Genomic DNA, 55,113 nt, shown 5'->3' with positions numbered 1-55,113 from the left:
GCCATCTTCATGCAGCGCACCGCGCCTTCGCCGGATGGAGCAACCATGTCAGCGCCGTCAGACGTTGCACCGTAGCCCACGATCTCAGCGTAGATGTGCGCGCCACGTGCCAGAGCGTGTTCCAGCTCTTCAACCACAACCATACCGCCGCCGCCTGCGATAACAAAACCGTCACGGTGCGCATCATAGGTACGGGATGCTTTAGCCGGGGTTTCATTGTATTTGGTAGACAGGGCACCCATTGCGTCGAATTCACAAGCCATTTCCCAGCCCAGCTCTTCGCCGCCGCCAGCAAATACGATGTCCTGTTTACCCAGTTGGATCTGCTCAACAGCATTACCGATGCAGTGTGCGGACGTCGCACATGCAGAGCTGATGGAGTAGTTCACACCGTGAATTTTGAATGGGGTTGCCAGGCACGCGGAAACCGCAGAACCCATGGCTTTGGTTACCACGTACGGACCTACTGCTTTCAGACCACGCGGGCTACGCATGGCGTCAGCACCGAATACCTGCGCTTTGGATGAACCACCGGAACCGGCAATCAGACCCACGCGCGGGTTATTCTGGTAAACCTCTTCGCTCAGGCCAGAATCTTTGATCGCTTCCTGCATGGAGAGATAAGCATAAATAGAGGCATCGTTCATGAAACGAACCACTTTACGGTCAATCAAACCGGTGGTGTCCAGTTTGACGTTACCCCATACGTGGCTACGCATACCTGAATCTTTAAACTCTTCAGAGAAAGTGATCCCGGAGCGTCCTTCACGCAGAGATGCCAGGACTTCCTGCTGGTTATTACCGATGCTGGAAACAATGCCCAGGCCAGTAATCACTGCACGTTTCATTCAATACCTCTGTAAGTCGCACTATAGTAAGTTTCGAGTCGCACAATAGCGTACACTTGTACGCCGAACAAGTCCGATCAGACATTTTCTGCGGAAATTTGCACCGATGGACTCACATCGTTAAGATCGTGCCACTGCCTGTCAGACGAGTAACTTACGTGAAACAAAACGCTATACAACCCGCCAACCTCGAATTCAACGCTGAGGGTACACCTGTTTCCCGAGATTTTGATGACGTCTATTTTTCTAATGATAACGGACTGGAAGAAACCCGCTATGTTTTCCTCGACGGAAATCAGCTCAGCGCACGCTTTCCCGCCCATCCGCGCAGTCTGTTTGTCGTCGCAGAGAGCGGGTTCGGTACCGGCCTGAATTTTTTGACCCTCTGGCAGGCTTTCGACCAGTTTCACGCTGCCCATCCTGAGGCTACGCTACAAAGATTACATTTCATCAGTTTCGAAAAATTTCCACTCACCGCGCACGACCTGCGCCTGGCGCACCAGCGCTGGCCGGAGCTTGCCCCGTGGGCTGAACAACTTCAGGCGCAGTGGCCGCCCGCCATCGGCGGTTGCCATCGTCTGCTGCTGGACGGTGGACGCGTCACGCTGGACTTATGGCTCGGCGATATCAACGAACTGACCGATAAGCTTGATGATTCGATGAACCAGAAGGTGGACGCGTGGTTCCTTGACGGGTTTGCGCCAGCCAAAAACCCGGAGATGTGGAGTCAGCATCTGTTTAGCGCCATGGCGCGTCTGGCGCGGCCTGGCGCAACGCTCGCGACCTTTACCTCGGCGGGGTTTGTCCGCCGCGGCTTACAGGAAGCAGGCTTTACGATGCGAAAAACCAAAGGGTTTGGCCGCAAGCGCGACATGCTGGTCGGGACGATGGAGCAGACGCTGGCGATCCCCGCCCGGGCGCCCTGGTTTGCACGCCGCGCCAGCGCCTCCCGTGAGGTGGCGATAATCGGCGGAGGGATTGCCAGCGCCCTGCTTTCGCTCGCGCTTTTACACCGCGGCTGGCAGGTGACGCTCTACTGTGCTGACCCGGCTCCGGCAAACGGCGCCTCCGGCAACCGTCAGGGAGCCCTTTATCCGCTTTTAAGCGCGCACGACCCGGCGCTGTTCCAGTTTTTCCCCGCGGCCTTTACCTTTGCTCGTCGCGTATACGACACCCTTCCGGTGGCGTTCGATCATGACTGGTGCGGCGTGACGCAGCTCGGCTGGGATGAAAAGAGCCAGCAAAAAATCGCGCAGATGCTGTCGCTGGGCCTGCCGGAAGAGATTGCCCGCGCGGTAAGTGCGCAAACGGTGACAGACACCACAGGCGTTGAGACGGGCTGTGGCGGTATTCAGTATCCGCTCGGCGGCTGGCTGTGCCCTGCCGAACTGACCACTGCGGCGATTACCCTGGCACAGTCACGCGGGCTGACGGTGCATTATGCTCATAAGGTTGCATCGCTTAGCCGTACAGCCCACTGGACCCTGCGCTTTGCCGATGGCAGAGAGGCCACGCATGCCAGCGTTGTACTGGCAAACGGACATCACATCAGTCAGTTTGTCCAGACAGAGACATTGCCCGTTTATCCGGTTGGCGGCCAGGTGAGCCATATTCCGACCGCGCCTGCACTGAGCCAACTACGCCAGGTGCTGTGCTATGACGGCTACCTGACGCCGCAAAATCCGTCTAACGCTCATCACTGCATTGGTGCCAGTTACCATCGCGGTGAAACAGACACGCATTACCGCGAGGAGGATCAGCAGCAGAACCGCCAGCGCCTGATTGACTGCTTCCCGGACGCGGCGTGGGCGAGAGAGGTTGACGTCAGCGGGGGCGAAGCGCGCTGCGGCGTACGCTGCGCCACCCGCGATCATCTGCCCATGGCGGGAAATGTACCGGACTATGAGGCAACGCTTGAGGCGTATCAGGATCTGGCTGAACACAAGGAGACGGCAGTAGTCTCACCGGTTCATCCGGAGCTGTTTATGCTGGGCGGACTGGGATCGCGCGGGTTATGTTCTGCACCGCTGCTGGCGGAAGCGTTAGCCGCGCAAATGAGCGATGAGCCCATTCCGCTGGACAGCACCACGCTCGCAGGGCTGAATCCGAATCGTTTGTGGGTGCGGAAATTGCTGAAGGGGAAGCAGGTTAAATAGGGTGCCCTCTCCCACCGGGAGAGGGAGGTGAAACGCTTACTTCGCTTTCGCCTGCTGGAACAGGTTGTCCCACATACCCAGCACCAGAGACTGGTCGCGGGGAGAAAGCTCGCCCGCCTGGATGGCTTTTTCCAGGCTGCGGCTCACTTCATCATGAATGGCCTCGGCAGAGTGATCGTCCCCAGCTTCCAGCTCGGCAACGGCCAGCGTCAGGTGACCACGCAGATAACCGCTGGCGAACAGCTCATCATCACTGGCGTGTTCCACCATGTCATCAATTAACGCCAGAATGCGTGATTCAAATTCTGCGATCATCTTCTTTCCTCTGTTAAAGATCTTCCGGCCACGGGAAGCATTCCGCCGTGATCTCCGGCGTATGGTAATAATTCTGTAAAGCCTTGATCAGACGTGCCGGGCGTTCCGGGATGCCTTTCTCAAGATACTCCATCACCTGCGCATGCACGCGGCGCTGGAAGAGAATACGGTCTGGCTCGAAATCCCCTTCGAGATTGTCACAACTGACGTTGAACGGGAAACCCGCCGCCACGCAGAACAGCCACTCCAGCGCCTGCGGTTTGACTTCCACATCTTCAAACTGACCCTGCGTGGCCGCGTCACGTCCGTCCGGACAGTACCAGTAACCAAAGTCCACCAGCTCGCGACGCGCTTTTCCCGCAATGCACCAGTGTGAAATCTCATGCAGGCCACTGGCGTAAAAACCATGCGCAAACACGATGCGGTTATAGGGCACCTCTGCATCAGCAGGAAGATAGATCGGTTCGTCGTCGCCTTTAATCAGACGGGTATTAAAATCATCAGCAAAACAGCCGTCAAAAATCTCAATCAGCTGTTCATAGTTATGCGTACTGTTCATGCGTTCATCCCCAGCCAGGTGAGGATCTCCTGTCCATGGCTGTCATAAAGAAGCTTGGCGCTCATCACCGCCGAGACGATGACGATCATCGGGCGAATCAGCTTCTGTCCTTTGCTTAATACCAGACGCGAGCCCGCGCGCGCGCCTAAAAACTGCCCCGCCATCATCACAAACCCGGTTGCCCAGATAACCTTGCCGCCGATGATAAACAGCAGCAGGCCGCCGACGTTCGAGGTGGCATTCAGCACTTTAGCGTGGGCGGTTGATTTGGCGAGGTTAAATCCGGCCAGCGTGACAAACGCCAGGGCATAGAACGACCCGGCGCCCGGGCCAAAGAAGCCATCGTAAAACCCGACGCAGCCGCCTGCGATAAGCGCGAACGGCAGACCATGCAGCCGACGCTGCCTGTCCTCTTCACCGAGCTTAGGCATCAGCAGAAAGTAGAGTCCAATACAGATGACCAGCACCGGCAGGATCTGACGCAGAATGTCAGACTGTACGTGCTGAACCAACAGCGCACCGGAGGTTGAGCCGATGAAGGTCATCAGAATATTGAGCTTCTGGTCGGCAAGATTAACCACCTTACGGCGAATAAAATAGAGCGACGCGGAAAGGGACCCGCCGCAGGCCTGAAGCTTGTTGGTGGCAAGCGCCTGAGCCGGGCTCATGCCCGCCGCCAGCAGCGCCGGAACGGTAAGCAACCCGCCACCGCCCGCGAGGGCATCGATAAAACCGGCCAGCATTGCCACAAAGAACAGCACCACCAGCAGCAGCGGTGACACCATAAACAGGTCGACGAAATTATCCATTAAAGTACATGCTCATCCAGTAGCGCCTGGCAGGAAGGCGGCAACGGAGGCGGTGTCTTCTTCTCAGGCTTAGAGGTTCCAGGTTTTGCCGGTTCAAACCAGCTTTGCAGTTCCGCACCGCAGCCATCGCCTGGCGGTGGTAGCGGCTGATCTTCACATTCCAGACTGTTTGCCGGGCAGCGCAGACGTACGTGCATATGCGCACGATGCTGGAACCACGGACGCACTTTGCGCAGCCAGTCGCGATCGGTTCCCTCATCCAGGCAGAGCTGCTGCTTGATGGCCGGGTTAACGAAGATCCGCGTGACCTCGTTGTCCTTCGCTGCCAGCTTAATCAGGCTGAAAACATCCGGGGTCCACAGCGACGGCACAACGCTTTTGCCGTCACGCGCCACCAGATCCAGCGCCTGCGGCTTCAGCAGTTGTGCCGAGGTCCAGCGCGTTTTAGGCAACTGCAGGAAAATATCCACATCCAGCCCGGTCTGGTGACTGGCGTGCCCACCGTTGAAACGACCGCCAGCAGGCATACCCATATCGCCAATCAGCATCGTACCCAGCCCCAGGTTATGCACCTGGTTGCCCAGACGCTGGATAAACAGCACCAGATCCGGGTGGCCGAAGTAACGACGCTGGTCGGTACGCATCACCTGATAAGTATCCGACTGCAGAGGAAGTTCCTGCGCACCAACGATACAGCCATTGGAGAACGCACCAATCGACTGCGCGCTTCCCGCCACCGGGTGAGTGATTTTTTGCCATGGCGTGGCGGCCAGACTGGCCCCACTGGCGAGTAGCGCCAGCAGAGCAATTGCGGTTTTTTTCATAGTTACCAGCGTGGAATGGTGGTCGTCACATCCGCATTCTGCGCACGCTGGCGCAGGAAGTGATCCATCAACACGATTGCCAGCATGGCTTCTGCAATCGGCACCGCGCGGATCCCGACACACGGATCGTGACGTCCTTTGGTGATCATCTCAACTTCTTCACCAGAGCGGTTAATCGTGTGGCCCGGCACGGTAATGCTGGACGTTGGCTTCAGCGCGATATTGGCAATAATCTGCTGCCCGCTGCTGATGCCGCCGAGAATGCCACCCGCATGGTTGCTCTGGAAGCCCTCTCTTGTAATTTCGTCACGGTTCTGGCTGCCGCGAAGCTGAACCACGTCAAAACCGTCGCCAATTTCGACGCCCTTCACCGCGTTGATGCTCATCAGCGCGTGGGCAATGTCCGCGTCCAGACGGTCAAATACAGGCTCACCCCAGCCTGGCGGTACGCCGTCAGCCACCACGGTCACTTTTGCACCGATAGAGTCGCCCTCTTTTTTCAGGCCACGCATCAGCTCGTCCAGCGCCTCCAGCTTCTCGACATCAGCACAGAAGAACGGGTTCTGTTCAACCTGCTCCCAGTCTTTAATGGCCAGCGGAATGTCGCCCATCTGGGTCAGGCAACCGCGGATCACGATGCCAAATTTCTGCTGCAGGTATTTCTTGGCAATCGCACCTGCGGCGACGCGCATCGCGGTTTCACGGGCGGAGGAGCGTCCACCGCCGCGATAGTCGCGAAAACCGTACTTTTGTTCGTAGGTGTAGTCAGCGTGGCCCGGACGGAACACATCTTTGATGGCACCGTAGTCCTGAGAACGTTGGTCGGTGTTTTCAATCAGCAGACCAATACTGGTCCCGGTGGTGCGGCCTTCAAAAACGCCTGAGAGAATTTTGACCTGGTCCGGCTCGCGACGCTGCGTGGTGTAGCGAGAGGTGCCCGGACGACGACGGTCAAGGTCGTGCTGTAAATCGGCTTCGGTGAGTTCGATGCCTGGCGGTACGCCGTCAACGATACAGCCCAGTGCCAGCCCGTGCGACTCACCAAAGGTGGTCACGCGGAATATTTGTCCAATACTGTTTCCTGCCATCACGGCTCCGATGTCGTTATTTGTGTGTGAGCGTTGTGAAACGGGCCGAAGCCCGCTGGATTAATCTTTGTAGATGCTGAAATGTTCGCGCGCGTCGAGCAGCTGCGCTTTGGTCAGCATAAAGACGCCGTCACCGCCGTTGTCGAACTCAAGCCAGGTGAACGGCACATCCGGGTACTGCTCTATCAGATGTACCATGCTGTTGCCCACTTCACAAATCAGAACACCGTCGTCGGTCAGATAATCCGGTGCGCAGGCCAGAATGCGGCGGGTCAGCTTCAGGCCGTCAGAACCCGATGCCAGGCCCAATTCTGGCTCGTGACGATATTCGTTCGGCAGATCGGACATATCTTCCGCATCCACGTACGGCGGGTTGGTTACGATCAGATCGTACTGCAGCGTCGGCAGGTCACGGAACAGATCGGAGCGGATAGGCGTAACATGGTGGATCAGCCCGTGTTCTTCGATATTGTGCTCGGTTACAGCCAGTGCGTCGGTGGAGATGTCCACCGCGTCCACTTCCGCTTCCGGGAAGGCATAAGCGCAGGCAATGGCAATGCAGCCGCTGCCGGTACACATATCCAGAATGTGCTGCGGTTGACGGTTAATCAGCCCTTCGAAGTGGTTGTTGATCAGCTCACCAATTGGCGAGCGCGGCACCAGCACGCGTTCATCAACATAGAATTCGTGACCGCAGAACCAGGCTTTGTTGGTCAGATAGGCTACCGGAATACGCTCGTTCACGCGGCGGATCACACGCTCAACGATGCGGTGCTTTTCGCTGGAGGTCAGACGCGCGGTGCGCATGTCTTCCGGAATATCGAGCGGCAGGTAAAGAGAAGGCAGCACCAGTTGAACAGCTTCATCCCACGGGTTATCCGTACCGTGTCCGTACCAGATATTGGCGGCGCTGAAGCGGCTAACCGACCAGCGCAACATGTCCTGTATGGTATGCAGCTCGTTTACTGCTTCATCGACAAAAATTTTATCCACTCTTTCCTCCAGGGCATGCTCGCATAATTTTCGGCGGCTAGTTTGCCATGAAGACGGCGATAAATCAGCAATGACGCGTACCGCTTGAGGTTAAAAAATGCGTTTAGTCGGGTACACTATCGGAAATACGAGATGAGAACGACGAATGAAAAAGAAAACATCGCTCAGCGAGGAGGATCAGGCGCTCTTCCGTCAGCTCATGACCGGGACGCGTCAAATCAAGCAGGATACGATTGTCCACCGGCCGATGCGCAAAAAAGTCAGCGAAGTGCCGGTCAAAAGGCTATTGCAGGAGCAGGCGGATAATAGCCACTATTTTTCCGATGAGTTTCAGCCGCTGCTTAACACGCAGGGTGCGGTCAAGTACGTTCGCGAAGATGTCAGCCACTTTGAGCTGAAAAAATTACGCCGGGGAGATTATTCACCCGAGCTGTTTCTCGATTTGCATGGTTTGACGCAGATGCAGGCGAAACAGGAGCTGGGAGCGTTGATTGCCGCCTGTCGCCGCGAACATGTGTTTTGTGCCTGCGTGATGCACGGCCACGGTAAACATGTTCTTAAGCAACAAACGCCGCTGTGGCTGGCTCAGCATCCACACGTGATGGCGTTTCATCAGGCGCCCAAAGAGTACGGCGGAGATGCCGCCTTGCTGGTGTTGATTGAGGTTGAGGAGTGGCAACCGCCAGAACTGCCCTGAAAACATGGCGGGAGGCATAGTTGCTCCCGCCTTATCGCACGTCACCTCAGATTGCTTTCGCCATCCGGAGATTGCATGGACTCATTTGCCAGTTGAAGACCCCTTTGCCGGTTTCGTCGAGGGTGACGTTGGCAATGGCGGAGGTCGTAAACATCGGTGGCGTCTCGCCCGGGCACAGTTCAGATACCAGATAGCCAACCAGTGGCAGGTGGGAAATGACCAGTGCAGAAGCGACACCTTCATTGCACAGCGCCTGCAGGTAGGCACTGACAAGGCCGACATCACCACACGGCGTGAGTTCAGGGAGAACATCCACGCTGGTCGGCAGGTTCATACACTCCCCTACCACATCCAGCGTCTGTTCAGCACGCAGGAACGGACTCACCAGAACGCGTTCAATGTCCACTTTTTGACCTTTAAGCCAGTTCGCCATCTGACGAGATTCGTCGCAGCCGCAGACGGTTAAAGGACGTACTGAGTCACTGGCGGCATCGAGTGCCGCGTCGCCGTGACGCATGATAAAAACTTGCATATTGCACCGCTTTTGTTAACCAGAATCACCGGCGTTAACTACCCGCGATTGATGCTTGAGGTAGAAAACCCGATGGCCGGGCATTGTGCCTGATCCATTCGGTGAATGAAACGCTGTTTTTTACCTCAATGGCGTAAGTATAGTCAATCTCTGTTTACAAAATCGCCAAATCAGATTCATTCACCGCCGGATTTACCCTTCTTTGACCTCAACTTACGAGGACAGTTTCCCTTGCTGGCCAAAATGTCTGGCCCCGTTCCGCCATCTGCAATAATTCGTCACAGGGTGTAAACCGGGGACCATACTGCGTGGCAAGACGTTGCAGAATCGCAACCACTTCACCCGCTCCGAGGGTGTCCATGTAACGGAACGGGCCGCCAAGGAACGGCGGGAAACCAATACCAAATACGGCGCCAATATCGCCATCGCGTGCGCTTTTAATCACCTGCTCGCCAAAACAGCGTGCGGCTTCATTAAGCATCATCATCACACAGCGTTCAGCACACTGAACGGCAGACAGTTTCGCCTGTCCGGTTGTTGTGATAAGCCCATAGACCGAAGGGTCGACCTGTTTCTTGCTTTTACGCCCTTTTGCACCGTAAAGATAGAAACCGCGTTCATTTTTTCTGCCTTTGCGATCGTCCTTCAAAATTGCAGAAACAATGTTTGCAGGCGGGCTAAAACGCTCGCCATATGCGGCCTCCAGCACAGGTATAATTTTAGTGCCGGTGTCTATTCCTACCTCATCCAAAAGTTGGATTGGGCCAACGGGGAAACCAAACTTGACCAGCGCCTCGTCGACGTGTTCGATCTTCTCCCCTTCCACCAGCAGGCGCATCGCTTCGTTGATATACGGCGCCAGAATTCGGTTGACGTAGAATCCCGCTTTATCCGCCACGACGATCGGGGTTTTGCCCTGCTTTTTCGCCAGTTTCACTACCGTAGAGACAGTCTGCGGGCTGGTTGACGCGTGTGGAATAACTTCAACCAGCGGCATTTTTTCAACCGGACTAAAAAAGTGCAGGCCAATCACCTGCTCAGGACGCGCGGCTTTCGCTGCGATATCACCGATCGGTAATGAAGAGGTGTTCGAGGCGAAAATCGTGTGCGGCGCACAATGTTGCTCAACGTCCGCAACCATCTGCTGCTTAAGCGCCAGGTCTTCAAACACCGCTTCAATGACCAGATCGCGATGGGCAAAACCACGGTAGTCCGTAGTGCCGCTGATCATGGCCACGGTTTTATCCCGCTCGCTTGCCTTGATATGGCGGCGTTTAACCTTCCGATCAAGGTTCTGCCAGCTGTACTGCAGCGCGTGGTTGATCCCTTTCGGGTTGATGTCTTTGATACGTACGGGCAATTTGGCTTTGCTGGCTGTGACAAACGCAATACCACCGCCCATCAGTCCGCCCCCGAGAACGCCAACGGCGTTGAGCGGTGCAGGTTCCGCGTCACTACCCGGATCTTTTTTAACGTCAGTGCTGGCAAAGAAGATGCTGCGCAACGCCTGCGATTGCGGCGTCATCGCCAGTTCACCAAAGGCTTTTGCCTCCGCGGCATAACCGCTGCTGCTGCCCTGCGACAACCCGGTTTCAATCACCTCAAGAATGCGCTTCGCCGCCGGATAGTTGCCTTTGGTCTTTTGTTCGGTTTTCTTGCCCACCATGCTAAACAGCAGCGCCCGCCCCAGCGGCCCGGCCAGGATGCGCTCACGCACCGGCAGAGCACGTCTTGCCTGACGTCCCTTCAGCGCCAGCTCTACGGCGGCTTCCAGCAAAATGGAATGCGGAACGACGTCATCAACCAGCCCCGCTTTCAGCGCCTGACGGGCACGCAGCTGTTTGCCGGTTAAGATCATCTCCAGCGCTGTACTAACGCCAACCAGCCGCGGCAGACGCTGCGTTCCACCGGAGCCGGGAAGCAGCCCTAGCTGTACTTCCGGCAACCCAAGAACGGTTTTCGCGTCGTCAGTACAAATACGGCTGTGACAGGCCAGCGCCAGCTCCAGCCCACCGCCCAGGCATGCACCGTGGATCGCGGCGATCGTCGGGATCGGCAGCGAGTGGATCTCCGCCATCACCTGCTGCCCCTGGCGCGCCAGCTCTTCCGCCTCCTGCGCGCTTTGCGCCCGGGCGATCATGTTGATATCGGCCCCGGCAATAAAGTTGTCTGGCTTTGCCGAGATAAACACCAGGCCGCGAATCGCTTTGTTCTCGCGGATCTGCTTTAACATCTCGCGCACCTGAACGCCAAATTCCGCCTTCAGGGTATTCATCTTTTCGTCGGGGACATCAATGGTAATCACAGCCACGTTATCGAGGCGAACCGTCAGATTAAATGCAGATGCCATTGCCATTATTCAGCCTCCAGAACCATTGCTGCCCCAAGACCGCCCGCCGCGCAGGCGGTGACGAGGCCAAAACCGCCGCCACGGCGACGTAACTCATGTAATGTTTGGGTGATCATCCTTGCGCCCGTTGCCGCAAACGGATGACCGTAGGCGATAGAGCCGCCCAGTACGTTAAATTTGCTTTGATCCACTTCTCCGGTGGCATGGGCGCGGCCAAGCACATCGCGAGCAAAACGTTCGCTGGCCAGTAGCTGGACGTTGGCCAGGGTTTGTGCGGCAAAGGCCTCGTGCATATCAATCAGCGTTAAATCAGCGAGGGTCAACCCTGCGCGATCCAGTGCCAGCGGCGTGGACCAGGCCGGGCCTAACAGCATGTCCTGCCAGACGTCGATCGCCGTGAACGCGTAGCTGCGCAGATAACCGAGCGGGGTAAGGCCAAGCTCTTTGGCTCGCGATTCGGTCATCAGGATCACCGCGGCAGCACCATCCGTCAGCGGAGTACTGTTGGCGGCCGTAACGGTGCCGTGTTTGCGGTCGAATGCCGGACGCAGTCTGGCGTAGTCCGCCAGCGTCGAAGTGCCACGAATGTTGTTATCTTCCACCAGCGGTTCGCGGTAAGGCGGGATATACGCGGTCATCACCTCGTCGTTCAGCTTGCCTTCCGACCAGGCTTTCGCCGCCAACTGATGGGAACGGTGAGCCAGCGCATCCTGCTGCTCCCGGGTAATGCCGTAGGTTTTGGCCATCTGCTCGGCGGTGTCGCCCATGCGCAGGCCGGTGGAGTATTCAGCCACCGCAGGTGGAACAGGCATCAGGTCACGAAGGCGTAAACGCGAGAAGAGCTTGAGTTTTTGCCCGGTGGTGCGCGCTTTATTTGCATCCACCAGAATGCGGGCCAGCTTTTTACTGACCCCTATCGGCAGCACGGAGGATGAGTCTGCCCCGCCGGCGATCCCGGCGCGGATGGTGCCCGCCATCAGGCTTTCGGCCACGTTTGCCACCGCCTGAAAGCTGGTTGCACACGCACGGCTGACGCTGTAAGCATCCGTATGCACGTTCATTCCGGTGCCAAGGACAATTTCTCGTGCAATGTTCGGGGCTTCTGGCATCTGAACAACCTGGCCAAAAACCAGCTGCTCAATGACATCAGGCGGTATTTCGCTGCGAGCCAGCATCTCCCCCACCACCATTTTCCCCAGATCGACGGCCGGTATGCCGTGAAACGCTGTCGCCTGACGCGCAAACGGCGTACGCAATCCACTGACAATGGCAATGCGGTCACCTTGTCGGGTGATAAGCGGTAATGCCTGACTCATAACATTCCCCTGTAAAAATTTTGCAAACATAAAGTGGTCTGACCTGATAAATAGTCTTAACCATTTTTTTACATTCAGCCAATTGGGGAAACGAAAAAATGCGAACTAAAACACAGAGAAGAAAAAAGAAAATGCCCCGAGGTAAAAACAAAACGGTAACCCAGAGGTTACCGTTTTGAGTGTTTGCACCCTCACCCGTAGGAGAGGGCATCTGGCCGCGGAGATTAACGCAGACCGAGTTGGAAAATCAGCGTTTCAGCTTCGCAGGCGAAGACAAAGTCGATATCCAGCTTCACGCCGCCGTCCACTTCCGTGAAGGTGGACTTGATTTCACACGGATCGGATTCTACGTCGCGCGCGCGCTTGCTCAGCGCCGCCAGGGTCTCTTCCGCTTCGGAACGGTTGGTGAACACGCGGCTGTAAGAGGCGGTGCAATCGGAGTTGTCCATGATGGTACCAACATCCATACAGCAGCAAACCGGGGTTTCATCAGCACTGCATTTACTCATATCTCAATTTCCTCTGTATTCGCGCAGGACGCGAGATAAACACGATGCTGATATTTTACGCCCCGATGCAGACGCTCTCCAGCCGTTAATGGCGCAAAACGGGATAAGTGACCAATATCACACTAAAAAATGATCTAAAACAAAATTCGCCCTTTTGGGTGAGTCGTGATGGTCACATTTTTGCCAACCAGATCTCGTTTCAAGAAACATGTTTGAAAATATTAATAAACAAACTTGCAACATTCTAGCTGGTCAGACCTATACTCTGGCCACTGGTCTGATTTGTAAGTCATACCTCAGACCCTACACTTCGCGCTCCTGTTACGGTATGTAACAATTATTGAATAAAAATAACTCAATGAGGTTATGGTCATGAGCCAGAAAACCCTGTTCAACAAGACTGCGCTGGCAGTCGCAGTGGCAATCGTCTCTACGTCCGCCTGGTCAGCGGGCTTCCAGTTAAACGAATTTTCTTCCTCTGGCCTTGGCCGTGCGTATTCCGGGGAAGGTGCAATTGCTGATGATGCAGGAAACGCCAGTCGTAACCCTGCGCTGATCATGATGTTTGATCGCCCAACGTTCTCAGCGGGCGCCATCTTTGTTGATCCGGGTGTGGATATTACGGGCCGTTCCCCGAGCGGAGCCAGCCTGAATTCCGATAACATCGCGCCAACGGCATGGGTGCCAAACCTGCACTTCGTCGCGCCAATCAACGACCAGTTTGGCTGGGGTGCATCCGTAACCTCTAACTATGGTTTAGCGACCGAGTTTAATAACGACTACGCAGCAGGAGCCTATGGCGGTAAAACCGACCTTGAGACTCTGAACCTGAACCTGAGCGGTGCTTACCGTCTGAACAGTAACTGGAGCTTCGGCGTTGGCTTTGATGCCGTTTACGCTAAAGCGAAAATCGAACGTTACGCGGGCGATCTCGGCAAAATCGTTGCGGGCTCCGGCGCACTGCCGCCGCCTCTGGCACAACAGGTTGCAGGGATCCCGGCAGACACCCAGATCGCGTATCTGAAGGGTGACGAGTGGGGCTTTGGCTGGAACGCCGGTATCCTTTATGAACTCGATAAAAACAACCGTTACGGTTTCACCTACCGTTCCGAAGTGAAAATCGACTTTGACGGCGACTACAAGAGCAGCCTGCCTTCTGCTTATAACCAGATCCTCGGCACCTTCGGTCTGCCAATGGGCACCGATGGCCGTACCACTGGCGGTTCTCTGAGTCTGCACTTACCGGAAATGTGGGAATTGTCCGGTTATAACCGCGTGGCACCACAGTGGGCGATTCACTATAGCCTGACCTACACCAGCTGGAGCCAGTTCCAGGAGCTGAAAGCGACCAACAGCAAAGGCGACACGCTGTTCTATAAAGATGAAAGCTTCCGTGATGCCTACCGCATCGCACTGGGTACCACCTACTATATGGATGACAACTGGACGTTCCGTACCGGTATTGCCTTCGATGATAGCCCGGTTCCGGCTGACAAACGTTCTATCTCCATTCCGGATCAGGACCGCTTCTGGCTGAGCGCCGGTGCGACCTACGCATTCAACAAAGATGCCTCTGTCGATGCAGGTGTTTCGTATATGCACGGTCAAAAAGTCAGCTTCAAGGAAGGTCCGTATGAGTTCTCTTCCGAAGGTAAAGCCTGGCTGTATGGCCTGAACTTCAACTACGCGTTCTAATTCGCGCAGGGATCAAAAAAGGTGAGCATCGCTCACCTTTTTTATTTATTCCGAATCGATATCTTTTAATTCGTTCTCGATTGCCTTCGCGTTTGGATTCTCTTCCGGCTTCAGCTTGCCACCATTGGCAATAAAGTCATGATTCTGGAAGTAAGCTTCACGCACCATGATGTATGGATCGGAAGACTGACGCAGCAGACCGTCGGAATCGAGCAGTTGCGCACGTGTTTCAATCCCTTCTACCGTCCATTTACCAATCGACAGCGGCCAGGTCAGCCACGAAAGAACCGGATACAGCGTATCCACCATATCACCGCCATCATCACGCACGGTAAAGCTGCCATAGAACGGCAGATGAACGTACGGGCCGTAACCGACGCCATAATGACCCAGCGTACTCCCGAAGCGGTGCGGCTGTTCACGCTGCAGTTTCGGGTTCGCCATGCCGGCGACATCGATAAAGCCCCCCATCCCCAGCAGGGAGTTCAGGAAGAAGCGAGTAAAGTGCACCATCCCCTGATACGGATCGCCTTGCAGGAAGTAGTTGACCATCACCGCTGGCTCTTCAAGGTTACTGGTGAAATTGCTCAACCCGTTACGCGCAGGCTGGGGAACATAATCACGCCATGCAACCGCCACCGGGCGAACCACATAGGGATCCAGCACGTTATAGTTGAAGCTATACATTGAGCGGTTAAATCCTTCGAGAGGATCGGAGCGTCCCGTTTGCTCCCCGGAGCTGGCGCAGCCCACAAGCATCGTCGCGCCCAGCGCAAGCGCCGACAGCCGAAGTTTCATAAAATTCTCCCTGTTCAGTATGGCTATCGTTGATTGCCATCCGTAACGGAGCATTTGATGCTCCGTCTGTAAACGTGCAAGTGATTGTATCAGCACGTTTACCGATGTCTATGAGCACAATTACGGGCAGTAACCACCGTCACTCTGATCTCAGCATAGCCTGGCTTTTAGAATTCGTTTCGCTGGCAATTTTATAATGGCTTTGAATGAGATGTCTCACCTTTGTTGCCATTACCCTCACTTTAAGAGCATCCCCACGGGCATTTTGTTAAAAGCCGCTACGCTTAAAAGAAAGAACACCCAACTGGAGCGGTTATGAAAGACGTGGGCGAAGAGAAAATTGGCGAGAGCAATGAAGAACTTGAAATTGAGAGCGAGGAAAAAGAGCGCGGTGAAAAGATAGAGATTGATGAAGATCGCCTTCCCTCCCGCGCGATGGCGATCCATGAACATATCCGTCAGGATGGGGAAAAGGAGATGGAGCGCGATGCCATGGCCCTGCAGTGGTCCGCTATCGCGGCCGGCCTCTCAATGGGGGCATCGCTACTTGCGAAGGGCATTTTCCATGTGCAGCTTGAAGGTGTACCCGGTGGCTTTTTGCTGGAGAATCTGGGCTACACCTTCGGCTTTATCATCGTCATTATGGCCCGCCAGCAGCTTTTTACTGAAAACACGGTCACCGCCGTTCTGCCTGTCATGCAAAACCCGACTCTGGGTAACTTTGGCTTACTGATGCGTCTGTGGAGCGTGGTCCTGCTGGGCAACCTCATCGGCACGGGTATCGCCGCCTGGGCGTTTGAATATATGCCGATATTTGATGACCCCACCCGGGATGCGTTTGTGAAAATCGGTATGGATGTGATGAAAAACACGCCCGTGGAGATGTTCTCTAACGCCATTATCTCTGGCTGGATTATCGCGACAATGGTCTGGATGTTCCCTTCCGCAGGCAGCGCCAAAATTGTGGTAATCATATTAATGACGTGGCTGATTGCGCTGGCCGACACCACCCATATCGTGGTAGGTACTGTAGAAATCCTCTATCTGGTGTTTAACGGCACGCTTCACTGGAGCGATTTCTTCTGGCCATTTGCACTACCCACGCTTGCGGGCAACATCTGCGGCGGAACCTTTATTTTTGCGCTGTTGAGTCATGCCCAGATCCGTAACGACATGTCTAATAAGCGTAAAGCCGAGATGAAAGCGCAGGAAAATGATGAAAAGTCGGCAAATAAATCGGCCTGAATGGTGACTCTTTGAGCAGTCGGGCGGCAATGCGCTTAACGCAAAGTGTAAATAACGGTATACTCGTGCCGCCTCGTCCCCTTAGTTAAATGGATATGTAAAATAAAACAGTTATCTTATTGTTTTTATTTGATTTTAAACCAAGAACTCACACCGTAATGTACCCAAATGTGTACACGGAAAATTTAAACTCTTACTTGACGCATGATTACTCCATAGCTTAAATACTGTATATCCAAACAGTAGATAATGGAGCGCATAATGTTTGTTGAACTTGTTTACGATAAGCGAAACGTTGAAGGCCTGGAGGGAGCCAGAGAGATTATCCTGGCCGAGTTGACGAAACGAGTGCACCAGATTTTCCCTGATGCTGAAGTGAAGGTTAAGCCGATGCAGGCGAATGCTTTAAATAGCGATGCCAGCAAAAGCGATCGGGAAAAGCTGAACCGCATGCTGGAGGAAATGTTCGATGATTCTGACATGTGGCTGACCTCTGAATCTCCTATTGTTCGCCAGCATGGGTAATATCATATCGGGCAGCCATTTCAGCAGCTGCCCACTTCTTAAGATAAGTAGTCAGTCAAAATCGCTATCAAGACTAAAAAGTTACAACAGAAGCGACTCTCTCACTCTCATTGGATTCAGGTCCGTAAAAGTGGAGCGCTGAAACAGTTACACCATCATCTGTCCTCTTCGCAAAGAGTAAAGGGCAAATGGGAAGCGAGGACGAGAACTCAGTAAGGGTCTCGTCCTGCAGATCTGAAAAATCGAAAGAATGTACTTTTTCGTCCATTGTAACTGTGAGTACGTCGCCCTGTGCTGAGTAGGTGACTGTGAAATCTGCACGTTGTGGACTAAGCAAAATTTTCATTTGAGTACCCTCAGAACCAGCGGCCAATCGCCGTAATGTAGATAGTATCGGCACCAGCGTAAGTGCCAGAGTTGATAGCGTGAAATGCGAACTGACATGATGCCTGATTTCCGCTGACAAGCTCAATTCTGACATTATGCCCATTGTTGTTTATGTGGCCGGAGCAGTACGCGGGAGCGGCGAAAATGGCAGGGAAAGGTACTGGGTTTTGTGAGGATCGATATCCGCCTAAAGTGCCTGCAGAGGTCAGGTTTTTATTTTCAGCATCTGCAGCCGAAACTACCATTCGGCAAATTTGAGTCCCGTCGGCAAAGCGAACATACTCGCCATTTGAATTAGACCCCTTCTCAATCACGGCTCCGGTAGGCACGCCTCCAGTCTGGGAAACGGTGCCTAAAAGATCGGCTTGGGCTGCACTTCTTAAACCGAGGTTTGTGCGAGCGGCTGCGGCGGTTTTCGCACCAGTGCCACCCTGGCCAACGCTGAGTGCGGTAGTCAGGCCACTTAGGCTGGTTATATCGCTGTTATCCCCTTTCTTCGCCAGTGATTTCTGGCCTGGTACTGTGACGGCCACACCGTTAATCGTGATAGTGACGTCTGTAGTACCGTTCATCACATCAGCGAATCCACTCATGTAACGCTGGTACATAGTGAAGGTTTCAGCGATGTCCTGCGCCAGACCGTCAACGCTCAGGCTGTCGCTCAGAAGAATGGCATATTTGGTTCCCGCAGGGATAGCAGGGTTAGCAGCTGGCGTAACGGTGAGAGAGGTTGCGCCGCCGATAGCGGTAATCTGGAAAACCTGCGCTGGGCTGGTCAGCGCGATGACGGTACAGCCGTTACGAATCAGCGAGCCAGCTGCAGTGAAGTTTGTTCCCGTACCTGTAAGGGTATTTCCGCTGATGGCAATAGTGCCAGTGGTATAAATCATATTATCTCCAGGTAATAAAAAACCCCGCTGGAGCGAGGTTGATTTAATTAGGCAGTGTATTCAGACGTACATATCGGGCAGAACCGGAAGGCTGAGCGACGTCACCGTGTTATTACCGAAAATGGCATATTGCTCGCGCCCAAGATATTTTCCGCCCTGAACTGAAGCGTTGCCGTTCTGTATTTTTATTCCGAACATTCGATATACATACATGCCGTTTACCGTATGCACCATTAGCCCAAACCTACCCAGCGGAACATATCCGTTACCGATGCTCACGGCACTTGTCGAAGGGGTCCAGAGTTGGTTGAGGTATACGAATGGTCGTTTTGTGGTTGAAAAGGTGCAGGCCCCTGCAGCATTAAAAATATTGAGGCCGGTACCCGGCTGCGGCGCTACGCCACTGGCAAAAATAACGATGTCTATCGTGCCGGTTGCGGGAGCATCATCGTTCGTGGACGGAGGGCTGAAGAACCTGACCGTGTTACCGTCGAAGTCAATCGTGTTACCACTGTTACAGCGCCCGAAAACGACGTACTTCGACTTGTCGTATCCTGCTATCGTCGGAACCGCCCATCCTCCGGTCGGAACACTTACGGTCCCCTTCCAGATACACTGCCCTGACTGCGTGGCATTGGTTATCGAGGTGAAGTCAGTACTGTCGCTGATAAGCAGGCCCACCCCGCTTCGCTGACCTGTCGGAAATATCTGCCAGACACTACCGGGAAACGTATAGGTGCTATCTCTTTCACTAATGCCCAGAGCCTGCATTCTCGAATTCTGCGTAACCCTGCCACCAGAGATGGTTATGGAATTCATTTTATGCCACAGCCCCGCATCAACATAGGCAGTCGCATACGGTATAAACAGCACCTGCGCACCTGAAACATAACCAGCGATGTCCACATACTTTGCTTTCTGGTAGCCAGTGTCAAAGCTGCCACCAAAAGACGGGCATCTCAGGCCCGCCGTTATCTCCATACGCTTTCCGCCGTCATTAAGTTCTATCAATAATCCTGTCGGCATCTTATGACCATGTCCCCAGTACGATGCGGCCGCCACCCGGAATATTAATGGTTACGCCATTACCATTAATCACCGTTGTGTTGCCGGAGCCATTGAAAGAAAAATTACCGTTTGTGGCGTAAATCGAGCCACGAACGGTCACGTTGTTAAACACGGCATACCCGGACTTGTTGATATGCCATCCGACATTCCCAGTCCCATCCCAGGTTGATGACTGGATGTAATTACCGATTTTGGTGTTACCGATCGTCCCCTCTCCGATAACAGCATCACGGATTATCAACTGCCCATTTTGCGTGGTGAAGACGATGGTAGGGGTTCCTCCTGCCTGCATCATCACTGCAAAACGATCTGCGAGGAATAATACCTGCGACTGCATGCCAGATGGAGTATTCTCAACACCTATCCCCATACCAGCAGCATACTGTTTCCCGTTCGCATCCACGGCAACCTTGATGCTGTACATCGCCTTCAGGTCGCCGTTGACGTTCGCAATGGCCTGCGCGTTGGTGGTGATCGCTGAAGTGTGCCCGTTGATGGTCGCCGTAATGCCGTTTATCTGCGTGGCCGTGGCCTGCTGATAATTGGAAAACGTCTGGTTCAGGCTGTTGATTGCTGCCTTGTTGCCGTTCACGTCAGCCTGCAAGCTCAGCAGCGAACGTGCTGTTGCCTCCCTGTCGCTTGCCATGACGTTATCAATACGATCGATGCCGGCCATGCTGTCACCGTACTGCGCGCTCAGTCTCACCTGCTGATCAACCTGCGCCAGCGTACTCGTTATTAGCGCGATGGAGTTACTCTGAATGCCGCCGCTGGCCTTATCAGTTTGTGCTCCCAGCTCTTCCAGGCGTGATGCCATTGAGGAATCGAGGTCTGTTACAACCTGGCTAAGGTTGGTGATTGAAGCTGTATTCTGTTCTCCGACTGCAGCAGCCGAATCAGCTTTGTCAGATGCAGCCTGAGTGGCTGCAGTCAACTGGCTTACCGCCGAAGCGCGAGCTTCAGTTTCCGTTGCTAACGCCTGGCGAACTTCAGTAATACCCGCTTCATTCTGTGCAGTTTGTGCCTCAAGACGAGTAACATCCGTGACGCGGGCTTCCGTCTCAGTGGCGATCACCTCCCGGAGCTGTTCGAATGTCGCAGAGTTAGCCCCCTGCTGCGCAGTCTGGCGCACAACAACATCAGCAATAGCCAGGGCATTGCCAATGATTGCTTCTGCTGTCTGCTTATTCGAACCTACTGCTGCAGCCAGACCATCGGCGTTCTCCTTAATCGCATCAGACAGTTCGGCCAGTTTCTCGCTACTTTCTACGGCACTCTCAATCAGATCCTTGAATACTTCAGAATCTTTAATTTCCTCCAGGATCACATCGGTGATGTCGGAAACATCTATGCTGGCCTGCCCGCGCACCCAGTCGGTGTATCCGGACTCGTTGCCGCTACGGTCCACCAGCTGCGCGCGGTACCATAAAATCTGCCCAGCCTTAAGTCCCATCTGCTGATATTTGCGCTGCGGGTAAGGTACATCGGCCAGCAGCATCGCATCGTCTTCCGTCCCGGTCAGGCTGTACTGAATTTCCGTCTTCAGCGTGTCGTCGGTGTTCGCCGGGAATCCCCAGCTCAGCTCGATACCGAAAACCACATTATCAGAAGCGATGAAGCCGACCGGTTTCGGCGGATTGCCCACTTTACCCGTAAGATTTACTTCTGATGATGTCGCCCATACTGATGAAACGTCGCTGGCGTTCACCGCCCTGACACGGACCAGATAGCGACCCGAGTAGATACCCTGAACTTCAAAGCCGAGAGAAGACGTTCGGGGCACACTAATCCAGTTGCCGCTGTCACGCCGCCATTCCGCCTCGTAAGCAACTGCACCCTGAACAGCATCCCAGGCAACGCGCATAGTGGTAATCGCAATGTTCTGGTTAACCGTAGAGTAACTGTCTACGACAATATTTCCTGGGGGAGCCTGAACCCCCGGTGGAATGACACTGACTGGCCGCTCGTCCAGTCTTGCGCCGGTATCAACAGCAGAATAGATATCAGGGTTGTAAGTCGTCCCGGTGACCTCGAAAGTACCGTCGTTGTTGTCCCGCGTTCCCGTAACACGGAAAAGCGCTATAAACAGATCGTCAGAGTCCACACCCCAGTTACATTCAGCCTCCGGCGTTTCGCTGTAGGGTGTGGTGACAGTGACTGTGTTTCCGTTAACGGCCTGGACGGTTCTGGCCTGAGCTGTGCCTGACGGAAGATTCAAAAACAGCCGGTTCCCGGCCTTCACATCAGCGGCGCGATCGAGGGTTATGTTGCGGCCGTTAACCGCACTCACCCTGCCACCGATAGTTCTTCCGGCCAGCTCGTTAGCTGCCACGCCGATCACCTCACCAACGGGGGGAACGTCCATGCCCGTGCTGAAGGTCACTACCTCGCCGATACCGTTAGTGAGCAGCGCCCAGCGCCCCCGCCGGTTTGCCTCTGACTGCCTGGTGCAGCCGATCGCAGTCATTTCGAGCTGACGATAATCGAAGCGCATGGCCAGATCGTTATCGTAAACAGGCTCAGGCGTGTCTTTATAGTGGTTTGCAGGGTCTGACCAGTTCACCAGCGCGGCAGTGTTTCGGGTGGTTTCACTCGGATCCGCAAAGGTAAATTTTCCTTCAACAACGCTGGCGTGGTTATAGATGTGCCACACATCCCGTGGCATATCAGCCAGGACATACATCTTATTGTCGCCCCAGTACGTCATGCCGCGAAATATACCCGCCAGATCACGAAGTACGGTCCAGGCGTCATTACGGTCCTGGATATAAACGTTGCAACGAAAACGAGGCTCCGTACCGCTGCCGCCCTTGCCGTCTGGTACCAGTTGATCGCAATACTGGGCGATGCGATAAAGTTCCCATTTGTCTATCTGAGTCGCATCGATTCTTTGACCAAGCCCGAAACGCTCGTTCAGAATGATGTCGTAATAAATCCAGGCGGGGTTATCCGTCCATGCCCATTTAAACACACCTTCCCATGTACCAGAGTAAGTGCGGGTTTCAGGATCGTAGGTATCAGGTACACGGATGATTCTCCCCTTCGGATTGCACACAACCTGAGGAATACCATTAGGGAACTGCTTTGCGTCAAACTCTACATACAGCAGCGCTGTGTTAACGTAGCGAAGTTTGGCGTCAATAATTTCAGTTACAGCTACAACGCGCATGGTGTCCACGATATTCACGCTCGTGGAATCCGGCGTGATTCTGCGAACCCGTAACTGCCAGCCAGTCGAGGCTTTTGGAAGATTAACGCGGTGACTACGCTCATAAAGCGACGTAGTTTTGTCATCGACAGCACCGTTAACCACCGTTTCATACGGCCCGCCATCGACCGAAAGATCGATAGCATACTCAACGCGGGTGCCGACTTTGTCGCCGTTGTTTTTCTGGAGCAAGAGAGTTGGCCATCCCAGGCGAATTCGCAGCGCAGAGAGCTGCGTGTTGGATACCGCGCGCACGTACGGCACAGCCTGTTTCAGCTCGTATGAAACCTGAATTTCGTTTTCAATGCCGGGGAAGCCCTGAATGTAGTCCTGGTCCTGAGTACCGGAACGGAACTCATATTTCACATTATTGAAGTTATAACTTCCGTCGGAGTTCTGAAGAGGCGTATACGAAGATGAGTCACCAAGAAAAATGTTTTTACCATCAAGTCCGCCTGCGAACTCACCCTCTCCAAGCGCAATCAGCACCTTTGCCCTTGCAATGGACTGAATGCTGTCCGGTGCTTCAACGGGTGTTCGGGTCTGATTGCTGCCACCTTTACCGCGGCCTTTGATGATTGTCGTCGTCATATCGCGTCCATAAAAAAGCCACCGTCAGGTGGCTTGCAGTACGTGGTTTGGTTTATTGCTGATCTTCTGCATAAACCCCGGCGGATATAATGGCGCCGCCAATTTCCCGTTGCCCATAAAGCAGGGGGACGGGATTGCCAGATGCCGTCGTGTTAACGGGACCACCAAACGCATAAGAGGGTTTGTTATCAGGATCCTGACGCATTCGCAGACCAGCAACCTGAGGGGAAAGCATTTGCACTACACCGCCAACAGCCATAGAACCAGCCGCGGCATATAACGCCATTTGTGTACCTGCGGCCCATCCTATTGGGTTCCACCAGGTAAAGGCCGCAATTGCAGCAGCAGTAACAATTTGAAAGAGGCCCGCCCTTTTACTACCGCGTATAACAGGGATAATGCGAAGTTCATCGCCGGGCCCGAGAAGATCAAATTCTTCGTGACCAATATTGCGGCGGTCCCGGAAGATGACAAAATCCAGCCCCTTTGCTCTGGTCTCACGCAGGTAGGCATCAAAGCCGTCAATGGTGTTTGAAAGCGCCCTGAAAACTTCGCTGGCAGAGGTTAGCGCGCGGCGATGCGTCCTGCCAAATCGCTGAGCCATTGAGCCGCTGAGTTTGATAACGGTTTTTCTTTCCATTACATCAAATCCTTATAACGCAGAATTTTGATGGTACGGTCACGATAATAGCCACCGTAGGGAATGCGCTGGCTTAACTGGCCATACATGTGATGCAGTAGCATGTTGCCATCAAGCAAAACCCCGGCATGGTTCGGGACGGTGGACTGAACCTGCATGATAACCATGTCACCTGGCTGAGCGGGGCCGTCGTACTCACGGAAACCGCATTCCTGCCAGTTATCCATATAGAGGTTTTCACCCTGTTCCCACCAGTGGCGATCTACGCTGTAGTTGGGCAGTTCAATGCCGTGCTCGATGCGGAAATAGTCCATGATGAGAGACCAGCAGTCTGCATACCCGAGTACAAACTGGCGCCCTGTGAGGGGACGGTCTCCGCGAGGCATGACGGTGCGAATGTCGCCCTCCGGCCACGATGCAATAATCCAGGGCATTTCCGTGGCATCACACATCAGCATGTCGAGCTCGCTCGGCTGAGTTGTTGCCCCGTCGCCGGGATGGCTGTGGACGATCGCCACCACAGTGCCTTGCTCTTCGGCGGCCGCATAATCCTCAGGATTAAGTTCAAATTGCTCAGTCGGCGACTCAGCATTATTTTTGCAGGGGATGTATTTCTCCACCCGCCCCTTCTGAATAACCACGCCACAGCACTCCTCGGGGAAGGATGCGGCGGCATGCGCCAGAATGGCGCTAACTGTTTTGTCGCGCATGATTATCCTCTCAGAAGTGAAGCCCCGGGGAACCCGCCATAATCCAGCTGCTCATTCTCTCCGAAACGAGGTTTGCAGCCCGTTGACAGCAGTCCGGAGCAAACATCCTGTGAAGGATCGTCCACACGGTTGCCGTCTTTATCGAACCAGCCGTTTTGCCCGGCGTAGGTGCAGCCGTTCCCGGTTTTGTACCAGCCCCGCATGCACCACGTGCACATTGGCTGAATTTGCCGGGTCGGAATAAGTTGCCCGCGCAGATCGGCTGGACTGGAAAGCTCAAACTCTACGGTTTCATCGTCCGATCCTGATTTACGGTCGATGTAATAAACCTGTTTGCGCTCCTCGTTGGGATTCGCAGTCGGGTTCCCGTCAGGAAAATTTCTTGCGTCCAGGTAGTGGGCGAAGGTGTCATGGATGATCACCTTTGCTTTAGCCATCCCCTGAAACCTTCGGCACAGCGCGCCAATCGTACCGCTGATGTTTGCCACGGTGAGAGACGGCCGTGAACTCTGGCCGTCACTGCTTACAGATATGCCGGTCAGTTCATACGGCCACGCGCCATACTCCTGCCCCTGCCACCACACCGACTTCGGCTCAAGTTTTGACTCGTCGCCGCCTGCGGCGATGATTTCCGCCTCGGTATGGGGGATTGTCTCGTTGTGAAAGCGAAGAATACCCGCACCGAACGCTGAGCCGTCCACCTCGATCAGGCGGACGCGCTTACCCGGTTCCAGTTTCTGGACATCAGATGAAATACTCATGGATGGTATGCCTGTATGAATGTGCTGCTGAGGGTGTATTTTTTGTTGCCGTGGGTAGATATCTGGAAGGATTCCGCGCGCCATAAACCTGAAGGCTCAAGCGGCGGCTTCCAGATAAATGACTTCCACCCTGTATGTCTGTTCAGAAAGTTTTTAATGGCCTGAATGTAAGCCTCGTCGCCGGTAAAGCTCACGCTCCACTGAGGTGTTACCGGGTTGATGCCGTCCCCGGCCACCTGTGTATAGCCATCGCCAAACTGCGCCTTTCGGGTACGAAAACTTGTATCAACCTGAGAGGCAACCTTTGGGCACCAGCTGAAGGTTTCGACTGCCATGGTTAAACTCCCTTGATTAATCGCCACAGAGGCGAGCCCGGCATGCTGGCCTGTTCGTTAATGACACCAGTGATGGCATCCTTAAGCTGCCTGCCTGCTGCTCCGGCAGCACCCTGACTGGACGCCTGTGGAGAACCGCCCTGAATATTGATATCGCCGAAGTTAACTGAAGGCACGCCGCCAGAGACCTGCGGCATCCCTACTGCGCGAACAGCAAGATCACCATTAGGTGCCCGCGTAAGCGGCATAATGGCTTCCGGACCAGCCTCGGCAAAAACCCCTGCGCCTTTGGCAAAAGCAAACAGCTGAGGCGTCTGGAAAACGCCATTGCTGTAAGAGCTCAGGGACGGAGAGTCGTAAACATTACCCTTCGCATTAAATGTGAAGTTCGCGCCAGCATTCTGAATAGCGGTACCGCTGCTGGCGGTTGCGGCTGACGAGGCACCAAAACTGAACAGTGATCCAATTGAGCTGACACCATTAGCAACAGCCATGTTCACCAGAACGTTCTGGATAATCTTCAGTACGCTCACGCCCCAGTCCTTCCAGCTGTCAACGTTGCCATTAAGCATGTCGGTGATCGTGGTGACCGCGCCACCCATGGCCTGCTTCATGCCGTCAGCGGCCATGGAAGAATAATCAGTAGCTTCGTCCACCCAGTTCGCATAACCCTCAGACAGTCCCGTCATCCAGTCGTCACGCTGCGCATCAGAAGCTGCGTAATATCCCTCCTGGTCGCGCAGGCGCTCTTCGAGGTAGCGCTTATTAAGTGCCAGCCCCTGCTGATAGAACGTCTCGTCGATTTCACCAGCCTGACGCTGGCGGAGAAGATCGGTATTCTTCTGCTCAAACTCCTTACGCAGATTGAACTGCTCCTGAAGTCTTTCACGGAACCGGGAGCCCTGCCCGTATCCCAGCAGTTGCGCTTCATTGGCTGCGCGGGCGCTGGCGTTACTGTCGGCGAGGTTGGCTTCGTAATTTCGCAGTTGCTCACGCAATTTAACCTGGTCAATCAGCGCAGCATTCTGCAATACCGTCTTTTTCTGGGCTTCTGTCAGAGAAGCAAGCTCCCCCTGGCTGACCTGGTATTTAACCTTCGCCAGTTCAGTATTCTGGCCTTGCAGGGCAATCTGCTCTTTTTGCTGCTTGATAAGGCGCTTATACACATCCTCGGTTTTCTCGCCTTCGGTTTTACCGCCCTTCGCCTTAGGTTTGTTGGCCTCATTATTCCGCCATTCAGCAAGACCGTTATTAATAAACTCCTGACGGCCTGTCTGGAATTGCGGATCACTGGTTAATCCCAGGTCATCGGCTGCATAACTCAGTCGCAGGCGCTCTTTTGCTTCACCCTTCAGGCGTGACAACTCCAGATCCCGGCGGCTCTTTTCGAGGGCATCGGTTTGCTTTTTGTCGAGATCGGCCTGCGGAAGTCTGAGCGGGACGTTAGCCAGCCCCTGACGCGCCATAAGGAGTTGGTTACCCAGTCCGAGTAATCGATTAAGTTCATCGTGCTGCCCATTCATCAACAGAAGTGATTGATAAGCCCGGTTCTGATTCGCTGCCTCCTCCCGAATTAGCGTCACACGCCGATGCTCAAGACCTTCAAGAACCTGTTGGATAGAGGCAGATTTCTCCTGCATCTGGGCAAGCCTTTCCTGCTCAACAGATAACTGTTCAGTGGCTGTAGCCAGTCCACGGGTCACGGTATCCAAAGATGTCAGGTGGTTAATCATGAAACCACCGCTGGTCGTTGGACCGGGATTACTGATCACTGACTGATAACCAGCTATCTGCTCTTTCAGATTTTCTATCTTGCTCTTTTGTTCATCTATCAGCCTGTTCTGCTCATTCAATGCTGCGCGCGTTTTCTCAGCATTGTCTGAAGCTTCAGGTAAAGACATTGCCTTCGACTTTTTACTGACTTCATCAATCGTGGTGGCGTATTCCTGCGCCGAACGCCGAGCCTGCTCCTGATTCTGATACATCGCATACCAGGCTCCTGCTCCCAGCATCACCAGACCCGGCACGCCGCCAATCAGGCCAAGCGCACCACTCATCAGGCGAGTGCCGACAGATGTTACGCTATTGAGATTGCTTTGAGTCGAAACACGATTTGAGATGTTACGGTTTAAAGCAGCCTGAGCGGCAGCCAGACGCCTTTCAGCGACAGCCTGAGCGTCGGCATTTTTAGCTGCTACCAGCCCTGCCTGCGCGCGTTCAAGTGCTGTTGTGGCTCGCACCTTTTCCGTAGCTGTACCACTGGCAAGAGCGGTAGTCAGTCTGGTATGGGCCGCAGTGACTTTTGCTTCAGCCGCCGCGACCTTTTCTTGCTGAGCCGCCTGAACATCTGCACTTCTTGAACTCTGTACTGCTTGCTGAGCCCGATAAACTTCAGCCCTGGAAGCCGCAACAGCAGACTGCGCCGCTTTATCCTGCGCGACTGCAAGGGCAACCTCTGATTTCGCAGCTGAAATTAGCGCACCTGTTGCACTCGTGGCACTGGTTACAACTCCGCTTAGGTAGCGTGCCAGTCCCACGCCAACAAGCGCCCCAGCGACTGTTGTAATTGTTGACATATTGTCAGCAACGTCACTAAGCGCGCCGCTCACTGCTGATGAAGTAAAAGAATCAAGCGTCTGGGCAACATTATCCAATCCGCCAGACAACGCATCAGTAGCACCGGTTGCCTGGTTTACACCGCCCACCCAGGCCATGAATGAGTTAGTTACTTTTTGAAGGGATCCAGAAACCGTTTGTGGCATGCTGGCAAATTCGCCCTGCAATGCTCCTAACTGGCTCATTAAAGCTGGGACAACCTTATCGATCGTAAGCTGTCCCTGGTCAGCCATGCTCTTGAGGTCTTTACGGGCTACACCCATTCCCGCAGCCAGAGCGCGGATTACCCGATCACCGGCTTCGTTAACGGCATTAAATTCTTCACCACGAAGAACGCCTTGTGCGAGCGCCTGGCTGAATTGAGTGATAACAGAACTCGCTTCCTGGGTGTTAGCCCCAGAAAGTTTGAGGCCGGTAGAGACAGCTTCTGTAATTTTCAGAACTTCGTCAGAGCTATAACCGTACTCGCGCATTGAGGCTGCTGCGCGGGAAAAAAGGTTTGCGTTATCTGAAAATGCCGTGCCGGTTCTTTGGCTGATTTCCATTAACTGACGCTGTGAAGCGGCAAAATCATCAGCAGAAGATGATGCCTGTTTAAGGCGAGCGTTTACGGAGTTCCACTCATCAGCAATCTGCACAATTTTACCCGTTGCAAAAGCTGCCGTAGCTGCGGCGGCAGCCCTTCCAGCAGATGCAAATCCGGCAGTCAAATCAGAGAGCGCCCTTTCGCTCTCTCTGGCAGCAGCAGCGGCCTGCCGACCACCATTCTGCATAGTGCGGTAATAATCCTGCCCCATTCGTGAGGCGCGGGAAATTTCCGTCTGGAATGATTGCGAGTTAGCGGAAATTTTAATAATCAATTCACGTAATGTTGCCATCACATTTCTCCAGGCGAAAAAAAACCCGCCGGAGCGGGTCTGTTTTATCTATGTTTTCTTATCTACAAGATAATACCGTTTTCTCATATGAGTCGGATGTCATTGAGGGCACTCTTTCGTAGAGCACGTAACTTGTTTTCCCATTATTTTCTGTTACGTCAAGAACTACGTCATAACCCCCCATTGCCTGAGGGACGAGTATGCTTATGCCATTTTCAAGCGGCAAGGAAGTTACTGGTGTTCCATTTCCAGCCCACTTCCCAGAGACACAAGATGAGAATGAGTTAACGCTCTTATCAGATCCCCCAATGTTTACAGGCTTTGTAGCCCTAACTGAGTCTAAAGATTTACATCCAGTAACGGCGAACATAACTAATAAAATACCAACTACCTTTTTCATTTTCACACCTCCAGAAGTAAGGAGGTTATTAAAATACATAAACGTGAGCAAAGGAAATTCGAAATTCTATTTTTTGACTTTAGCATTTAATTAGTTGCCGCTGCGTTTGATAAAGCAGCCTCAAGCCCTGCAAACGGGTCCTTCGGTTCTGATTGCTCATCGCCACCCCATCGCAGGATCGCATCGTCCAGCGGTACTTTTGCCCCCTGTGAGCCGTAGATGGCAGAGACGAGCTGGGCGGCCTGAATGTCGCCACGGATATCGCCAACCGGACTTTGCCTGTCGTACTCAATCCACATCAGAAGCTCGCTTGCCGTCATATTCTGCCGAAGCTCTGAGAGCGTGCGCCCCATCCGGAGCGCAAGCGACATCAGAAACTTTACGCCGGGGGTTGAGACTTTTCCCGCGCTTCGTCCGCGTTGTTGATCAGGTCAAGCGCCTGTTTGAGCAGGCGTGAATGGACGGGTCCGTAGATTTCACGCACCTGCTCTTCTTCGTCTACGCTGAATACCGGTTGCTTATCGGTGTCACACAGAACGTCAATGAAGAGCACCACGTCAGCGCAAAGATTACGGTGTGCCTTTTCCGATACCGACACATTTTCATCATCAGCACCCGCTTTCACCACTTCCTGCCAGCGCAGCCAGGCTTCACCAGACGGCTCACGCAGAACCACTTTGACGCCTTCCCACTCAGGAACGGCGACCGTCTTATGACGAAAACCCGACATCTTAGCCAGGGCGAGATTTTTAATATTCTTCATGCGACCTCTCAGGAGCCAGACTCGATGTTTTCAGGCTTACCTTTCAGGCGCAGGGAGAACGTTGCCGCCACTACGCCGTTGGTACCGGAAGACCAGGTGTGCTGGCGGATTTCAGCCAGGAACTTAAAGCCCTTGCCGGACGGGAAAATGACCTGGAAAGCGTAGGTCGTATCGTTGTCATACGCATCACGCAAGGCGTCCTGCGCCGGATTCTTGTAGAAGTTTCCGGACAGAGAGATTTCTGACGGAGAAGGCAGGCCGTTGATGTTCTCCTGCTCGGTAGAGCAAAGCGTTGTTACGTCGATATCCTGCTTCTGGCCGCCAGTGAACTGAATTTCTTTGATGGTGCAACTCAGATCGAGGAAGGTTGCGGTATCCATCGTTTCTTTGGTGGCTGGCGCAGAGGAAATAAGGATCTTCGTCAGCTGCGATTTTTCATAAAGTGCAGACATAGCTGTCTCCTGGAAAAAGAAAACCCGCCATCAGGCGGGTTCGTTGGGTGAATTAATTGTCAGGGGGTAACTTTAAAATCCAGGGTGGCACGGTAGAGCCGATAATCTGGCTCGTAACCGGGGATTTTTACCACCTCTGTAGGGTTTAAGGGCTTCAGCGAAGCGAGCGCCAAATCTCTCAGGGTGCGTGATTCAGTGATCGTAGTGGAATACACATCTACCTGAATGGAAACCCTGCTCTCTGCCTGGCCGCACAGCACGTCAGCGGAAACATCATCGACGATGGAAAAAATAATCCAGGGTGGCGAGACAGACGGTTTTCCGTCACTACCTAATGGCGCAACATAGGGGTATACCCGCCCTTCTGCCAGGGAAGAAAGCAAGGCGTAGATATTATCTTCATTCACTTGCTCAATACCTCATCAATAGCCTGATTCATCCTGGCAATGGCGACGCTGGCGGCCTCTTCCTCGCGAGTATCGTAAGCGGGTCGCACAAACGGATGTGCAGGCATGTTCGCGGTGCCCATTTCTACGAATCGCCAGTAAAAGGCGTTTCTCGGGTTATTCGCCTTCATCGTGTTATCGCTGTTGCCGGTGCGCGGGTTAACGCCACGAATATGTACGCCGGAAGTAATTTCGCCACGGCGGCGTGAGCGCTGAGTCAAAACGACCACGTTTTTCTTCAGTTTCCCGGTTCTCTCAGGAGCGCGTGCGATCACTTCTTCCTTAATCACCTCAGCCCCGGCGCGTGTGGCATCACGCAAAACCTTGTTATTTTCAGCGCGGCTAAGTAACTCCAGGTCTTTTGCTATGTCATTCAACCCGGAAAAATCGAGGCTCGTTTCAATCATTTTTCGGCCCCCTGCTTGCAAAGAATTTCGAGCTGAACACCGCGAGAATCTGGAATCGGTGGGCCAATGATATTCAAAATAGCGCCTTTGAACGGTCCGGTTTCAACCCTGAGTCTGGAAGCTGCAGAGATATCGCTACGAAATCGTGTCCATACCCTGATGGTGGCGACTGCGGTTTCAGCACCAGCGGCTACCAGCTCTCGCCCACTGATACCTTTTACTTCTGCCCAGGTTTCTGCGCCGTCGTGCCACGCTTCAACAGGCTGACCTGAAGGATCACGCGATGTTGTGATGTTCTGAATTACCACCCTGTCTCTCAGTCTTCCGGCCTGCATAAAATCCTCCTATACCCCGTAAATTCGGTATGGCTGCAGCAAGGCTTCAACTGCAAGCGGGACCTCAGCAACGGTCTGACCGACGGCCACTGATTCTCTGTTGGCATACCAGTGTCCGATCAGCAGTAACATGGCTGCCTTAACATCATCATTCAGTAGAATCGGGTCCGGGTCGTCTGAATAGCCAGGACTGCTTTCATTCTGATACAGCGTTCGCCTTGTCCATGTCTGGACGTATCGCGCCGCCGCTCCCGTGTATATCTTCAGCAGAGCATCATCGCCGGTAAAATCGGTATCAATGCGGCAGTGCTGTTTCACCACATTTTGATCAAGCATTTGTTTGCCCAGAAAAAAAGCGGCCCGAAGGCCGCAATAGTTATCAGCTACCCGCGCCGGTGCTGAATGAACCGTACACGAACGCCTCAGGGCGTTTCACAGCCAGCGCCAGACGTTCTTCGCAACGGATGGTGATCATGTTTTTCTCGAAGTCGTCGGCGTTCTCCGTGGAGATCACCACGTTCGCATCTTCGCGGTCGAAGATTTGCGCTCCAGCGTTGAATGCACCGGTCAGGAATTTACCCTGGAAGGCTGCCGCTTCCGTTGCAACAACCGGCAGACCCCACAGAGTCGGGCCAGTCAGTGCCGCCGGGTTAGCCAGGATGTAACGGCCCAGGCTGTCTTTTGTCAGCTCGATCCGCGCCCAGTCAATGAAGTGAAGAACATGACCGGATGCCGGGAAGCGCGCCAGCTGCGCCTGCAACATTGCCAGACGCAGATCATCAATCCCGCTCTGTTGTTCGACAGTGAACGCTGGATTAAACGCCGACGCCTGAGGAACGATGCCATGCAGATGAACGCCGGTACCATCACCAAAGAGAATTTCCTGCTCTTCCGCGTACTTCAGCCCGTAGCGCATTTCGGCATCAACGGTGGACTGCAGCTGTGCGAAGTCATCCAGGATCTGCTTTGAAGCTTTGAACAGGTGGGCGATGGTGCTGACGCCAGTGATTTTTGGCGTGAACTCAATTTCGCTGTATGGTTTCTGCGTATTTTCAGGAACCACTTTCGCGTTGTTGGTGAAGCCCGTCTGCTGCACCCAGAAAATAGCCGGGGAAGAAGTGCGACCAGGCGCAATCAGATCGCGGATAAACAGACGCTGCTTCGGTGCCGTATCAATACCCGGCAGGCGCTGAGGCTCCACAACACCATCAGGAACATCCGCAGAAGTCAAAGCAGCCTTCACAGGGATGCTGATACGTTTGCCACCTTCAACACCGGCAGCAAAGGTTTTCAGCGCCTCAGCAGAGATCACCTGCTGGCCGATTGATTCCACAACATGCTTCGCGTTTGCCAGCGGCATCTGGGCAACATGTTGCTCCAGTTCGCCCATTGCTGCCTTCAGCGTTTTTTCTGCCTCACGCAGGGCGTTGAACTCAGAAGCCATTTTATCGACGGCTGCCTTTGTTTCTTCTGACAGCTTGCCTGACTTCTGCGCCTCCTTCACTGCTTCTTCTGCTTTCGCGTTGAACTTGCCGGTTGCCTCTTCAATGCTGGCCGTGACTTTTTTCAGAATATCGTTTACTTCAGACATAAAGGGTCCTTATTTGACTAACGCCGCCAGGGCGCTTTCAAGTGAATTGATGGTTTCAGGTTTGATGTCTTCGGCAGCGCCCGGCGTACCGTCGTTGGTGGTGACAGCGCCAGGCATGCCACCGGATAAGGCTTTAATGAGTTTTCTGCGCTCAGAGCGCGGGGTGTTGGTCTTGGCAAGCAATGCATCAAGTTTGCGAAGCGCGGCTGCAGGCGATTCGTCGCCGTCGCTGACCGCATCAGCAGAAAGCAGGCTGTCTGCCAGTCCCTTCGCCACAGCATCACTGCCACCGATATAGCTTTCCGCGTCCATCAGCTTCTGCACGGCGGCCATATCAAGGCCAGAGCGCGCCGCGTAGATATCAGCCATAGCGGTATCGAAGGGCTCCAGCGACTGTGCCAGTTCCGCAAAGTCATGGCGATTTCCCATCGCGTATACCCAGCAGTTGTGGATCATCAGGAAGGCACCGCGGCCAATCTGAATATCATCCCCGGCCATCGCAATTATCGAGGCGGCGCTGGCGGCAATGCCCAGCACCTTCACCGTTACACGGCCTTCGTATTCGCGGAGCAGGTTATAAATAGCCAGACCTTCGAACATGTCGCCGCCCGGTGAGTTGATATTCACCGTGACGTCGGCACCGTTCATCGCCCGAAGCGCTCCGGCAATACGTTTAGCTGTTACCCCTTCGCCCCAGTAGTCCTGCCCGATAACATCAAAAACAGAAATGCTGTTATCGTCGGTGGCCGCAGCTTTGATCCCACCGTCCCAGCGATCCAGTGCAGACGGTAAAGTTTCACAGGTGACACGCGCGCAGGGACGACCCGCCGGTGCAGCCGGAAGTTGTTTTTTTGTCATGTGGGTTATGCTCCTAAGCGGCCTGCTTTAGAGGCGATTGCTCATATGGAATGTCGGGGAATACGTGATTGTGAAGCTCCCTGATCGCCAGTGCCTGAACGGCAGGATTACTGTTCTCAAGGTTTTTCAGTTGTGTCAGGTTGAGCTGAACGGTGTAAATGTCGCCCCCTTCAATCGGTGGCATGTTCTCCAGACGGCGAACATCATTTCGGGACATCCAGCCATTCTGAAGCGCGCTGGTATAGTATGCAGCGCGACCGGCACTATCGGCTCGCAGTAGACCTTCAACGGAGAACTCTGCAAACACGTCATCATCGCTGTCGAGTAAGCACCGGCCAATTTCCTGCTCAATATTTACCAGCAGCGGTCGAAGGGTATGCGTCAGGAACTGCAGGTTCATCCCCTCAAGACTGGATGCCCAGCTGCTTTGTTTCGTGGTATGACCGACCATGAAAGGAGGCACGCGAAACCAGCGACAAATTTCCTCAATACTGAAAGAACGGCTTTCCAGCATCTGGGCATCTTCAGGGTTCATGGTGACGCCCTGATACTTTAACCCGCCTTCAAGTACCATAATCTTTCCGGCATTTTTAGAGCCGGTAAATGCAGCCATGTAGCCGCGAAGCCTTTCACGTTGTTCATCACTGAGAGCATTTTCAGCGGAGAGAAAACCTGAACTCTGAAGCCCCTGTTCAAAAATCTTTGCCGCAGATTCTTCAACAGCCATCGCGGCACCGATCACATCCCGGCCCGTTTTCATCGGCATCATGCCGCAAACGCCATCCAGACCGAACCCGCGAATGTGCATGATGTTTTTGACGGGAATGACGCGCTCGTTACCGTTTTCAGTGTATTTGTATTCCAGCGCCCCGGTAGTAAGACGTTTAACCACCATGTTCTGCGGCAGCAAAGGCACCAGCGAAACCAGGCGATTTGCGATGAATTTCTTCTCAATGAAGGCGTTCCCGCGCAGGCAAATACTGGCAACCACCATCAGCATAAAGCGTGATGGAGTCATTTCTGAATTGGGACGGCGACACAGTACAGAATAAGCCGGGTGGTCGGTTGCCGCTTTACGCGAACCGTCAGGCTGTCGAACGTATATTTTCAGCGGAAGGGTTGAAATAGACTCGCTTAACAGCCTTACGCATGCCCATACAGCCGATAGCTGGATGGCTTTATCGGCCGTTACCACCTTTCCGCTGCTGCTGGTACCAAACCATTCCTCCCAGAACGTGCCGGTAGTCAGGCTGATAGGCACACCAAGCCAGTTAAGCAGAGCACTTTTAACCCTGCCTGGCCGTTTGTTTTTTTTCATCAGAAACCTACCATGATGGGATTATTGAAGAATCCGGAGAGATCCTGCTGGTCGTTGCCACCGTTAACCAGAACACGGCTCATTGCTGTGAACAATGCCGCCGGGCCATCAATCTTGGCCTCTGGTGTGGACTTGTTAGGAAAAATGTTCTCGTTCCGGTCAGGTTTGACGGTTACGTTGGACATCATCCAGTTCATCACCGGGTGATCGCTGTGATGAAAGCGTCCACCGTATACCAGTGCTTCGACCTCTTTCATCGCCTCAGAGAAATTGCGAACCGTCTGCGGCACTTCCACCAGCGGCAACCCTTCCTCTGCCAGCGAAAGGCTGAACTGCGTTGCACTCCATGGATCAAAGCCGATTTCTTTCAGGCTCTCACCAGCAACCCACGCCTGCAGCTCTTCCTTAATCTGGGCATGGTCGATTACATCCCCGTCGGTAAGGATTAGTTTGTCCATCTCGGCCCACTTACGATAGAGCTCTGCCATCTGACGTGAACATTTCTCAAGGCGTCCCTCCGGCAGCCAGAATTTAAAATCCGCATGAACGTGGCCATCTGGCGCGCGCCAGACTTTAGCGGCTGCACAGATATCAATTTTGTTTGAAAGGTCAACGCCAACCCAGGAGGGATAGGTTTTAAGTTCGTGCTGCGGGGCGATAAACTCGCATTTTTCCCATTTCATCATGTCCATCCAGGCAGACTCAGCGGTAACCCAGATATTCATGTGTTTGGTGAAAAAGTTAATCCTGGCCGAAACCTGCTCTTTCGCCTTTTTAGCCAGGCGGCGCAGATCATCCCAGCGCTTACAGATACCCAGCCCCGGATTCGCCTTCTGCCAGACTTTTTCATCAAAGGGATCGTCACCTTCATCTAAGGTGTAGATGATGGCAAAAAACGTATCGTCTTTTACCAGCCCACGCAGCACCTTGATGGCGTAATCACGCAATTCGTAGCAGATGCCTTCTTTGTTGAAACCGGCGGTGGTGATACCGAAAAGCAGCGATTGCAGACGCGCGCCGGTTGCCGTTTCCAGAACGTCCCAGACGTCACGGGTTTTGTGAGCATGCAGCTCGTCGACGATAGCGCAGTGGATGTTCAGACCATCGAGGTTGTTCGCATCTGATGATAATGGCTCGAACTTGGAGGCCGTTTGCTCCTGGTAGATAGCGAGCTTGTTGAATTCGAAGATCCGCCCAAGCGTGGCTTTCGCCTTCTTGACCATATTTTTCGCGTCTTCAAAAACAATTCGTGCCTGGTCACGGGTGGTTGCAGCGGAATAAACCTCCGCACCGCCCTCGCCGTCGGCACCAGCCATATAAAGCCCCACGCCGGAGCAAAGAGTTGATTTGGCATTTTTACGGGCCACCTCAACATCTGCTGTACGAAAGCGCCGAACCATTACTGGACGACCGCTACCGTCGTTACGCAGGACGGTTTCTCCCGTTTCTTCGTTAACCAGCGGGATAACGAAACCAAAAATATTAATCAGGATGAAAACGTGCCAGTCCATCAGCTCAATAGGCTGTCCTGCCAGTGCGCCTTTTACGTGAGGTACAAAATTATAGAAATTCAGAATGTGCTGCGCGCGCGGTTCACTGAAGAAAATACCGCGCTCTTCGCCATGTGCCAGATCGTCAAGAAAACGCTGACAGGCAAGGCGCACATACTCACAGGCAATAATTTCCCCCGCCACCACCCTCTCGGCGTAGCGGATGCCTTCTGCAACCTTAGCCATTAATCCCTCGCTTTCATAAACTCGGTCAGCGGATCAACCACATCAGGACCTTTGGCATTCACCTTAGAACGGCTTGCTGGCGTCATGCCAAACTCACCGAGCATGGCGCGCAGACGTTTCCAGGCATCAGCTTTCATGATGGCCGCCGGGTGAGCCTTGATCAGCACATCCCCGCTCTGCGTTTCGGTCCGGTAGGTGTAGCCCTCAACTTCAAGCGTGTCGCAGTGATGCCGGTATTCGGTATAGGCCTCAACCAGCAGCTCAAGGGCTCTGGCATCAAGCTGAGACATCACACCGATAGCATCAAGCTCGTCGGCCATCCGTTTAAACCAGTATTTCCCCTGCTTGTCGAAATGCTTCGGCGTTGGGGGTACCCCTGAAGGGGGTTTTGGTTCGTTCTCATTGATCGGGCGTTTAGATGGGTTACCCCTCACCAAACGTAGATGGGTCGGGGTTTTCGGTGGTCCAGACATAATCGAAAACTCCTATTAATCATCGAATGGGGGACCCCATAAAAAAGTTTTCTAACCTGCGGCGATGTGAAAAGAGGTTAGGCGGCGGTCCTTTAGGCTGATTTCCCTGAGGTTTTTACCCGCCCTCCCCCAGACTGCGCAAATGAGAGCTGATATCATTTAACCGACTCAGGCACGATTTTCGCCAGTTTCCGGCTCGGGGGACCACTGTTACCAATCCGTGGGCTGAACACCTTACTGATGTCCCAGCCCGCCTTCAGTCGATATTCAATCGAGTTTCTCGAAATCCCCAGGTAATCAGCCCATTCGTTAAGGCACATCGTCTTACCATGAGCGGTATATCTGCGATCGGATTTCTCTCGCATTGTCCTTCTCATCTTGTCTACGCCTCGCTTCTGATTGCACACAGGGCAACTTGGCACAAGATTGTCAGGCTCGTTATTGGTCTTACAGTCATCGAGGTGGTCGATGTGAAGGGTGTCCCAGCCAACGGTTTTTGCACACCAGTGACAACGGAACGGTCCAGCCCCATGTTTGTCGTAATAGACTTTCCGGTGCTCGTAAACACGAGGACTCCCACATGCCAAAGGATGATCGGGCGCATACACCAGCAGATATCCGCCAGTGTGCTCCAGCTTGCCATCCTTTCTTGTGCTGAGCTTCTCTGTCGTTCCATGACGCCGGACGCGCATGTAGTGCTTTTCACAGTAGTGGCTGTTACGGGATCGTACCGATAATTCGCATCCATCCACTATGCAGGCAGCATGGGCGTGCGGAAGCCCTGAACCATGTTTCGATTCAGTCATCTTCACCTCGTTACTTAATTTATGTTCAGGCGCTCGCGTGCTGTCTTGGCTTTATGGCAGCCGCGGCAAATTGATTCCAGATTAGAGAGATCGTCAGTACCGCCGTGAGCTTTCGGCTTGATGTGGTCCACCGTCTCAGCGGGTGTATACCTTCCATTTCGCAGGCATTCCTGACAAAGGTGTTTGTCTCTGTCGAGAACGATTGGGCGCAGCCTGTTCCATTTGCTGCCATAACCTCGCTGATGTCTGCTCTGTCCTCGCTGATGCTGCTGCCAGCCTTCGTTAAGGTGCTGGGGACAATAGCCTGAGCGGTCAGTGGTTGTGCCAGGGCAGCCACGCTTGCGGCATGCTCTCGGTATTAACGCAGGCATCAGGCTAACCTCCACGCCCTGCGGCGTTCTGTGCGTGGCGCTGAGTCGGGGTGACGCTCAACCGGTTCACCATCTGCATGGTCCACCAGCGAGTAACACGGATAGATCACTGAGCCACCCCATGCATCACCCACAGCGTAATCGGCGGGCTTGCTGTTATCCCAGCGGGATAGCACGCGCTGCACATGCTCAGGCGGGACGCTGTAGCAAACGCCGTGAATGAGTCTCGACAGCGTGATGTAATCAGCGCGAGTCTTATCAGCCACTATTAGCCGCTCAGCAATCTGCATCTGATACTGCGGCGGTCGGCCGGTACCGAGATAAAAGCTCAGCATGTCGTCAGGAAAACGAGCCAGCCAGTCCTGAGCCTTATAACGAAAACCATCAACGGGTAATGCATCCTCTTCGATGATAATCACTCTGTCTGATTGCTCAGCAGCCCAACGAAGAGCGCGAAGGTGGTTTGAATTTGCACCAGCACTATGCTCATCCATGAAGACAATGTCAGCCTCAAGCTTACTCGCTAACTCTTCAGCCATGGTGCGGCGGGAATGGTGAGCCACGATAGCGATCAACATCTGTCAGCCTCATTGTGTGTGAAGTGCTCAAGTCTGGCAGCAACAGCTGCGTCCCTGGCTTCTTCAAGTGACACGAATGTTTTCCTTAGAACAAACTTGCCATTGAGCTTAACTTGCGCGAGCCAGCGCCTGTTGCCGCGATTCAGATAAGTAACCCCGAGTACTCCGGTTTTACTATTTTTCTTAGCGCCGCCGAGGTTCTGATTGTTCTCGCTTCTGCTGGCCAACCTGAGGTGATTGATATTGCAGCAGAGCCTGTTGCGACAAATATGATCGACATCCATACCATCAGGAACAGGACCGTTCACGGATTCCCAAACAAAGCGATGCACACGTAATGCCTTACCGCCAGTTCGTATGCTGCCGTAACCTGTTTTTAACTTTGCTCCGGTCCATACCTGGCATTCGCCTTCAATCTTTGTCCTGGCCTTAATTGCTTCCTGTGGCGAGCTATAAACTGTGTTCCTCACAACCAACGGATCACCGTATTTCCGCCATCTGAAATAGTGCTTTCCGCACATCCCTCTTTTTTCAGAACTATTATCGCAGTCATTCACGGAACATTTTTTAGTCATGTGCATATCTCGCAACCAATAAAAAAGGCCTCCGAAGCGACCTTGATTTATTTTTCAAACTATTTATGGCGAAACCACGCACACTCTCTACCGACACCATCAGTCTTAAAAACTGTGTGGATGCGCGGGCCGGTGACAATTCGATCGCCAAAAGACTTAGCGACAATGCCAAAAGCGATCATGTCACCCACCGCGGCGCCAGCCTGTTCTTTCTTCCAGAAACGATAACTCTCGATCCGGTAGTAAAGACGGATGATGCCGTGAGCGAACGCCATCACATCAGCGCGGGTACCACCTAGCAGACCAGCGTTTAGCATCACCTCGTTGCGGTGCGCTTCGATGAACTCCTGATAGATACGCTCTGGATGATTCTGCTTTGCCCAGGTGTCGGAGTAGGTCTTCGGTTCAGAACCGACGTAAACATTTCCGGGCTGCATTTCATCCCACGGTGCGCGAAGCATTTCGACATCGGTTCCATCAGTACACCAGACGAACCGGTATTCAGGATGATCTCGCAGGTGCTGCCAGATATGCAGCCAGCGCCGGAAGTAGACATTCATCTTCACGTCAGGGACGCGGTACAGCTCAACGTCTGCCGGTGCCGTATGCAGCTCATCCACCAGCGCAATACGGCTACAATTCCGAAGTGATGAGGCCCATTTAGCCAGCATGTCAGGTGAGGCTGCCATTTTCGTACCGCGCTGAGGGTCAGGCTGGCTGGTCAGTAACGTAGTGATTACCACGTCGCGTTGCCGCCGGTACTCCACATACCCGGTAAAACCGGTATCGCGCCGTTCGTTGTGGATTTTAACGTTACGTTCTACCAGCGCCTGCCGGTCTGGTTTCGGTACCGAACGCTCCACTGCTTCATGCTCATCGAGAGAATGGATCAGTTTTTCTGAACCGACCACATCACCATAAGCCCATGTCGTCAGGCCAGCATTATGAATGCGCAGGGCGAGGTCACTGTGTTCGTACATGCCGCGACCGTAAACCGGATCGAAACCGCCAACCTTCTCGATAGCGCTGCGGTGGTAGTAAAGCATCACGCCGCGCTGCCCGGTGTAGGCAACATGCTTATCATCACGGTACAGTTCCGCCATGTCGTTCAGCTTATTGCGCCCGGCCAGATCCAAAAACTGGTAAGCCAAGTGCGGCTCTGGTGATTCGATGTAAGGGAGGTGCCAATCGTCAGCGATAGGCCAGGCGTCATCATCCCATAAAAACAGATGCTCGCACCCGGCATCCATCAGGGCAGACAGGCTGGCGTTCTTCGAAGCAACAATGCCGAGTGATGTTTCATGTCGATGCAGCTGAACGCCGTCGGGCACTACCGCTGCAGGTTTTGAACCATCATCGACAACCACCACCAGCGCACCGGCGGGAAGATGCTTCATGTGCTGTTCGAGCGCTCGTTTCAGAACTTCAGCGCGCTGGTGTGTCGTTATTGCAATTCCGATCCGTGATGAAACGACGCTGGCGGGAGCGTATGGGACACCATCAATAGTGACCTGCATAAAACCTCCCGTCAGATTCCACGCCGTAAGGAAGTCCAGATCGCACCGCCTGGCTGCATAGCTTGTTGAATAGTTTCGTCCACAACATTTTTGATGGACTGCTGTAAGGCGGTCTCTAACGCGTTTTGGTGATTGGCGGCAACCGCCAACTTTTCAGCCAAAATCTTCACGCGGCTTTTACCATCGTCAACATCGAGTGCCATGCCAGCAACGTGCAGTTTGCCGCCGTGGTTCACGTTCATCTTTACGCTATAGTTGGCAGACACTGCGGCATCACCAATCATCGTATCGGTAATATGCACCTGACAGTGAATCGGCGTTCCGTTTATCAACTTTTCAAATGCTTTGCTGCTGCGAATCTCTTCACAAATTTCATCGAGCGCCTTTTGAGCGCATTCAAGCTCAACCCCGAGCGGGGAGTAGTATTCCTGCTTCACCGTCTCACCAAAGCGCGTATTGACCAGGTGCTTAATAGCAAACTCCTGCCCTTCAGCAGTCAGGAACGTAAAATGATTTACCTTCCCATAGGCTGTTGCTGTGAGTCGGGTTTCAGCCAACCCCAGCTCGCGAAGCTGTGCTGCACCAGATTTAGATGGCAGCTCGCCACTTTGCAGCGCACCACGGAAAAACAGCGCATACAGAACATCAGTCGCCGCACCGGACAACGTAATAATTTTCTGACTCATGATTTATTTCCTTTTAGGCGTGAGCCTGTCGCACGGCAAATCCGCCGAAAGTTAACGGTTTGCCCAGGCTCACAGCTGAAAGACTTTCTTTGATGTGCGCGTGCGATGCGCATAAAAAAGCCCCGCGGATGCGAGGCTGTTATTTGAGGCACTGATCTTTGATGTAGTCCTGAAGATACCCAACCTGCTTCGTCACTGTGACGATTCGCTCTCTGAGGGTGAAATAATCCCGTTCAGCGGAGTCAGTAAGTCGGGGGCTGGTAGCATCGCCCAGGCTGCCGGTGCCGGTCGCTCCGTTGGCGGGACAGTTTGCGTTGAGCTGCAGCCGCTTACGGCCAGCAATGACATCGCTATGCAGACGCTCAATGGTTTCTTTCGCATCAGCCAGTTCTCCGGTGTATTTGGCATCCAGCGCAGCCACATCTCGCTGGCGCACCTTCATGTCATCGATGGTGTCATTAGCCTGACTCAGCTTCTCATTCGCTTTGTCGCGCTGGTTTTTGTAGGTGATAGCGTTGTCGCGATAGTGATTAACAGCCCATACCAATGAGCCCAGCAGCACTATGACCACAATCGGCAGCCACAGCCTCTTGATGACGGCGCCGATCATGATTTTGGCTCTGCTACATAACCACCAGCCTCTTTGAATTTCTTCAGGAGGTTTTCAACCTTGTGCTCATGCTGGCCATAACCTGCGCCGGGCAACGACGCCCAGATGTTGCTGCAGCGGTCAATGGCCTGACGGATATAGCCTTCGTCGATGAGCTGCAGGGCACGGCTCTCTTTAATCTGCTGCAATGCCACCGCATCCTGGCTGGCCGGGGAGAAATCCCTGAGGCCAAGCTGCGACCGATAAGCATCCCAGTAGCGAGAAAGCAGCTGGTAGCGGCCGGCAGCAGTAGATTTCAGCCTGGGGTTAAGGGTGATCAGTTTGCGAGGGTGATCTGCGTAGCTCGTGAAGAGCGAACCGCCCACGATGACATCATAGCCATGGTTCTTAGTTGGCTGACCCGGTTTATCGGTTCCCTCTGACCATGCGAGCATATCCAGGAAGGCTTTTCGCTGTGAATTGAGAGCTTGCATGATTTACTCCGAGATAACGACCTTAGCCAGATTTCCCCGGGCCAGCCATACCGCCATACAGATGACGGAGTTCAGCAGCAGATCGCCGAGGTTAACCTGTACGTAGTGGCCGAGCAGAATGTTGAAGGCGTTGAATCCGGCGGCAAGAATGACCAGGTAGGCCAGCACCGCGACACTCAGGCGATGACGCTTTCCCTCTTTCCGGAAAAACATCAGCCTGACCATGATTAACAGGCAAACTATGGCGTTTGCATCCATCAGAAGAAGCTGCCATGTCATTTATCTTCCTCCCCCAGCCCCGGCATCTTCCCGCTTTTGGATTTGCGGAGAATACGCAGCAGGACTGCCACGGAAATGGAAGCAGTGACAATTGCACCGACAGCTGGCGATACCTCAATGCTGGCCGGTGGCTTCATCAGGCTTAACGGCGTGTTGATGATTCCGGCCATGATTTTCGCCATGGGTACGGAGAAGAACACGCCACTGATAAACGATATCAGCGCAAAGATAGCCTGCTTCCAGAGTTGATGGGGATCTGAGGTCAGAACGTATAGCGCAGTTCCGGCAAGTGATCCGAGCATCACTGCTGGAGTCGCCTCCGGAAACAGCGTGGCAAAGGTTACACCGACTGATGACGATGTAAGACCAACGCCTACGATAGTGAAGGTCTCAGACATATTTATTCCGTGTGTAGTTGGTTCAGGACCTCGGGACGATTTAACAAGTAGGCGTGTCGATGATGGTTCCCGGGCCTGAAAATAAGAAAAGGCTACCCATTGGCAGCCCTTAGAAACAACAAAACCCCGCCGTAGCGAGGTTTTTTATATTTTCTTTCTAACCGTGGACATACAAAGCCCATCGTTAGTGTCAAATTACATCAAAAACGGCAACATTGCAAGCATCGTGACGTTAAATTACGCGATATCCGTCAAATTATCGCTTCTTGTCACTTTTTTCAGTTGGGTATTTGAATAGCTCTCTTCCTGAAAGCAGCGAGAAACAAGCATTTCGTAGAATGGCTTCCAACTGTATCGCCAGGTACGATCAGGTAGGCTTGGCAGTTCAGAGAAGATTCCCCGGTAAGCAACAGATGATTTTGGTCTGCTGTATCCTCGCCCTTCGCAGCGCTTGCATTCCTTATAAACAGGTACGCCCTGCAACTCAGTTGCTTTACGGTCCAGTGTCTTTCCTGTTCCTCCACACTGGCAGCGCTTACTTATTTTCCCGGTGCCGTTGCATTTTGCGCAGAGTGATTGCTCAACGTTCTTCACATCCCGCTTCTTTTCGAAAGATGATGGCGACTGTCCAAGGTCTTTTGCCCACTGTGGAATTCTCATTGTGTAATGGCTTTTGGTGACCGTACCGACTTTTTCAATGAGGCCTTTACCGTGGCATTTAGGGCAATCGGATAAATCAGCAGCTGATGATGCATAGTCGTTATAGGCGAACTTAGCGAGGATAAGCATACAGAGGGGAAATTTCTTTCCGGCGAGACGGCGAACTGCAAAAGGTGCTGATTGTTTGGCATATTCAGCAAGCCAGTTAATCGAGGTTTCTCTGTCCTGCTTGCTTACCCCGGCTTTACCAAGATACATAGCAAGGCCAATTCCCGCATCTGCCTGGGTCATACCCAGCGCAGCCATAACATCAGTAACCGTCAGTTGCTCGCTGGCAGTAGCGCGAACACTATCGGAAATATGCATTCCTTTTGGGGCAAAGAATTTAACAACGTTATCGAGGTCCATGAGCGTCTCCACTTACGCCAGTACGCCAATTGCCAGCGCACGATCTAAAAACCGAAACAACAGCGTTAACTGGTCGCCGTATTTCGCTTCAAATGCCACGGGATCAGCGTGCAACTCGTCGTGATGCGCTCTGCACAGCGGTATCACAAACAGGTCATGCGCTTTGGTACCCATTCCACCCTGCCCGTGGCCAATCAGGTGATGGGGGTCGTCTGCCGGGTTATTGCAGCAACTGCACTGCTGCGACTTCACCCAGCGGGTGTACTTATCGTTCTCCCAGCGGCGGCGCTTTGGCCTCAGCATGAAAGATTCCGGTGATTCAGGATCGACCTTCACCGACACTATCTTCTTAGCTTTCTCCTGGAGGATTTCAGTCGCCGGTAATGACGGAACAATTTCACTTTCCCGCATTACTGATCTGTGAGATTCAGGCTTAATCCTGAGTGCTTTGCTTGCCAGAGACTCAGGGATTAAGTCAGCCAGATCGTTACGTACCATCCACCAGCAGAACTCTGGAAGAGTTAACGTGTGGTCAGCGTTGAAACCTAAATCACTATTAACCCTTTCCAGTATCCATTTTACCAGGTTCTGCATGGCAAGTGCCGCAAGTCTTTCAGTGGTTTGTTCACGTAATTGGTTATCACAGCCCCAGCAAAGACGAATACTGCCGGGTGCATGGCGCAGGATTGTGAAATCTCTGGCGTGCCAGTCGTTATGTGGCCACTGACATTCGTATTTGCGTTCAAGCCAGGAATCAAGTCCACTCAGGCCGCCAGCACGCTGAATAACCCTCTCATTCACGAAAAGCGCCTGCATACTTACATCATCTGTCAGTGGCTGGTGAGCTTCAGGGATAAGCCCTGATGGCAGATGCTTGATGGCTTCAGAGGGTGTTTCAATCACTACCCTGCCGCGACGAAATAGCCACAGCAGTTCATTGCCAGGGCGGAACAGCACCACCCCGGACATTGGAGCTACTTCAGGTGTCAATATGGCTCTCACGCAACATGCCCCTTAGCGATATGTTCAGCCCACAGTCCACCAATCCAGCGCACGCCCTTTGCGGTGAAGCGGGACTGATTGAATGCGTAGTTGGTCTGGTTGGTGGTGCCGGTCTTAACTTCAAAGCGCCCTGCTTCGATGTGTTTGCTCTTCGGAGTAAGAACGCGGTTCAGGCGGTACATGATGCCGTTCTCAATGAGGAACATTGCGAACTCCGGTTCTTTAGCGTTCAGGAGCTTGGCAACCTGACGGAACGTCATTGAGCCAGTGGCTTTGACATAGCGGTCTACAAATTCAGCCTTTGGCGCGGCTATAGCCAATTCTTCACTGAGGCGTTGCTTCTGTTCGGCAAGATCAGCGGCCAGGCGTAGTGCTTCAGGAAGCGTTTGTGGTACCACCATCCCGTCCCCGCTCTCCAGTTCCTGCCACCGGTCAACCAGACGGGCGGTAAACTCCGGGCAGAGCTGAGCAACGATCACATAGCTGTCTCGCTTGTTGACTTCGTAGTAGTGGTACACCTGCTGGTTCTGTGGGTGGGTGTACTGCATTGCAGCATACCCCCCAATCACGCCAGAATTCATGAGGCGCTCGATGGTCACACAGACGTTGCTGTGGCGCGAGTCGACCAGCTTTGCAATCTCACGGCTGGACATCGTTATTTGCTGCCCAATCGCGGCGGCGTGGTGAGTCGGACACATTACGGTGATATTCATCTGATTCACGCTCTTCTCCACTTATCAGGCGGCTGCACCCGCCAGAGGTTCATGTTTCTTGATCGATATCTCTACTCGTCCACCAGGTACTTTCGGGCCCCACTCCACCAGCATTCTCTGCACCTGACTGTCATCCTCCCAGATGCCAGCGTGAGTAAGCGCGTCAAACAGAGCCTTGTTGTAGTTGTCGATATCGCGACGACGTTCGTCTGGTGGGTACAGCATGATTTCGACGGCTGCAGGTGCGGTTGAAGGCTTGGGAAGGAAGCGCAACTGCTCGACGATAGCCACGCAGGCAGCGCTTTGATATGCCCTGCCTTTGGCGCTGATAAGATGACGACCTTTTAACGGCCCCTTATTCGGGGCTCGCCAGTAGGTGTTTACGCTCGGCGGGAACGGGAGCACCAGTTTCATAAAGTCACTCCCTGTTTCTTCAACCATTCAACAGCTTTATCTCTGGCCTGGTCTCCACCGGATAAGAGGTCTTTAATGATAGACACCGGATCTTCATCAGATTCCGTTTTGACGATGGTAATGCCCCTGGCAGCGCCAGGAGCAACGGTGATGTAACCCTTTTTCTGAATAGCCTTCACATGCTCAGCAGCAGCGTTCGGTGATGCACAGCCAATTAACCCGGCCAGTTCCAGCATCGTGGGTGGGAATCCTGTTCTGTCCTTGTATAGCACTATGGCATCCAGCACTTCACTTTGACGCGGCGTTAATTCGATCATGACTCGACTCCATAACGCCCGTTCAGGCGTCCAATTACGCTGTTGAACATCACCAGACTTACGCCCATAGGCTTAACCTTCTCGTGGTACTCCTTCAGGATCGGAGGTACAGCCTCATTCCAGCTTGGCTTAGGCTTTTTCTTCAGGGCTTTCTTAATGGCATCAGAGCATTGACGGGCAACGTCACGAACCGCGTTCTCCTGCTCGGTTGATAGCTTCTTCATGCTGCATGCTCCCGGTTATTTGCCACCGAAACAGCAACGCCGGGAATCAATTCAACCGCAGCTGACTCAGCCTGATTCCCCCAATGGTCCCAGCCTGGCGCACCGCAACGGCTAAACAGTTCGATGCGAGGAACATCACCGTAAAGCTTCTCCAGACGGAAGCGGGCATCAGCTGGTTTCTGGCTGTGTTCACCCAGTGGGCTGTAGATAACCTGCTTTATGCTGGCGCACTGACGTTCCAGTCCATTCCCTCTGGTGGCGATCAACATGTCTTCAGTATTGGCTCGGGTGTAGTTTCCGCCATTCATGCGGGTCTGCTCGTTTAGCAGGTTGAGGAAGTCGTAAAAGTCCTCTACTCCACCGGCCTGAAGCGCTTTGTTGATGTGCTGCTCTGCCAGTTGGTTGAACTTAACCCAGGTGAATCCCTTCATGGTGCGGACCTTAAAGCCCCACGCTTCCGCCAGTTCAATAGCTTCTTTGGTGTGCGTACCGGTGAACCACATAGCCAGAACAGCATCATCGGCAGCCAGGTCCCAAACAGGCAGACGTTTCATGTCGATCAGCTTCATCGTGCCGTAGTGATTGGTGGCAGCACCGTTGCTGACGGTGTTCCCGTATTCCCAGGCTGGGTCTGCGTAAATCAGTGAGTATTTCATCAGATGTTCCTCGCCTGGCCAGCCAGACACCATGCATCAGTTGGCGCTTTAACTTTCGGAGCCATGCTCAGGCAGCGCTGGCGCTCAATGAGTATCTTCATTCGCTGCTCTTCGCTTTTTGAACGGTTGAAGGCATCCATCAGAACTGTGGCTGCACGCTGATACAGCCCCTTTTCAAAAAGGCCTTGAGCCTTTTCCATCATCGCTGTTACTGCCGGGTCAGGTGATTCTTCCTGCTGTGTAGAAACTGGAGTATCTGCACGGTTAATTTTCATTACAGAACGTCCTTCGCTTACATCTCCCCCAGGTGCTTTAGCGAAATACTGGTAACACTTGCCGTTGTGCTGGCGGGTAGCGCGATTCAGTTTTACCAGGTGACATACCCCGCGCTGCACTGCATGAACATCGTACTGAGGCATAGACGCCGCAATTTCTTTGTTCGTTAACCCAGGGTTAGTGGCGATGAAAATCTGAATGTCTTTCAAGAGGCTCATGGCTTAGCTCCTCTGAAACCTGCTGGGATTGCTTTATCTGGCCCGCCGAAGGTAAGGGAGTTTTTCTTACGTGCTGCATCCCAATCTTCGCGTTGTGGTCTGCCCTTCGCATCCCAGCGAGTTGCAATCTGTAGGTAGCCTGGGAAGTTTCCGGGGACAAACAAAGTTTTTGGACGCATGTACTGGTAATCCTTCAGTCCTTTCCAGTGCTCATGCTTGTAATCGACCACCAGCATGAGTTCTTCGGGAGTGAAGCCCTCGCGAAGTCTTGCGCGGATGTTATCCAGCGACGCAGGGCAATTCTGGAAACGAGAACCGCTCACCTGGTTGAGATGTTTCAGTACCAGTCTGGAATTGTCAGTCAGCAAAACTTCAGGATCAGTCTTCTTGCCAGCACTCTCATCGTCGGGTTGCGTGGCAACCTGACAAGAAGGTTTTTTATCTGATGGATCAGTAGTTGATTTTACTGACGGATCCCCACCAGATTCTGACGGGTGAAAACTGCCATTATTACTGTTTTTCGACGCATCAAATTTTGACGGGTCGGATTTTGATGCATCAGGTTTTGACGCGTCAGATTCTGACAGGTGAGAAAAGGCAGAATCACGGAGCTTTTGGACGTTCAGCTGATAAACGTTGGATGCATTACGGTTTCCCTTACGACGCTGCTGGCGAGTCAGCCAACCGTCTTTTTCCAGCTGAGAAATAGCTGTGCGTACCGTGCTCTCACCAGCACCAATCTGGCGCGCGATGGTAGCAATGGAAGGCCAACTAACCCCTTCATCACTGCTGAAGTCTGCCAGACGCGCCATGATGGCAACGCTGGACAGCTTCATGCCTGAAGAAGCGCAAGCGTCCCAAACGTAACCGGTTAATTTAGTGCTCATGGTCGTCCTTTAACTCTGTAAATTTACGCTGGAATTGGTCAAGAGGGCTGAAGCACTCATGCTCGTACCCTTCGCGGAGGTATATAACGCGTCGAGTCTCGGGCTCCCATCTGATGACGCGGACCGGGACGCCGTAGTGGTCTTTGAATCGCCGGTTAACTTCAGCCATTCTTCACGCCCCTTCTCGTTCATCTGAGCAAAAGCCTCTACCATCGCGTTCTCAGGCTGGTAGTTGTTCTTACCAGGCTGGTCGTTTAATCTCTCCACATAGCCGAACGGGGAATCTTTTCCCACCAGCGGAAGGCATCTGAATTGCTTCGCTGGTCTCAATCGGTTTAAACTGTTCATGCGTTAGTTTCTCCACTGAATACGACACGCCACGACGCCCGGAGCTGCACACTCGCGGGCGTCACTTCTTTTGGCTTTTCTTACGGCTAAACAGCGCGACAATCGCGCGGATTTCTTCTTCACGCGCAGCCAGGTGACGGCGGTGATGTTCGTGAATCTCATCGGCTTCATGCGGTTCAATAACTCCGTCTTCCAGGGCTTTCTGGATAATCTGATCGACCTGTCCGCGTGCTGCTGCAGTTCTCATGGCGCGGGTGAAAAGGTCCACGCGATCGAGGTCTTCCAGTTGCGGAACGTCCACCAGCAGAGCGCCGCGACGTTGTGCGAAGTAATCCGCCAGGAGAGACGTGTTTGAAATGTCTTCCATCGCCTCCAGCTCGTTAACTTCGAAGAAGCGACAGCCGTTCTTCTCGTACAGGTTGTTGTTGAACTGCGTCACTGACATGCCAATAGCACCGGCCATAGCCTCACGGCCACCTGGGTACGCTTTGCACATCGCTTTAACTACTTCTTTCAGGCTTGGCTCTACCATGTTGTTTTTCCTTCGCTTAGAATTTGCCTATCGGCGTAAAAAGGAATCTATGAATTTGCAAAATCCACTTTCTAAGTTGGCCCTTGATGCCTGGTACAAGGTATTGATTGCTCTCGGAGCTTTCGTTTTCCTGCTTGCTGGCGCTGGCATGTTCCCCGCATTTCCAGCAGGTGCTACAGGTCTTATCGCTCTTGGATGCGTGGGAATCGGTATTGGTGAGTGGATTAACCACCCGCTTAAAACCGCCATTTACCAAGAGAATTGTTTTCGGGAACGTGTCTTCACTTTTAAGTGGAGAAGCCCTAAACCCGTTGGACTGATCTTCGATACTATCGGCGCACTGCTTTTGGTTATTGGCATAGTCAAACTCTTCTAACTTCCAACCCTTAAGCGTCACTGTTGAGTTTTCTCGGTCAATTTCTACGGACCCTGGAACTGATTTACCAAGTCGCTCAAAAAATTCGTAGTCCATTCACCTACCCCTCTGTATTTCCTTTGGTAGTTACGTAAGGCTGGTTGTTGGGTTACGGTGTTACTGCAACGTCAGGATCAGCAGGTTTGTTTTTGTTTGGGAATGGTCGTACTTCCTCGGCTTCAATCTTCCCGTCTTCGTTAACCAGGATATTTACCCGGCGATTACGCTTGAGAGCTTTGCTGATTGCGCTTTGGTATACCCCAAGTGCCTCAGCTGTTTTCGCCTGACCGTTTTCCAAAACATATTCAGATAGCGGAATAATCTTCATTGGTTTTCCTCGTGGTTTGCACATAAGAAGTATCACTGTTAGTGATAAATATGTCAACACTAGCGGTGATTGGTGATTATGCCGTGCGGTGATAAATTATGAGAATGAAAAAGAAACCATTGACCGCCGAACAACTTGCCGACGCCAACAGGCTGAAAGCTATTTTTGAGTCCAAGAAAAAAGCGCTGGGGCTCTCACAGGAGACTTTGGCTGAACAAATGGGTATGGGGCAAAGTGGTGTCGCTCAGTTACTGAATGGCACCAACGCTATCAACGCTACTCATGCTGCACAGTTCGCTAAAATTCTCGGGGTAAAAGTCGATGATTTCAGTCCATCCCTTGCAGCTGAGATATCAGCTATGTTTGAGGCGATTGCTAACGGAAGAAATCAATCCTCTGTGTATGAGTACCCGCTATTAACCGAAGTACAAGCGGGATCATTTTGCCCAGTTAATTCATACACAGAACGCGATGCGAAGGAGTGGGTTTCAACCACTGTTAAAGCCAGCGATTCTGCATTTTGGCTTGAGGTATCAGGCCATTCAATGACTGCTCCCCCAGGAGTAAAGCCAAGCTTTCCTGAGGGAATGCTCATACTCATAGATCCAGAACAAGATGTTGAGCCCGGTGATTTCTGTGTTGCTGGTATATTCAACGATTCAGAGGTCACTTTTAAAAAATTTGTTCGTGAAGACGGGAAGCCCTGGCTCGAACCTCTAAACCCTAGCCCTCGCTATCAGGCCATTGAATGTAATGAGAATTGCAGGATAATAGGCAAAGTTGTTAAGGCCCAATGGCCTGAAACTATCTTCGAATAAGGAGCCAATCGGCTCCTTTTTTTTGCATCTTTTTTCACCTTACTAATCATAAAGTTAACACTAGGTGTGATATTTTTATCACTACAGGTGTTGACCATTTAATTACTATTGGTGATACTCATTATGCGCCGGGGTGATGATGTTTAAGATCATCGGTAGGTTAGCAGTACGGCATATGGCACATGTGCCGTAGCGGTCCGGGGATTCCTTAGGCAGTATCCCGATCCAGCGGGTAGCCGGAATGTGCAAGCCAGTTGTGTACGACAGCCAGAGACGTTTCACCAGCGTGGCGATCAGGTGTGACACCTCGGAAGAGACGAGGCCATAACAGGTAAGAGCATTGAGCGATGTCGGAGATCGCCATTCTTGGTAGAGGGTTCGAATCCCTACTCATTGCTCTTTCCGTTGTGGTGAATGCGCAGGCTGATGCGCTGGCCGCCAAGGTGTATCTTCTGTCACGCAACCTGATGAGAGTAAAACTAGCAATACGCCGAAGTGTTTCTCATCTAAATGAAGAAAAGCCGGAGATCAGCACCGGCCACCACAACCAAATCACGTTAGGACCGTGGTAACCCGTAGTAGCTGTACCAGATGCTGTGTGTAGTCTTGGCGGTCGGCAGTTGTGAATGTCCTTAATGTCGACCGCCTCTTTTCACAACTGAAAGCGCGTTCAGCCGGTTCCTTGAGAGGCCTCAGTCGTTAAATCAAACTCAGGAGAACGCGATCCCAATTGTGGAGAAGCTAACTGGCGGTGGCAGCCGCCCGTTTCACTAAGTGCCCTGGTTGGGTGCTTACTAAAACGAAACCACTTTAATTTTTGTCGCCATCTGGCGAGGGATTCGTGCAACCAAAAATCAGCGCTGTGCAGAGCGCTCATAACACGGAGAAACTATCCATGACGAACACACAGAACGTCACCGAGTTACAACCACGCATGACCAGAGAGCAGTTGATCGACGCTGCGCGTACTGCAGCTAAGTATCTTCCTGTTGCTTCAGCACAGCTTATGAATGAGCTTGCTAATCGCCTGGACATTACCAGCGTCGTGCTGTGCGAAGCTATGGCGCAGCGTAAGGCACTGGCCGAGCAGAACACCACCCTTCGTCAATATGTAGCGAGTTGGGCAAAAGAATGCGACCGCATTGTTGAGCGCCACACGAAGACCAGAACAAATATGCACCTGCTGGAAGCCCAGCGCGAACTTCGTGAGTTGGCTCCTGTCGTCATTACCCTGAATAACGAGGTTGCTCTCTAATGGCTAACTCATTCAAGCAAATGACCAAGTCAGGTGTTATTAAGCGCACCGACACCGGGATGTTTATCGCTCTTTCTGATATCCACGTTCGTGAAGGTTTCAACAAGCGTGAAGACGATGAACGCACCCGCCAGGCTGATGATGACCTGTTCAACTACCTGATGAACGGTGGTTCTGTTCCCCCGCTGGAGGTTATCGCCCGTGATGAAGGTGGCGTATGGGTTGTCGAAGGTCCCCGTCGTCGCCGCTGCTATGCGCGCTGTGCTGAAGCTGGAAAGCCCGTAGACCGCATCCACATTATGCCGTTCAACGGTAACGATGTGCAGCGCCTGGCTCGCATCATGACCAGTAACAACCAGCTCCCGCTCTCCGATATGGAACAGGCTGCAGTCATTCAGGAGCTGCACAACGCCTTCAATCAGACCACCAGCGAGATCGCAAAACTGGTCAACAAGTCTGTTCCTACTGTCGAAAAGCTACTGCTTCTTAGCACAGCTAACCACGACGTTCAGAAAGAAGTTAAATCCGGGTCAGTGTCTGTTGATGTGGCCGTTGAACGCGTAAAAGAGTTCGGCGAAAAGGCCGGTGAGGTTCTTCAGAAGGATAAAGCTTCTGCAGCAGCAAAGGGTAAGAAGAAAGTTACCCGCAGCGTTATAGCGCCGGAGATTAGCGTGAAGAAAGCGCGACGTCTTGTTGAGCTGATCAGCCTGGCGGGTATAAGCGACACAGGTGTTATCTCTCTCGAAGGATTGGTCCATTCAGAAGTCGTGGAAATAATTGACGAGCATAAAGCCATAGCATCACAACGTTCAGGAGCCTCAGCATGAAACCGAGTTATGAAGAACTTGAAGCCAGATGCGCGGCGCTGGCTGCGGAGCTGAGTGCAGTTGAAACAATTCACAACGACGCCGTGTTCATCACAGACGAACACTATGAGCAATGCCCGCCGGAAGTGCAGAAAATGATTCGTTCACTGGCGGTGTTGCAGATTCCTGCGTACCAGGCTTTCCTGGCTGAAGTGCGGGCTCAGGGTGTGGATGCATCGATTAACACAGTCATTGCAATGATGAACCATCAGCATCCTGTCACATCGAAGGCAATCGACATATTGCGCGTCCATGCCTACCAGCTTCGCAAAGGAGTGCAGTCATGATTACAGGAACCTCAAATTACGACGAAGTGCCAGTGGTGCCATGCACAATCTGCGGCGGTTACTACAAGGCTGAT

65 protein-coding genes and 1 pseudogene (1 of these 66 only partly in view) are annotated in these 55,113 nt (G+C 53.2%); 10 read left to right on the top strand and 56 right to left on the bottom strand.

Annotation, left to right across the window (positions count from 1 at the left end; translation table 11 throughout):
- Positions 1-848 carry the 5' portion of a beta-ketoacyl-ACP synthase I gene (fabB, locus tag ACOTZF_RS18480; protein ID WP_013098145.1) on the bottom strand. 370 nt of this gene lie to the left of the window's left edge, so 848 of the gene's 1,218 nt are visible here — the first part of the coding sequence; it begins with the start codon at positions 846-848; its stop codon lies off the left edge, out of view.
- Between the two features lie 158 nt (positions 849-1,006).
- Here fabB and mnmC point away from each other — a divergent pair, with 158 nt between their 5' ends.
- On the top strand, positions 1,007-3,004 hold the full coding sequence (gene mnmC, locus ACOTZF_RS18475; protein ID WP_129251907.1) for a bifunctional tRNA (5-methylaminomethyl-2-thiouridine)(34)-methyltransferase MnmD/FAD-dependent 5-carboxymethylaminomethyl-2-thiouridine(34) oxidoreductase MnmC: 1,998 nt from the start codon (positions 1,007-1,009) through the stop codon (positions 3,002-3,004).
- A gap of 36 nt (positions 3,005-3,040) precedes the next feature.
- On the opposite strand, the gene ACOTZF_RS18470 is transcribed toward mnmC, so the two are convergent.
- From ACOTZF_RS18470 to prmB, 6 genes are read right to left on the bottom strand one after another with little or no spacing between them, the layout of a single operon-like run.
- Positions 3,041-3,319: a YfcL family protein gene (locus ACOTZF_RS18470; protein WP_013098147.1), complete on the bottom strand. Its 279-nt coding sequence runs from the start codon at positions 3,317-3,319 to the stop codon at positions 3,041-3,043.
- Positions 3,320-3,332: 13 nt separating this feature from the next.
- Entirely contained in the window at positions 3,333-3,878 is a 546-nt protein-coding gene (locus ACOTZF_RS18465; RefSeq protein WP_013098148.1) for an elongation factor P hydroxylase, read from the bottom strand.
- Positions 3,875-4,687 (bottom strand): sulfite exporter TauE/SafE family protein, encoded by an 813-nt coding sequence (locus ACOTZF_RS18460; RefSeq protein ID WP_013098149.1) that lies wholly within the window; start codon positions 4,685-4,687, stop codon positions 3,875-3,877. The genes ACOTZF_RS18465 and ACOTZF_RS18460 overlap by 4 nt, the downstream gene beginning before the upstream one ends.
- Complete coding sequence (gene mepA / locus ACOTZF_RS18455; RefSeq protein WP_020690615.1) at positions 4,687-5,511, bottom strand: penicillin-insensitive murein endopeptidase; 825 nt, start codon at positions 5,509-5,511, stop codon at positions 4,687-4,689. Before mepA ends, ACOTZF_RS18460 begins: the two co-directional genes overlap by 1 nt.
- Positions 5,512-5,513: 2 nt before the next feature.
- Positions 5,514-6,599 carry a chorismate synthase gene (aroC, locus tag ACOTZF_RS18450; RefSeq protein ID WP_129317832.1) on the bottom strand — a complete coding sequence of 362 codons (1,086 nt, stop codon included), beginning with the start codon at positions 6,597-6,599 and terminating at the stop codon, positions 5,514-5,516.
- Positions 6,600-6,659: 60 nt separating this feature from the next.
- On the bottom strand, positions 6,660-7,592 hold the full coding sequence (gene prmB / locus ACOTZF_RS18445) for a 50S ribosomal protein L3 N(5)-glutamine methyltransferase (RefSeq protein ID WP_013098152.1): 933 nt from the start codon (positions 7,590-7,592) through the stop codon (positions 6,660-6,662).
- A gap of 145 nt (positions 7,593-7,737) precedes the next feature.
- On the opposite strand from prmB, the gene smrB reads away from it, so the two are divergent.
- On the top strand, positions 7,738-8,289 hold the full coding sequence (smrB, locus tag ACOTZF_RS18440) for an endonuclease SmrB (protein ID WP_013098153.1): 552 nt from the start codon (positions 7,738-7,740) through the stop codon (positions 8,287-8,289).
- Between the two features lie 46 nt (positions 8,290-8,335).
- Here smrB and sixA read toward each other — a convergent pair whose 3' ends face one another.
- The 4 genes from sixA to ACOTZF_RS18420 form a co-directional block, all read right to left on the bottom strand.
- Positions 8,336-8,821 carry a phosphohistidine phosphatase SixA gene (gene sixA, locus ACOTZF_RS18435; protein ID WP_014832802.1) on the bottom strand — a complete coding sequence of 162 codons (486 nt, stop codon included), beginning with the start codon at positions 8,819-8,821 and terminating at the stop codon, positions 8,336-8,338.
- 208 nt (positions 8,822-9,029) lie between these two features.
- Entirely contained in the window at positions 9,030-11,177 is a 2,148-nt protein-coding gene (gene fadJ, locus ACOTZF_RS18430) for a fatty acid oxidation complex subunit alpha FadJ (RefSeq protein ID WP_129251910.1), read from the bottom strand.
- A complete protein-coding gene (gene fadI / locus ACOTZF_RS18425) occupies positions 11,177-12,487 on the bottom strand; it encodes an acetyl-CoA C-acyltransferase FadI (protein WP_045903402.1) in 1,311 nt (436 codons plus the stop codon). Before fadI ends, fadJ begins: the two co-directional genes overlap by 1 nt.
- A 224-nt stretch (positions 12,488-12,711) precedes the next feature.
- Entirely contained in the window at positions 12,712-12,996 is a 285-nt protein-coding gene (locus ACOTZF_RS18420) for a YfcZ/YiiS family protein (RefSeq protein WP_129251913.1), read from the bottom strand.
- Positions 12,997-13,368: 372 nt separating this feature from the next.
- Between ACOTZF_RS18420 and fadL the strand changes: the two genes are divergently transcribed.
- The gene (gene fadL / locus ACOTZF_RS18415) at positions 13,369-14,691 is read left to right on the top strand and encodes a long-chain fatty acid transporter FadL (protein ID WP_014832806.1); all 1,323 of its coding nucleotides are present in this window, start codon (positions 13,369-13,371) and stop codon (positions 14,689-14,691) included.
- A 45-nt stretch (positions 14,692-14,736) separates the two neighbouring features.
- On the opposite strand, the gene mlaA is transcribed toward fadL, so the two are convergent.
- On the bottom strand, positions 14,737-15,489 hold the full coding sequence (gene mlaA, locus ACOTZF_RS18410) for a phospholipid-binding lipoprotein MlaA (RefSeq protein WP_013098159.1): 753 nt from the start codon (positions 15,487-15,489) through the stop codon (positions 14,737-14,739).
- A 315-nt stretch (positions 15,490-15,804) separates the two neighbouring features.
- Between mlaA and ACOTZF_RS18405 the strand changes: the two genes are divergently transcribed.
- Entirely contained in the window at positions 15,805-16,734 is a 930-nt protein-coding gene (locus ACOTZF_RS18405) for a formate/nitrite transporter family protein (protein WP_421636190.1), read from the top strand.
- Between the two features lie 261 nt (positions 16,735-16,995).
- Complete coding sequence (locus ACOTZF_RS18400; RefSeq protein WP_421636189.1) at positions 16,996-17,259, top strand: DinI family protein; 264 nt, start codon at positions 16,996-16,998, stop codon at positions 17,257-17,259.
- A gap of 356 nt (positions 17,260-17,615) precedes the next feature.
- Here the strand turns inward: ACOTZF_RS18400 and ACOTZF_RS18395 are convergent, their stop codons facing one another.
- The 44 genes and pseudogenes from ACOTZF_RS18395 to ACOTZF_RS18180 form a co-directional block, all read right to left on the bottom strand.
- Positions 17,616-18,536 (bottom strand): hypothetical protein, encoded by a 921-nt coding sequence (locus ACOTZF_RS18395; RefSeq protein ID WP_241692332.1) that lies wholly within the window; start codon positions 18,534-18,536, stop codon positions 17,616-17,618.
- A 60-nt stretch (positions 18,537-18,596) separates the two neighbouring features.
- Positions 18,597-19,562: a DUF6453 family protein gene (locus tag ACOTZF_RS18390; protein WP_013096346.1), complete on the bottom strand. Its 966-nt coding sequence runs from the start codon at positions 19,560-19,562 to the stop codon at positions 18,597-18,599.
- A 1-nt stretch (position 19,563) separates the two neighbouring features.
- A complete protein-coding gene (locus ACOTZF_RS18385; protein WP_421636188.1) occupies positions 19,564-23,403 on the bottom strand; it encodes a phage tail protein in 3,840 nt (1,279 codons plus the stop codon).
- A 52-nt stretch (positions 23,404-23,455) separates the two neighbouring features.
- Positions 23,456-24,043, bottom strand: coding sequence for a tail assembly protein (locus ACOTZF_RS18380; protein WP_421636187.1), 588 nt, complete (start codon positions 24,041-24,043; stop codon positions 23,456-23,458).
- On the bottom strand, positions 24,043-24,753 hold the full coding sequence (locus ACOTZF_RS18375; protein WP_154693981.1) for a C40 family peptidase: 711 nt from the start codon (positions 24,751-24,753) through the stop codon (positions 24,043-24,045). The genes ACOTZF_RS18380 and ACOTZF_RS18375 overlap by 1 nt, the downstream gene beginning before the upstream one ends.
- A 2-nt stretch (positions 24,754-24,755) precedes the next feature.
- Complete coding sequence (locus ACOTZF_RS18370; RefSeq protein WP_006809150.1) at positions 24,756-25,514, bottom strand: phage minor tail protein L; 759 nt, start codon at positions 25,512-25,514, stop codon at positions 24,756-24,758.
- Positions 25,511-25,849: a phage tail protein gene (locus ACOTZF_RS18365; RefSeq protein WP_022648882.1), complete on the bottom strand. Its 339-nt coding sequence runs from the start codon at positions 25,847-25,849 to the stop codon at positions 25,511-25,513. The genes ACOTZF_RS18370 and ACOTZF_RS18365 overlap by 4 nt, the downstream gene beginning before the upstream one ends.
- A 2-nt stretch (positions 25,850-25,851) precedes the next feature.
- A complete protein-coding gene (locus ACOTZF_RS18360) occupies positions 25,852-29,343 on the bottom strand; it encodes a phage tail tape measure protein (protein WP_154693980.1) in 3,492 nt (1,163 codons plus the stop codon).
- 58 nt (positions 29,344-29,401) lie between these two features.
- On the bottom strand, positions 29,402-29,743 hold the full coding sequence (locus tag ACOTZF_RS18355) for a hypothetical protein (RefSeq protein ID WP_071698626.1): 342 nt from the start codon (positions 29,741-29,743) through the stop codon (positions 29,402-29,404).
- Between the two features lie 86 nt (positions 29,744-29,829).
- Positions 29,830-30,114, bottom strand: coding sequence for a phage tail assembly protein T (locus tag ACOTZF_RS18350; RefSeq protein ID WP_045342758.1), 285 nt, complete (start codon positions 30,112-30,114; stop codon positions 29,830-29,832).
- Between the two features lie 8 nt (positions 30,115-30,122).
- Positions 30,123-30,506: a phage tail assembly chaperone gene (locus ACOTZF_RS18345; RefSeq protein WP_001549114.1), complete on the bottom strand. Its 384-nt coding sequence runs from the start codon at positions 30,504-30,506 to the stop codon at positions 30,123-30,125.
- A 32-nt stretch (positions 30,507-30,538) separates the two neighbouring features.
- Positions 30,539-30,958: pseudogene (locus ACOTZF_RS18340) on the bottom strand (phage tail tube protein); the annotation flags it as partial.
- Positions 30,959-31,017: 59 nt separating this feature from the next.
- Positions 31,018-31,365: a tail completion protein gp17 gene (gene gp17 / locus ACOTZF_RS18335; protein ID WP_045619482.1), complete on the bottom strand. Its 348-nt coding sequence runs from the start codon at positions 31,363-31,365 to the stop codon at positions 31,018-31,020.
- Positions 31,362-31,811 (bottom strand): HK97-gp10 family putative phage morphogenesis protein, encoded by a 450-nt coding sequence (locus ACOTZF_RS18330; RefSeq protein WP_154693979.1) that lies wholly within the window; start codon positions 31,809-31,811, stop codon positions 31,362-31,364. Before ACOTZF_RS18330 ends, gp17 begins: the two co-directional genes overlap by 4 nt.
- A complete protein-coding gene (locus ACOTZF_RS18325; protein WP_045261729.1) occupies positions 31,808-32,146 on the bottom strand; it encodes a phage head closure protein in 339 nt (112 codons plus the stop codon). Before ACOTZF_RS18325 ends, ACOTZF_RS18330 begins: the two co-directional genes overlap by 4 nt.
- Positions 32,147-32,155: 9 nt before the next feature.
- Positions 32,156-32,482 (bottom strand): head-tail connector protein, encoded by a 327-nt coding sequence (locus tag ACOTZF_RS18320; RefSeq protein ID WP_154693978.1) that lies wholly within the window; start codon positions 32,480-32,482, stop codon positions 32,156-32,158.
- A 43-nt stretch (positions 32,483-32,525) separates the two neighbouring features.
- Entirely contained in the window at positions 32,526-33,737 is a 1,212-nt protein-coding gene (locus tag ACOTZF_RS18315) for a phage major capsid protein (RefSeq protein ID WP_058679255.1), read from the bottom strand.
- A gap of 9 nt (positions 33,738-33,746) precedes the next feature.
- Entirely contained in the window at positions 33,747-34,595 is an 849-nt protein-coding gene (locus ACOTZF_RS18310) for a head maturation protease, ClpP-related (RefSeq protein WP_083020801.1), read from the bottom strand.
- 13 nt (positions 34,596-34,608) lie between these two features.
- Positions 34,609-35,913 carry a phage portal protein gene (locus ACOTZF_RS18305; RefSeq protein ID WP_058679253.1) on the bottom strand — a complete coding sequence of 435 codons (1,305 nt, stop codon included), beginning with the start codon at positions 35,911-35,913 and terminating at the stop codon, positions 34,609-34,611.
- On the bottom strand, positions 35,913-37,649 hold the full coding sequence (locus ACOTZF_RS18300) for a terminase large subunit (RefSeq protein WP_154693977.1): 1,737 nt from the start codon (positions 37,647-37,649) through the stop codon (positions 35,913-35,915). Before ACOTZF_RS18300 ends, ACOTZF_RS18305 begins: the two co-directional genes overlap by 1 nt.
- Entirely contained in the window at positions 37,649-38,122 is a 474-nt protein-coding gene (locus tag ACOTZF_RS18295) for a phage terminase small subunit P27 family (RefSeq protein WP_047731779.1), read from the bottom strand. The genes ACOTZF_RS18300 and ACOTZF_RS18295 overlap by 1 nt, the downstream gene beginning before the upstream one ends.
- Positions 38,123-38,277: 155 nt before the next feature.
- Positions 38,278-38,928 carry an HNH endonuclease gene (locus tag ACOTZF_RS18290; protein ID WP_047357529.1) on the bottom strand — a complete coding sequence of 217 codons (651 nt, stop codon included), beginning with the start codon at positions 38,926-38,928 and terminating at the stop codon, positions 38,278-38,280.
- Between the two features lie 14 nt (positions 38,929-38,942).
- The gene (locus ACOTZF_RS18285) at positions 38,943-39,299 is read right to left on the bottom strand and encodes an HNH endonuclease (protein ID WP_421636186.1); all 357 of its coding nucleotides are present in this window, start codon (positions 39,297-39,299) and stop codon (positions 38,943-38,945) included.
- Entirely contained in the window at positions 39,299-39,877 is a 579-nt protein-coding gene (locus tag ACOTZF_RS18280; RefSeq protein WP_310856448.1) for a hypothetical protein, read from the bottom strand. Before ACOTZF_RS18280 ends, ACOTZF_RS18285 begins: the two co-directional genes overlap by 1 nt.
- Positions 39,871-40,452, bottom strand: a complete 582-nt coding sequence (locus ACOTZF_RS18275) for an HNH endonuclease signature motif containing protein (RefSeq protein WP_162270596.1) — start codon at positions 40,450-40,452, stop codon at positions 39,871-39,873. The genes ACOTZF_RS18280 and ACOTZF_RS18275 overlap by 7 nt, the downstream gene beginning before the upstream one ends.
- A 59-nt stretch (positions 40,453-40,511) precedes the next feature.
- On the bottom strand, positions 40,512-41,969 hold the full coding sequence (locus ACOTZF_RS18270) for a glycosyltransferase family 2 protein (RefSeq protein ID WP_421636185.1): 1,458 nt from the start codon (positions 41,967-41,969) through the stop codon (positions 40,512-40,514).
- A gap of 11 nt (positions 41,970-41,980) precedes the next feature.
- Entirely contained in the window at positions 41,981-42,655 is a 675-nt protein-coding gene (locus ACOTZF_RS18265; protein WP_421636184.1) for a phage tail tip fiber protein, read from the bottom strand.
- 139 nt (positions 42,656-42,794) lie between these two features.
- A complete protein-coding gene (locus ACOTZF_RS18260) occupies positions 42,795-43,265 on the bottom strand; it encodes a lysis protein (RefSeq protein ID WP_421636183.1) in 471 nt (156 codons plus the stop codon).
- On the bottom strand, positions 43,262-43,738 hold the full coding sequence (locus ACOTZF_RS18255; RefSeq protein WP_250128986.1) for a glycoside hydrolase family 104 protein: 477 nt from the start codon (positions 43,736-43,738) through the stop codon (positions 43,262-43,264). Before ACOTZF_RS18255 ends, ACOTZF_RS18260 begins: the two co-directional genes overlap by 4 nt.
- 3 nt (positions 43,739-43,741) lie before the next feature.
- Complete coding sequence (locus ACOTZF_RS18250) at positions 43,742-44,017, bottom strand: phage holin family protein (protein ID WP_063139172.1); 276 nt, start codon at positions 44,015-44,017, stop codon at positions 43,742-43,744.
- On the bottom strand, positions 44,014-44,415 hold the full coding sequence (locus ACOTZF_RS18245; protein WP_001514183.1) for a putative holin: 402 nt from the start codon (positions 44,413-44,415) through the stop codon (positions 44,014-44,016). The genes ACOTZF_RS18250 and ACOTZF_RS18245 overlap by 4 nt, the downstream gene beginning before the upstream one ends.
- Before the next feature lie 237 nt (positions 44,416-44,652).
- On the bottom strand, positions 44,653-45,483 hold the full coding sequence (locus tag ACOTZF_RS18240) for an antitermination protein (protein WP_421636182.1): 831 nt from the start codon (positions 45,481-45,483) through the stop codon (positions 44,653-44,655).
- Between the two features lie 12 nt (positions 45,484-45,495).
- Entirely contained in the window at positions 45,496-46,485 is a 990-nt protein-coding gene (locus ACOTZF_RS18235; RefSeq protein ID WP_421636181.1) for a DUF968 domain-containing protein, read from the bottom strand.
- Positions 46,482-47,198, bottom strand: a complete 717-nt coding sequence (locus ACOTZF_RS18230) for a phage antirepressor KilAC domain-containing protein (RefSeq protein WP_421636193.1) — start codon at positions 47,196-47,198, stop codon at positions 46,482-46,484. Before ACOTZF_RS18230 ends, ACOTZF_RS18235 begins: the two co-directional genes overlap by 4 nt.
- A 24-nt stretch (positions 47,199-47,222) precedes the next feature.
- Positions 47,223-47,612 carry a RusA family crossover junction endodeoxyribonuclease gene (locus ACOTZF_RS18225; RefSeq protein WP_023338483.1) on the bottom strand — a complete coding sequence of 130 codons (390 nt, stop codon included), beginning with the start codon at positions 47,610-47,612 and terminating at the stop codon, positions 47,223-47,225.
- A complete protein-coding gene (locus ACOTZF_RS18220) occupies positions 47,609-47,929 on the bottom strand; it encodes a LexA family transcriptional regulator (protein ID WP_254676258.1) in 321 nt (106 codons plus the stop codon). Before ACOTZF_RS18220 ends, ACOTZF_RS18225 begins: the two co-directional genes overlap by 4 nt.
- Entirely contained in the window at positions 47,926-48,153 is a 228-nt protein-coding gene (locus ACOTZF_RS18215; protein ID WP_023337120.1) for a hypothetical protein, read from the bottom strand. The genes ACOTZF_RS18220 and ACOTZF_RS18215 overlap by 4 nt, the downstream gene beginning before the upstream one ends.
- Positions 48,150-48,809 (bottom strand): MT-A70 family methyltransferase, encoded by a 660-nt coding sequence (locus ACOTZF_RS18210; RefSeq protein ID WP_421636180.1) that lies wholly within the window; start codon positions 48,807-48,809, stop codon positions 48,150-48,152. Before ACOTZF_RS18210 ends, ACOTZF_RS18215 begins: the two co-directional genes overlap by 4 nt.
- Complete coding sequence (locus tag ACOTZF_RS18205; protein WP_421636179.1) at positions 48,809-49,303, bottom strand: hypothetical protein; 495 nt, start codon at positions 49,301-49,303, stop codon at positions 48,809-48,811. Before ACOTZF_RS18205 ends, ACOTZF_RS18210 begins: the two co-directional genes overlap by 1 nt.
- Positions 49,300-50,190, bottom strand: coding sequence for a conserved phage C-terminal domain-containing protein (locus tag ACOTZF_RS18200; protein WP_421636178.1), 891 nt, complete (start codon positions 50,188-50,190; stop codon positions 49,300-49,302). The genes ACOTZF_RS18205 and ACOTZF_RS18200 overlap by 4 nt, the downstream gene beginning before the upstream one ends.
- On the bottom strand, positions 50,180-50,359 hold the full coding sequence (locus ACOTZF_RS18195) for a DUF4222 domain-containing protein (RefSeq protein ID WP_421636177.1): 180 nt from the start codon (positions 50,357-50,359) through the stop codon (positions 50,180-50,182). The genes ACOTZF_RS18200 and ACOTZF_RS18195 overlap by 11 nt, the downstream gene beginning before the upstream one ends.
- Before the next feature lie 240 nt (positions 50,360-50,599).
- On the bottom strand, positions 50,600-51,070 hold the full coding sequence (locus ACOTZF_RS18190; RefSeq protein WP_421636176.1) for a YmfL family putative regulatory protein: 471 nt from the start codon (positions 51,068-51,070) through the stop codon (positions 50,600-50,602).
- A gap of 16 nt (positions 51,071-51,086) precedes the next feature.
- Complete coding sequence (locus ACOTZF_RS18185) at positions 51,087-51,542, bottom strand: hypothetical protein (RefSeq protein ID WP_349403093.1); 456 nt, start codon at positions 51,540-51,542, stop codon at positions 51,087-51,089.
- Positions 51,543-51,594: 52 nt separating this feature from the next.
- Complete coding sequence (locus ACOTZF_RS18180; protein WP_023305900.1) at positions 51,595-51,813, bottom strand: Cro/CI family transcriptional regulator; 219 nt, start codon at positions 51,811-51,813, stop codon at positions 51,595-51,597.
- A 98-nt stretch (positions 51,814-51,911) separates the two neighbouring features.
- Here ACOTZF_RS18180 and ACOTZF_RS18175 point away from each other — a divergent pair, with 98 nt between their 5' ends.
- From ACOTZF_RS18175 to ACOTZF_RS18155, 5 genes are all read left to right on the top strand, one after another.
- Complete coding sequence (locus ACOTZF_RS18175; protein WP_126304565.1) at positions 51,912-52,631, top strand: LexA family protein; 720 nt, start codon at positions 51,912-51,914, stop codon at positions 52,629-52,631.
- A gap of 347 nt (positions 52,632-52,978) precedes the next feature.
- A complete protein-coding gene (locus ACOTZF_RS18170; protein ID WP_421636175.1) occupies positions 52,979-53,203 on the top strand; it encodes a hypothetical protein in 225 nt (74 codons plus the stop codon).
- A gap of 323 nt (positions 53,204-53,526) precedes the next feature.
- Complete coding sequence (locus tag ACOTZF_RS18165; RefSeq protein WP_421636174.1) at positions 53,527-53,886, top strand: hypothetical protein; 360 nt, start codon at positions 53,527-53,529, stop codon at positions 53,884-53,886.
- Positions 53,886-54,713, top strand: coding sequence for a chromosome partitioning protein ParB (locus ACOTZF_RS18160; RefSeq protein ID WP_421636173.1), 828 nt, complete (start codon positions 53,886-53,888; stop codon positions 54,711-54,713). Before ACOTZF_RS18165 ends, ACOTZF_RS18160 begins: the two co-directional genes overlap by 1 nt.
- Positions 54,710-55,039: a hypothetical protein gene (locus ACOTZF_RS18155; RefSeq protein WP_421636172.1), complete on the top strand. Its 330-nt coding sequence runs from the start codon at positions 54,710-54,712 to the stop codon at positions 55,037-55,039. The genes ACOTZF_RS18160 and ACOTZF_RS18155 overlap by 4 nt, the downstream gene beginning before the upstream one ends.
- Positions 55,040-55,113: the final 74 nt, after the last annotated feature.

It is taken from the genome of Enterobacter cloacae complex sp. SHL021, from assembly GCF_049237765.1.
Classification (GTDB): Bacteria; Pseudomonadota; Gammaproteobacteria; order Enterobacterales; family Enterobacteriaceae; genus Enterobacter; species Enterobacter cloacae.
This window is presented reverse-complemented; position numbering and strand designations above follow the sequence as displayed.

Coding starts and splice junctions, on each gene's coding strand:
- ACOTZF_RS18370 (WP_006809150.1), bottom strand. CDS start 25,514: ATGAGTATTTCATCTGATGTCCAGAAACTGGAACCGGGTAAGCGCGTC.
- fadJ (WP_129251910.1), bottom strand. CDS start 11,177: ATGGCAATGGCATCTGCATTTAATCTGACGGTTCGCCTCGATAACGTG.
- ACOTZF_RS18305 (WP_058679253.1), bottom strand. CDS start 35,913: ATGAAAAAAAACAAACGGCCAGGCAGGGTTAAAAGTGCTCTGCTTAAC.
- ACOTZF_RS18195 (WP_421636177.1), bottom strand. CDS start 50,359: ATGGCTGAAGTTAACCGGCGATTCAAAGACCACTACGGCGTCCCGGTC.
- fadL (WP_014832806.1), top strand. CDS start 13,369: ATGAGCCAGAAAACCCTGTTCAACAAGACTGCGCTGGCAGTCGCAGTG.
- ACOTZF_RS18360 (WP_154693980.1), bottom strand. CDS start 29,343: ATGGCAACATTACGTGAATTGATTATTAAAATTTCCGCTAACTCGCAA.
- ACOTZF_RS18275 (WP_162270596.1), bottom strand. CDS start 40,452: ATGACTAAAAAATGTTCCGTGAATGACTGCGATAATAGTTCTGAAAAA.
- ACOTZF_RS18270 (WP_421636185.1), bottom strand. CDS start 41,969: ATGCAGGTCACTATTGATGGTGTCCCATACGCTCCCGCCAGCGTCGTT.
- ACOTZF_RS18405 (WP_421636190.1), top strand. CDS start 15,805: ATGAAAGACGTGGGCGAAGAGAAAATTGGCGAGAGCAATGAAGAACTT.
- ACOTZF_RS18375 (WP_154693981.1), bottom strand. CDS start 24,753: ATGCGCGACAAAACAGTTAGCGCCATTCTGGCGCATGCCGCCGCATCC.
- mepA (WP_020690615.1), bottom strand. CDS start 5,511: ATGAAAAAAACCGCAATTGCTCTGCTGGCGCTACTCGCCAGTGGGGCC.
- ACOTZF_RS18205 (WP_421636179.1), bottom strand. CDS start 49,303: ATGAGCCTCTTGAAAGACATTCAGATTTTCATCGCCACTAACCCTGGG.
- ACOTZF_RS18295 (WP_047731779.1), bottom strand. CDS start 38,122: ATGTCTGGACCACCGAAAACCCCGACCCATCTACGTTTGGTGAGGGGT.
- ACOTZF_RS18315 (WP_058679255.1), bottom strand. CDS start 33,737: ATGTCTGAAGTAAACGATATTCTGAAAAAAGTCACGGCCAGCATTGAA.
- ACOTZF_RS18200 (WP_421636178.1), bottom strand. CDS start 50,190: ATGAGCACTAAATTAACCGGTTACGTTTGGGACGCTTGCGCTTCTTCA.
- ACOTZF_RS18280 (WP_310856448.1), bottom strand. CDS start 39,877: ATGTTGATCGCTATCGTGGCTCACCATTCCCGCCGCACCATGGCTGAA.
- ACOTZF_RS18160 (WP_421636173.1), top strand. CDS start 53,886: ATGGCTAACTCATTCAAGCAAATGACCAAGTCAGGTGTTATTAAGCGC.
- ACOTZF_RS18290 (WP_047357529.1), bottom strand. CDS start 38,928: ATGACTGAATCGAAACATGGTTCAGGGCTTCCGCACGCCCATGCTGCC.
- ACOTZF_RS18170 (WP_421636175.1), top strand. CDS start 52,979: ATGTCGGAGATCGCCATTCTTGGTAGAGGGTTCGAATCCCTACTCATT.
- ACOTZF_RS18345 (WP_001549114.1), bottom strand. CDS start 30,506: ATGAAGAATATTAAAAATCTCGCCCTGGCTAAGATGTCGGGTTTTCGT.
- smrB (WP_013098153.1), top strand. CDS start 7,738: ATGAAAAAGAAAACATCGCTCAGCGAGGAGGATCAGGCGCTCTTCCGT.
- ACOTZF_RS18365 (WP_022648882.1), bottom strand. CDS start 25,849: ATGGCAGTCGAAACCTTCAGCTGGTGCCCAAAGGTTGCCTCTCAGGTT.
- ACOTZF_RS18175 (WP_126304565.1), top strand. CDS start 51,912: ATGAGAATGAAAAAGAAACCATTGACCGCCGAACAACTTGCCGACGCC.
- fadI (WP_045903402.1), bottom strand. CDS start 12,487: ATGAGTCAGGCATTACCGCTTATCACCCGACAAGGTGACCGCATTGCC.
- ACOTZF_RS18245 (WP_001514183.1), bottom strand. CDS start 44,415: ATGTCTGAGACCTTCACTATCGTAGGCGTTGGTCTTACATCGTCATCA.
- ACOTZF_RS18355 (WP_071698626.1), bottom strand. CDS start 29,743: ATGAAAAAGGTAGTTGGTATTTTATTAGTTATGTTCGCCGTTACTGGA.
- ACOTZF_RS18420 (WP_129251913.1), bottom strand. CDS start 12,996: ATGAGTAAATGCAGTGCTGATGAAACCCCGGTTTGCTGCTGTATGGAT.
- ACOTZF_RS18330 (WP_154693979.1), bottom strand. CDS start 31,811: ATGATTGAAACGAGCCTCGATTTTTCCGGGTTGAATGACATAGCAAAA.
- ACOTZF_RS18465 (WP_013098148.1), bottom strand. CDS start 3,878: ATGAACAGTACGCATAACTATGAACAGCTGATTGAGATTTTTGACGGC.
- ACOTZF_RS18155 (WP_421636172.1), top strand. CDS start 54,710: ATGAAACCGAGTTATGAAGAACTTGAAGCCAGATGCGCGGCGCTGGCT.
- ACOTZF_RS18390 (WP_013096346.1), bottom strand. CDS start 19,562: ATGCCGACAGGATTATTGATAGAACTTAATGACGGCGGAAAGCGTATG.
- aroC (WP_129317832.1), bottom strand. CDS start 6,599: ATGGCAGGAAACAGTATTGGACAAATATTCCGCGTGACCACCTTTGGT.
- ACOTZF_RS18350 (WP_045342758.1), bottom strand. CDS start 30,114: ATGTCGCTTGCGCTCCGGATGGGGCGCACGCTCTCAGAGCTTCGGCAG.
- ACOTZF_RS18240 (WP_421636182.1), bottom strand. CDS start 45,483: ATGGACCTCGATAACGTTGTTAAATTCTTTGCCCCAAAAGGAATGCAT.
- ACOTZF_RS18255 (WP_250128986.1), bottom strand. CDS start 43,738: ATGCAAGCTCTCAATTCACAGCGAAAAGCCTTCCTGGATATGCTCGCA.
- ACOTZF_RS18225 (WP_023338483.1), bottom strand. CDS start 47,612: ATGAAACTGGTGCTCCCGTTCCCGCCGAGCGTAAACACCTACTGGCGA.
- ACOTZF_RS18380 (WP_421636187.1), bottom strand. CDS start 24,043: ATGGAAAGAAAAACCGTTATCAAACTCAGCGGCTCAATGGCTCAGCGA.
- mlaA (WP_013098159.1), bottom strand. CDS start 15,489: ATGAAACTTCGGCTGTCGGCGCTTGCGCTGGGCGCGACGATGCTTGTG.
- ACOTZF_RS18230 (WP_421636193.1), bottom strand. CDS start 47,198: ATGAATATCACCGTAATGTGTCCGACTCACCACGCCGCCGCGATTGGG.
- ACOTZF_RS18220 (WP_254676258.1), bottom strand. CDS start 47,929: ATGATCGAATTAACGCCGCGTCAAAGTGAAGTGCTGGATGCCATAGTG.
- ACOTZF_RS18250 (WP_063139172.1), bottom strand. CDS start 44,017: ATGACATGGCAGCTTCTTCTGATGGATGCAAACGCCATAGTTTGCCTG.
- ACOTZF_RS18180 (WP_023305900.1), bottom strand. CDS start 51,813: ATGAAGATTATTCCGCTATCTGAATATGTTTTGGAAAACGGTCAGGCG.
- ACOTZF_RS18320 (WP_154693978.1), bottom strand. CDS start 32,482: ATGCTTGATCAAAATGTGGTGAAACAGCACTGCCGCATTGATACCGAT.
- ACOTZF_RS18385 (WP_421636188.1), bottom strand. CDS start 23,403: ATGACGACGACAATCATCAAAGGCCGCGGTAAAGGTGGCAGCAATCAG.
- ACOTZF_RS18215 (WP_023337120.1), bottom strand. CDS start 48,153: ATGAAGAAGCTATCAACCGAGCAGGAGAACGCGGTTCGTGACGTTGCC.
- sixA (WP_014832802.1), bottom strand. CDS start 8,821: ATGCAAGTTTTTATCATGCGTCACGGCGACGCGGCACTCGATGCCGCC.
- ACOTZF_RS18395 (WP_241692332.1), bottom strand. CDS start 18,536: ATGATTTATACCACTGGCACTATTGCCATCAGCGGAAATACCCTTACA.
- ACOTZF_RS18310 (WP_083020801.1), bottom strand. CDS start 34,595: ATGACAAAAAAACAACTTCCGGCTGCACCGGCGGGTCGTCCCTGCGCG.
- ACOTZF_RS18460 (WP_013098149.1), bottom strand. CDS start 4,687: ATGGATAATTTCGTCGACCTGTTTATGGTGTCACCGCTGCTGCTGGTG.
- ACOTZF_RS18210 (WP_421636180.1), bottom strand. CDS start 48,809: ATGAAATACTCACTGATTTACGCAGACCCAGCCTGGGAATACGGGAAC.
- ACOTZF_RS18185 (WP_349403093.1), bottom strand. CDS start 51,542: ATGGACTACGAATTTTTTGAGCGACTTGGTAAATCAGTTCCAGGGTCC.
- ACOTZF_RS18285 (WP_421636186.1), bottom strand. CDS start 39,299: ATGCCTGCGTTAATACCGAGAGCATGCCGCAAGCGTGGCTGCCCTGGC.
- ACOTZF_RS18265 (WP_421636184.1), bottom strand. CDS start 42,655: ATGAGTCAGAAAATTATTACGTTGTCCGGTGCGGCGACTGATGTTCTG.
- ACOTZF_RS18260 (WP_421636183.1), bottom strand. CDS start 43,265: ATGATCGGCGCCGTCATCAAGAGGCTGTGGCTGCCGATTGTGGTCATA.
- ACOTZF_RS18325 (WP_045261729.1), bottom strand. CDS start 32,146: ATGCAGGCCGGAAGACTGAGAGACAGGGTGGTAATTCAGAACATCACA.
- ACOTZF_RS18300 (WP_154693977.1), bottom strand. CDS start 37,649: ATGGCTAAGGTTGCAGAAGGCATCCGCTACGCCGAGAGGGTGGTGGCG.
- ACOTZF_RS18165 (WP_421636174.1), top strand. CDS start 53,527: ATGACGAACACACAGAACGTCACCGAGTTACAACCACGCATGACCAGA.
- ACOTZF_RS18400 (WP_421636189.1), top strand. CDS start 16,996: ATGTTTGTTGAACTTGTTTACGATAAGCGAAACGTTGAAGGCCTGGAG.
- ACOTZF_RS18190 (WP_421636176.1), bottom strand. CDS start 51,070: ATGGTAGAGCCAAGCCTGAAAGAAGTAGTTAAAGCGATGTGCAAAGCG.
- ACOTZF_RS18470 (WP_013098147.1), bottom strand. CDS start 3,319: ATGATCGCAGAATTTGAATCACGCATTCTGGCGTTAATTGATGACATG.